59 protein-coding genes, 9 tRNA genes, 1 rRNA gene, 3 pseudogenes and 1 riboswitch (1 of these 73 running past the window's edge) are annotated in these 57176 nt (G+C 40.1%); of the genes and pseudogenes, 28 read left to right on the top strand and 44 right to left on the bottom strand.

Annotation, left to right across the window (positions count from 1 at the left end; genetic code table 11):
* A protein-coding gene (locus AC1D69_RS06655) for a Dps family protein (RefSeq protein WP_495455361.1) crosses the window boundary here: on the bottom strand, positions 1 to 141 show its start. It extends 321 nt beyond the left edge of the window; 141 of the gene's 462 nt are visible here — the first part of the coding sequence; the start codon lies at positions 139 to 141; its stop codon lies off the left edge, out of view.
* A 280-nt stretch (positions 142 to 421) separates the two neighbouring features.
* Here AC1D69_RS06655 and mtnK point away from each other — a divergent pair, with 280 nt between their 5' ends.
* Both mtnK and mtnA read left to right on the top strand, forming a co-directional pair.
* Positions 422 to 1654 (top strand): S-methyl-5-thioribose kinase, encoded by a 1233-nt coding sequence (gene mtnK, locus AC1D69_RS06650; protein WP_495455360.1) that lies wholly within the window; start codon positions 422 to 424, stop codon positions 1652 to 1654.
* Positions 1651 to 2745 (top strand): S-methyl-5-thioribose-1-phosphate isomerase, encoded by a 1095-nt coding sequence (gene mtnA, locus AC1D69_RS06645; RefSeq protein ID WP_495455359.1) that lies wholly within the window; start codon positions 1651 to 1653, stop codon positions 2743 to 2745. The genes mtnK and mtnA overlap by 4 nt, the downstream gene beginning before the upstream one ends.
* Before the next feature lie 71 nt (positions 2746 to 2816).
* Here the strand turns inward: mtnA and AC1D69_RS06640 are convergent.
* The 4 genes and pseudogenes from AC1D69_RS06640 to AC1D69_RS06625 form a co-directional block, all read right to left on the bottom strand.
* Positions 2817 to 3017, bottom strand: a pseudogene (locus AC1D69_RS06640) (DUF1805 domain-containing protein); the annotation flags it as partial.
* 66 nt (positions 3018 to 3083) lie between these two features.
* On the bottom strand, positions 3084 to 4196 hold the full coding sequence (locus tag AC1D69_RS06635; protein WP_495455358.1) for a site-specific integrase: 1113 nt from the start codon (positions 4194 to 4196) through the stop codon (positions 3084 to 3086).
* A gap of 63 nt (positions 4197 to 4259) precedes the next feature.
* Entirely contained in the window at positions 4260 to 4451 is a 192-nt protein-coding gene (locus AC1D69_RS06630) for a helix-turn-helix domain-containing protein (RefSeq protein WP_495455357.1), read from the bottom strand.
* A gap of 616 nt (positions 4452 to 5067) precedes the next feature.
* Positions 5068 to 5187: pseudogene (locus tag AC1D69_RS06625) on the bottom strand (YunC family protein); the annotation flags it as partial.
* Between the two features lie 199 nt (positions 5188 to 5386).
* Here AC1D69_RS06625 and AC1D69_RS06620 point away from each other — a divergent pair.
* Positions 5387 to 5944, top strand: coding sequence for a hypothetical protein (locus tag AC1D69_RS06620; protein ID WP_495455356.1), 558 nt, complete (start codon positions 5387 to 5389; stop codon positions 5942 to 5944).
* A gap of 74 nt (positions 5945 to 6018) precedes the next feature.
* Here the strand turns inward: AC1D69_RS06620 and AC1D69_RS06615 are convergent, their stop codons facing one another.
* Positions 6019 to 6399, bottom strand: a complete 381-nt coding sequence (locus tag AC1D69_RS06615; RefSeq protein ID WP_495455355.1) for a DUF423 domain-containing protein — start codon at positions 6397 to 6399, stop codon at positions 6019 to 6021.
* A 170-nt stretch (positions 6400 to 6569) separates the two neighbouring features.
* Here AC1D69_RS06615 and AC1D69_RS06610 point away from each other — a divergent pair, with 170 nt between their 5' ends.
* Together AC1D69_RS06610 and AC1D69_RS06605 are read left to right on the top strand one after the other, a co-directional pair.
* Complete coding sequence (locus AC1D69_RS06610) at positions 6570 to 6998, top strand: hypothetical protein (protein ID WP_495455354.1); 429 nt, start codon at positions 6570 to 6572, stop codon at positions 6996 to 6998.
* A gap of 34 nt (positions 6999 to 7032) precedes the next feature.
* Complete coding sequence (locus AC1D69_RS06605) at positions 7033 to 7905, top strand: DegV family protein (RefSeq protein ID WP_495455353.1); 873 nt, start codon at positions 7033 to 7035, stop codon at positions 7903 to 7905.
* 59 nt (positions 7906 to 7964) lie between these two features.
* Here the strand turns inward: AC1D69_RS06605 and AC1D69_RS06600 are convergent, their stop codons facing one another.
* Positions 7965 to 8957 (bottom strand): cation diffusion facilitator family transporter, encoded by a 993-nt coding sequence (locus AC1D69_RS06600; RefSeq protein WP_495455352.1) that lies wholly within the window; start codon positions 8955 to 8957, stop codon positions 7965 to 7967.
* Between the two features lie 195 nt (positions 8958 to 9152).
* On the opposite strand from AC1D69_RS06600, the gene AC1D69_RS06595 reads away from it, so the two are divergent.
* Positions 9153 to 9602 (top strand): DinB family protein, encoded by a 450-nt coding sequence (locus tag AC1D69_RS06595; RefSeq protein WP_495455351.1) that lies wholly within the window; start codon positions 9153 to 9155, stop codon positions 9600 to 9602.
* Positions 9603 to 9688: 86 nt separating this feature from the next.
* Here AC1D69_RS06595 and lpxA read toward each other — a convergent pair whose 3' ends face one another.
* The 8 genes from lpxA to AC1D69_RS06555 all read right to left on the bottom strand — a co-directional run bounded on the left by lpxA (position 9689) and on the right by AC1D69_RS06555 (position 16775).
* On the bottom strand, positions 9689 to 10465 hold the full coding sequence (lpxA, locus tag AC1D69_RS06590) for an acyl-ACP--UDP-N-acetylglucosamine O-acyltransferase (RefSeq protein ID WP_495455350.1): 777 nt from the start codon (positions 10463 to 10465) through the stop codon (positions 9689 to 9691).
* 232 nt (positions 10466 to 10697) lie between these two features.
* Positions 10698 to 10784: a hypothetical protein gene (locus AC1D69_RS06585; RefSeq protein WP_495455675.1), complete on the bottom strand. Its 87-nt coding sequence runs from the start codon at positions 10782 to 10784 to the stop codon at positions 10698 to 10700.
* Positions 10785 to 10946: 162 nt separating this feature from the next.
* A complete protein-coding gene (locus AC1D69_RS06580; RefSeq protein WP_495455349.1) occupies positions 10947 to 11597 on the bottom strand; it encodes a nitroreductase family protein in 651 nt (216 codons plus the stop codon).
* Positions 11598 to 11786: 189 nt separating this feature from the next.
* Positions 11787 to 12224, bottom strand: a complete 438-nt coding sequence (locus AC1D69_RS06575; RefSeq protein WP_495455348.1) for an RrF2 family transcriptional regulator — start codon at positions 12222 to 12224, stop codon at positions 11787 to 11789.
* 84 nt (positions 12225 to 12308) lie between these two features.
* Entirely contained in the window at positions 12309 to 12818 is a 510-nt protein-coding gene (locus AC1D69_RS06570) for a mismatch-specific DNA-glycosylase (protein ID WP_495455347.1), read from the bottom strand.
* Between the two features lie 173 nt (positions 12819 to 12991).
* Positions 12992 to 14095: a glucose-1-phosphate adenylyltransferase subunit GlgD gene (glgD, locus tag AC1D69_RS06565; RefSeq protein ID WP_495455346.1), complete on the bottom strand. Its 1104-nt coding sequence runs from the start codon at positions 14093 to 14095 to the stop codon at positions 12992 to 12994.
* On the bottom strand, positions 14092 to 15261 hold the full coding sequence (locus AC1D69_RS06560; protein WP_495455345.1) for a glucose-1-phosphate adenylyltransferase: 1170 nt from the start codon (positions 15259 to 15261) through the stop codon (positions 14092 to 14094). The genes glgD and AC1D69_RS06560 overlap by 4 nt, the downstream gene beginning before the upstream one ends.
* Positions 15262 to 15569: 308 nt before the next feature.
* Positions 15570 to 16775, bottom strand: coding sequence for an MFS transporter (locus tag AC1D69_RS06555; protein ID WP_495455344.1), 1206 nt, complete (start codon positions 16773 to 16775; stop codon positions 15570 to 15572).
* Positions 16776 to 16968: 193 nt separating this feature from the next.
* Here AC1D69_RS06555 and AC1D69_RS06550 point away from each other — a divergent pair.
* Positions 16969 to 17294 (top strand): annotated as a pseudogene (locus AC1D69_RS06550) (SDR family NAD(P)-dependent oxidoreductase); the annotation flags it as partial.
* A 234-nt stretch (positions 17295 to 17528) separates the two neighbouring features.
* On the top strand, positions 17529 to 19268 hold the full coding sequence (locus tag AC1D69_RS06545) for a methyl-accepting chemotaxis protein (protein ID WP_495455343.1): 1740 nt from the start codon (positions 17529 to 17531) through the stop codon (positions 19266 to 19268).
* Between the two features lie 112 nt (positions 19269 to 19380).
* Here the strand turns inward: AC1D69_RS06545 and AC1D69_RS06540 are convergent, their stop codons facing one another.
* The 3 genes from AC1D69_RS06540 to AC1D69_RS06530 are packed head-to-tail and all read right to left on the bottom strand — an operon-like array spanning position 19381 to position 21228.
* Positions 19381 to 20133, bottom strand: coding sequence for a hypothetical protein (locus tag AC1D69_RS06540; protein WP_495455342.1), 753 nt, complete (start codon positions 20131 to 20133; stop codon positions 19381 to 19383).
* Entirely contained in the window at positions 20130 to 20810 is a 681-nt protein-coding gene (locus tag AC1D69_RS06535; RefSeq protein ID WP_495455674.1) for an ABC transporter ATP-binding protein, read from the bottom strand. The genes AC1D69_RS06540 and AC1D69_RS06535 overlap by 4 nt, the downstream gene beginning before the upstream one ends.
* 13 nt (positions 20811 to 20823) lie before the next feature.
* Complete coding sequence (locus AC1D69_RS06530) at positions 20824 to 21228, bottom strand: GntR family transcriptional regulator (protein WP_495455341.1); 405 nt, start codon at positions 21226 to 21228, stop codon at positions 20824 to 20826.
* Between the two features lie 367 nt (positions 21229 to 21595).
* Here AC1D69_RS06530 and AC1D69_RS06525 point away from each other — a divergent pair, with 367 nt between their 5' ends.
* The 3 genes from AC1D69_RS06525 to AC1D69_RS06515 all read left to right on the top strand — a co-directional run bounded on the left by AC1D69_RS06525 (position 21596) and on the right by AC1D69_RS06515 (position 23922).
* Positions 21596 to 22288, top strand: coding sequence for a threonine/serine exporter family protein (locus tag AC1D69_RS06525; RefSeq protein WP_495455673.1), 693 nt, complete (start codon positions 21596 to 21598; stop codon positions 22286 to 22288).
* 18 nt (positions 22289 to 22306) lie between these two features.
* Entirely contained in the window at positions 22307 to 22735 is a 429-nt protein-coding gene (locus AC1D69_RS06520; RefSeq protein WP_495455340.1) for a threonine/serine exporter family protein, read from the top strand.
* A 176-nt stretch (positions 22736 to 22911) separates the two neighbouring features.
* The gene (locus tag AC1D69_RS06515) at positions 22912 to 23922 is read left to right on the top strand and encodes an ABC transporter substrate-binding protein (protein ID WP_495455339.1); all 1011 of its coding nucleotides are present in this window, start codon (positions 22912 to 22914) and stop codon (positions 23920 to 23922) included.
* Between the two features lie 88 nt (positions 23923 to 24010).
* On the opposite strand, the gene AC1D69_RS06510 is transcribed toward AC1D69_RS06515, so the two are convergent.
* Both AC1D69_RS06510 and AC1D69_RS06505 read right to left on the bottom strand, forming a co-directional pair.
* Positions 24011 to 25033 (bottom strand): FecCD family ABC transporter permease, encoded by a 1023-nt coding sequence (locus AC1D69_RS06510; RefSeq protein ID WP_495455672.1) that lies wholly within the window; start codon positions 25031 to 25033, stop codon positions 24011 to 24013.
* 2 nt (positions 25034 to 25035) lie between these two features.
* Entirely contained in the window at positions 25036 to 26085 is a 1050-nt protein-coding gene (locus AC1D69_RS06505) for a FecCD family ABC transporter permease (protein ID WP_495455338.1), read from the bottom strand.
* Between the two features lie 219 nt (positions 26086 to 26304).
* Here AC1D69_RS06505 and brfA point away from each other — a divergent pair, with 219 nt between their 5' ends.
* A complete protein-coding gene (brfA, locus tag AC1D69_RS06500; protein ID WP_495455337.1) occupies positions 26305 to 26535 on the top strand; it encodes a ribosome rescue factor BrfA in 231 nt (76 codons plus the stop codon).
* On the opposite strand, the gene AC1D69_RS06495 is transcribed toward brfA, so the two are convergent.
* The 5 genes from AC1D69_RS06495 to AC1D69_RS06475 form a co-directional block, all read right to left on the bottom strand.
* Entirely contained in the window at positions 26502 to 27227 is a 726-nt protein-coding gene (locus AC1D69_RS06495) for an HAD family hydrolase (protein ID WP_495455336.1), read from the bottom strand. The two genes, brfA and AC1D69_RS06495, sit on opposite strands and share 34 nt — an antisense overlap.
* A 72-nt stretch (positions 27228 to 27299) precedes the next feature.
* Positions 27300 to 27779: a hypothetical protein gene (locus AC1D69_RS06490; RefSeq protein WP_495455335.1), complete on the bottom strand. Its 480-nt coding sequence runs from the start codon at positions 27777 to 27779 to the stop codon at positions 27300 to 27302.
* Between the two features lie 467 nt (positions 27780 to 28246).
* Positions 28247 to 28705, bottom strand: coding sequence for a cupin domain-containing protein (locus AC1D69_RS06485; protein WP_495455334.1), 459 nt, complete (start codon positions 28703 to 28705; stop codon positions 28247 to 28249).
* Positions 28706 to 28754: 49 nt separating this feature from the next.
* Positions 28755 to 29366, bottom strand: a complete 612-nt coding sequence (locus AC1D69_RS06480) for a DUF2087 domain-containing protein (RefSeq protein ID WP_495455333.1) — start codon at positions 29364 to 29366, stop codon at positions 28755 to 28757.
* A gap of 143 nt (positions 29367 to 29509) precedes the next feature.
* On the bottom strand, positions 29510 to 30745 hold the full coding sequence (locus tag AC1D69_RS06475; RefSeq protein ID WP_495455332.1) for a purple acid phosphatase family protein: 1236 nt from the start codon (positions 30743 to 30745) through the stop codon (positions 29510 to 29512).
* A gap of 215 nt (positions 30746 to 30960) precedes the next feature.
* Here AC1D69_RS06475 and AC1D69_RS06470 point away from each other — a divergent pair, with 215 nt between their 5' ends.
* The 3 genes from AC1D69_RS06470 to AC1D69_RS06460 are packed head-to-tail and all read left to right on the top strand — an operon-like array spanning position 30961 to position 34478.
* Positions 30961 to 31668: a polyphosphate polymerase domain-containing protein gene (locus AC1D69_RS06470; protein WP_495455331.1), complete on the top strand. Its 708-nt coding sequence runs from the start codon at positions 30961 to 30963 to the stop codon at positions 31666 to 31668.
* Between the two features lie 2 nt (positions 31669 to 31670).
* Entirely contained in the window at positions 31671 to 32396 is a 726-nt protein-coding gene (locus AC1D69_RS06465) for a DUF4956 domain-containing protein (RefSeq protein ID WP_495455330.1), read from the top strand.
* A gap of 21 nt (positions 32397 to 32417) precedes the next feature.
* Positions 32418 to 34478 (top strand): CotH kinase family protein, encoded by a 2061-nt coding sequence (locus AC1D69_RS06460; protein WP_495455329.1) that lies wholly within the window; start codon positions 32418 to 32420, stop codon positions 34476 to 34478.
* 140 nt (positions 34479 to 34618) lie between these two features.
* Here the strand turns inward: AC1D69_RS06460 and AC1D69_RS06455 are convergent, their stop codons facing one another.
* The 7 genes from AC1D69_RS06455 to AC1D69_RS06425 form a co-directional block, all read right to left on the bottom strand.
* Positions 34619 to 35293 carry an HAD family hydrolase gene (locus AC1D69_RS06455; protein ID WP_495455671.1) on the bottom strand — a complete coding sequence of 225 codons (675 nt, stop codon included), beginning with the start codon at positions 35291 to 35293 and terminating at the stop codon, positions 34619 to 34621.
* Positions 35294 to 35376: 83 nt separating this feature from the next.
* On the bottom strand, positions 35377 to 36123 hold the full coding sequence (locus AC1D69_RS06450; RefSeq protein ID WP_495455670.1) for an amino acid ABC transporter ATP-binding protein: 747 nt from the start codon (positions 36121 to 36123) through the stop codon (positions 35377 to 35379).
* Positions 36124 to 36141: 18 nt separating this feature from the next.
* The gene (locus AC1D69_RS06445; RefSeq protein ID WP_495455328.1) at positions 36142 to 36801 is read right to left on the bottom strand and encodes an amino acid ABC transporter permease; all 660 of its coding nucleotides are present in this window, start codon (positions 36799 to 36801) and stop codon (positions 36142 to 36144) included.
* Positions 36802 to 36889: 88 nt separating this feature from the next.
* Positions 36890 to 37654 carry an amino acid ABC transporter substrate-binding protein gene (locus tag AC1D69_RS06440; protein WP_495455327.1) on the bottom strand — a complete coding sequence of 255 codons (765 nt, stop codon included), beginning with the start codon at positions 37652 to 37654 and terminating at the stop codon, positions 36890 to 36892.
* 163 nt (positions 37655 to 37817) lie between these two features.
* The gene (locus AC1D69_RS06435; RefSeq protein WP_495455669.1) at positions 37818 to 37943 is read right to left on the bottom strand and encodes a diguanylate cyclase domain-containing protein; all 126 of its coding nucleotides are present in this window, start codon (positions 37941 to 37943) and stop codon (positions 37818 to 37820) included.
* 19 nt (positions 37944 to 37962) lie between these two features.
* The gene (locus tag AC1D69_RS06430; protein WP_495455326.1) at positions 37963 to 39798 is read right to left on the bottom strand and encodes an ABC transporter ATP-binding protein; all 1836 of its coding nucleotides are present in this window, start codon (positions 39796 to 39798) and stop codon (positions 37963 to 37965) included.
* Positions 39779 to 41521: an ABC transporter ATP-binding protein gene (locus tag AC1D69_RS06425; RefSeq protein WP_495455325.1), complete on the bottom strand. Its 1743-nt coding sequence runs from the start codon at positions 41519 to 41521 to the stop codon at positions 39779 to 39781. The genes AC1D69_RS06430 and AC1D69_RS06425 overlap by 20 nt, the downstream gene beginning before the upstream one ends.
* A 434-nt stretch (positions 41522 to 41955) precedes the next feature.
* On the opposite strand from AC1D69_RS06425, the gene qoxA reads away from it, so the two are divergent.
* The 5 genes from qoxA (at position 41956) to AC1D69_RS06400 (ending at position 46241) form a co-directional block, all read left to right on the top strand.
* On the top strand, positions 41956 to 43002 hold the full coding sequence (qoxA, locus tag AC1D69_RS06420; RefSeq protein ID WP_495455324.1) for a cytochrome aa3 quinol oxidase subunit II: 1047 nt from the start codon (positions 41956 to 41958) through the stop codon (positions 43000 to 43002).
* Between the two features lie 80 nt (positions 43003 to 43082).
* Positions 43083 to 45026: a cytochrome aa3 quinol oxidase subunit I gene (gene qoxB, locus AC1D69_RS06415; protein ID WP_495455323.1), complete on the top strand. Its 1944-nt coding sequence runs from the start codon at positions 43083 to 43085 to the stop codon at positions 45024 to 45026.
* Positions 45023 to 45619, top strand: a complete 597-nt coding sequence (locus AC1D69_RS06410) for a cytochrome (ubi)quinol oxidase subunit III (protein WP_495455322.1) — start codon at positions 45023 to 45025, stop codon at positions 45617 to 45619. Before qoxB ends, AC1D69_RS06410 begins: the two co-directional genes overlap by 4 nt.
* A 4-nt stretch (positions 45620 to 45623) precedes the next feature.
* Positions 45624 to 45911, top strand: a complete 288-nt coding sequence (qoxD, locus tag AC1D69_RS06405) for a cytochrome aa3 quinol oxidase subunit IV (RefSeq protein WP_495455668.1) — start codon at positions 45624 to 45626, stop codon at positions 45909 to 45911.
* Positions 45912 to 46004: 93 nt separating this feature from the next.
* Positions 46005 to 46241 carry a DUF6953 family protein gene (locus tag AC1D69_RS06400; RefSeq protein WP_495455321.1) on the top strand — a complete coding sequence of 79 codons (237 nt, stop codon included), beginning with the start codon at positions 46005 to 46007 and terminating at the stop codon, positions 46239 to 46241.
* Positions 46242 to 46337: 96 nt separating this feature from the next.
* On the opposite strand, the gene AC1D69_RS06395 is transcribed toward AC1D69_RS06400, so the two are convergent.
* Entirely contained in the window at positions 46338 to 47198 is an 861-nt protein-coding gene (locus AC1D69_RS06395; protein WP_495455320.1) for a VOC family protein, read from the bottom strand.
* Positions 47199 to 47353: 155 nt separating this feature from the next.
* On the opposite strand from AC1D69_RS06395, the gene AC1D69_RS06390 reads away from it, so the two are divergent.
* The 8 genes from AC1D69_RS06390 (at position 47354) to thiE (ending at position 54272) form a co-directional block, all read left to right on the top strand.
* A complete protein-coding gene (locus AC1D69_RS06390; RefSeq protein WP_495455319.1) occupies positions 47354 to 47896 on the top strand; it encodes a helix-turn-helix domain-containing protein in 543 nt (180 codons plus the stop codon).
* 1263 nt (positions 47897 to 49159) lie between these two features.
* Positions 49160 to 49264, top strand: a riboswitch (TPP riboswitch).
* 57 nt (positions 49265 to 49321) lie between these two features.
* A complete protein-coding gene (locus AC1D69_RS06385) occupies positions 49322 to 50134 on the top strand; it encodes an ABC transporter ATP-binding protein (protein WP_495455318.1) in 813 nt (270 codons plus the stop codon).
* Positions 50124 to 50891, top strand: coding sequence for an ABC transporter permease (locus AC1D69_RS06380; RefSeq protein WP_495455317.1), 768 nt, complete (start codon positions 50124 to 50126; stop codon positions 50889 to 50891). Before AC1D69_RS06385 ends, AC1D69_RS06380 begins: the two co-directional genes overlap by 11 nt.
* A complete protein-coding gene (locus tag AC1D69_RS06375) occupies positions 50888 to 51331 on the top strand; it encodes an ABC transporter substrate-binding protein (protein ID WP_495455316.1) in 444 nt (147 codons plus the stop codon). Before AC1D69_RS06380 ends, AC1D69_RS06375 begins: the two co-directional genes overlap by 4 nt.
* Before the next feature lie 44 nt (positions 51332 to 51375).
* Entirely contained in the window at positions 51376 to 51837 is a 462-nt protein-coding gene (locus tag AC1D69_RS06370) for an ABC transporter substrate-binding protein (protein ID WP_495455315.1), read from the top strand.
* 92 nt (positions 51838 to 51929) lie between these two features.
* A complete protein-coding gene (gene thiM, locus AC1D69_RS06365) occupies positions 51930 to 52721 on the top strand; it encodes a hydroxyethylthiazole kinase (protein ID WP_495455667.1) in 792 nt (263 codons plus the stop codon).
* A gap of 71 nt (positions 52722 to 52792) precedes the next feature.
* Positions 52793 to 53617, top strand: a complete 825-nt coding sequence (gene thiD, locus AC1D69_RS06360; protein WP_495455314.1) for a bifunctional hydroxymethylpyrimidine kinase/phosphomethylpyrimidine kinase — start codon at positions 52793 to 52795, stop codon at positions 53615 to 53617.
* Entirely contained in the window at positions 53604 to 54272 is a 669-nt protein-coding gene (thiE, locus tag AC1D69_RS06355; protein ID WP_495455666.1) for a thiamine phosphate synthase, read from the top strand. The genes thiD and thiE overlap by 14 nt, the downstream gene beginning before the upstream one ends.
* A gap of 172 nt (positions 54273 to 54444) precedes the next feature.
* Here thiE and AC1D69_RS06350 read toward each other — a convergent pair whose 3' ends face one another.
* The 11 genes from AC1D69_RS06350 to rrf form a co-directional block, all read right to left on the bottom strand.
* Positions 54445 to 55437 carry a Gfo/Idh/MocA family protein gene (locus AC1D69_RS06350; protein WP_495455313.1) on the bottom strand — a complete coding sequence of 331 codons (993 nt, stop codon included), beginning with the start codon at positions 55435 to 55437 and terminating at the stop codon, positions 54445 to 54447.
* 679 nt (positions 55438 to 56116) lie between these two features.
* Positions 56117 to 56187: transfer RNA gene (locus AC1D69_RS06345), tRNA-Gly, on the bottom strand.
* Between the two features lie 12 nt (positions 56188 to 56199).
* Positions 56200 to 56273: transfer RNA gene (locus AC1D69_RS06340), tRNA-Pro, on the bottom strand.
* A gap of 44 nt (positions 56274 to 56317) precedes the next feature.
* Positions 56318 to 56402: transfer RNA gene (locus AC1D69_RS06335), tRNA-Leu, on the bottom strand.
* Positions 56403 to 56417: 15 nt separating this feature from the next.
* A tRNA-Lys gene (locus AC1D69_RS06330) sits at positions 56418 to 56493 on the bottom strand.
* A gap of 10 nt (positions 56494 to 56503) precedes the next feature.
* A tRNA-Asp gene (locus AC1D69_RS06325) sits at positions 56504 to 56581 on the bottom strand.
* A gap of 31 nt (positions 56582 to 56612) precedes the next feature.
* Positions 56613 to 56689 (bottom strand) — tRNA-Met (locus tag AC1D69_RS06320).
* A gap of 19 nt (positions 56690 to 56708) precedes the next feature.
* Positions 56709 to 56783 (bottom strand) — tRNA-Glu (locus AC1D69_RS06315).
* 19 nt (positions 56784 to 56802) lie between these two features.
* A tRNA-Ser gene (locus AC1D69_RS06310) sits at positions 56803 to 56894 on the bottom strand.
* Positions 56895 to 56899: 5 nt separating this feature from the next.
* Positions 56900 to 56975: transfer RNA gene (locus tag AC1D69_RS06305), tRNA-Asn, on the bottom strand.
* Between the two features lie 78 nt (positions 56976 to 57053).
* Positions 57054 to 57170 (bottom strand): 5S ribosomal RNA (gene rrf / locus AC1D69_RS06300).
* Positions 57171 to 57176: the final 6 nt, after the last annotated feature.

Genomic DNA, 57176 nt, shown 5'->3' with positions numbered 1-57176 from the left:
ATGTAATGTAAAGAACTTATCTCCGCGTACATACCAATGATAGTTATGTACCTTCACATATAGAACATTTAAGTTCGCAACTTGTTGATTTAGAACCTGTTCTAATGTTGTTTTTTGAGTAGCTGAAGTTGTTTTTGCCATGATAAATCCCTTCCTTTTCTATTAATATGGTATAAACCTGTCTGTATACTAAATGACAAGCAAGTGACCTGCATTAGGATGTCGTTATTAGTGAATCTCGGATATTTCGTTACCCGCTTGCTTATCTATACTTTACCCCCTTTACCCATGTGATGAAACATCAAACGTCACGCTTCATTTAAATAAATGTACAAACTATGTCTAAATTCCGTTATACTAAATTATACCCAGTTAACAAGTAGGGATAACGTTATTTTAAACTCGCCGGAGGTGAATCCGTTTGTCCACATATCATCCCTTGAATAATGAGGAAGCTATCGCTTACGTCCAGGAAATACCTAATTTCTTCTCTGATAAATCCACTCTGGTTTGTCGTGAAATAGGAGACGGAAATTTGAATTTAGTATTTCACATTACCGACGCAAACACCGGTAAGAGTATCATTGTCAAACAAGCTCTTCCTTATGCAAAAGTCGTAGGTGAATCTTGGCCATTATCTTTAGATCGCGCTAGAATCGAACGAGAAGCACTCCAGAAACAATATTCACTCTGTCCAGGACGCGTCCCTCAGGTCATTGCTTATGATGAAGATCTTGCACTCACCGTCATGGAAGACTTAAGTGATCACATGATTATGCGACAAGGTTTAATTAATGGAGAGGAATACCCTCTATTTGCTGAACATATCGGAGAGTTCCTTGCTACTTCACTATTTTACACATCAGATCTATACCTAAATCCCGTTGCAAAAAAAGAACAATCCAAGAAATTCATCAACCCAGACTTATGTAAAATTACGGAGGATTTGATCTTTGAGGATCCTTATCATATCTCAGAACACAATAATTATCCCTATTACATTGAAGATGAAGCTCAGAATTTACGTGACAATTTGGACCTTCATTTAGAGATAGCTTTGCTAAGAGAAAAGTTCCTAACCCAATCTCAAGCGCTTCTTCATGGTGATTTACATACCGGCAGTATTTTTATTACCCCAACATCCACAAAAGTCATTGACCCGGAATTTGCCTATTATGGTCCGATGGGTTTCGATATTGGTGCTGTACTAGCTAATCTAGTTCTAAATTATGTTGCACAACCCGGTTGGAATGATACGGAGTCCGCAGTTCTAGCGAAGGAAGCACAACTGCTACTTATGATTGAGAACGTCTGGAGAGAATTCGAATCTAAGTTCAGGACATTGTGGAATTCAGATATACAAGACCTAATGGCACGCACTCCGGGATATCAAGATATGTACGTTACACGGGTTTTTCAGGATACAGTTGGATTCGCTGGTTGCAAAATGATTCGACGCATTGTAGGGTTAGCTCACGTTGCTGATATCGATACGATCGTAAATGACGAATTGAAAGAGGCTGCACAGCGTAAGGCTCTAGCTATTGGGAAACAACTCATTCTAAATCATCGTCAACTATCTTCTGTTGAAGAATTGTTACGGATCATACAAGAAACGATTCCAACACCTACTAGACAAGGAGCTACAACATGAATCCGACAGATACTTCTGAACCTCTATCTTCTCTAACATGGAGAGACAATCATCTCGTTCTTCTAGATCAGAGATTACTTCCTGAATCCATTGTTATGTTGGACCTTTATACCCCAGAAGGAGTCTGGGATGCCATACATACGATGAAAGTACGCGGTGCTCCAGCGATTGGTATTGCAGCTGCATATGGTGTCGTTCTAGGAACTCAGATTTCCCTGGACAGCGACAACCCTAGTGAACCCACTAATGACGATCCAAATACGTGGTTGAATCATGTTCTTAAGGTTAGCCATTATCTAGCAACCTCACGGCCAACGGCTGTGAATCTTTTCTGGGCGCTAGATCGCATGAAGAATAGAGCAACAGAACTTACCCAAGAAGGACATACCATTGATGAACGGAATCAAGCACTTCTTGCTGAAGCACAAGCAATTCAATTAGAAGATGAAGAAGTATGTCGTCTGATTGGTGAACATGCACTCCCATTATTCCATGATGGTATGGGCGTACTAACCCATTGTAATGCTGGTGGGCTCGCTACTGCGAAATACGGTACGGCACTTGCTCCAATGTATCTTGCCCATGAACAAGGAATTCACTTAAAAGTGTATGCTGATGAGACTCGCCCTGTTCTTCAAGGCGCAAGACTTACCGCATTTGAACTACAACAAGCTGGAGTTGATGTTACACTTATTTGCGATAATATGGCTGGAATGGTGATGGCCAAGGGCTGGATCCAAGCTGTCATCGTCGGTACAGACCGAGTTGCTGCAAACGGAGATGTAGCGAATAAGATTGGCACTTACAGTGTAGCTGTACTAGCCAAAGCACATGGAATTCCCTTTTATGTAGCTTGTCCTCTTTCTACCATTGATTTAAATACCGAGACAGGTGAAGAGATTCCGATTGAAGAAAGACCTGCTGAAGAAATAACCGAAGGATTCGGCAAACGAACTGCACCTCAAGATATCAAAGTGTACAACCCTGCATTTGATGTCACTCCTAACGAATATGTAACAGCTATTATTACGGAAAAAGGGATCATCCAAGCACCTTACAAAGAAAATTTAGCTGCTATTTTTTCGAAATAACCCATACACATCTTCATTCAGCATAAAAGACCAATTCGCCTTGACGAATTGGTCTTTTGAATGTGACCAGGTTACACCATTTTCAGTAAAGCTTCTCTTCCCGTAATTCCTTGGGTAATACCCAACTTCTCTGCTTCATAAGTAACAGATTCAAGGGGTGCATCCAATAGCTCTTGAAGCGTTTTTACACCAACAGCTCTTCCAGCGATGATCTGACGATCAGACAGTCGTGTATTCAACAATCCAACATCCAGAGCACCACGAACGAGATAACGTATCAAGAAACCCCATGCCTACAGCGTATTCGAACATCTTATGACCCTGGAATCACAATGCGGTCACAATGTAATCATTTCTTCAATCGTGTTTGCTAGTTCGAGTTGCATACTAGGTATCACATGACTGTAAACATCTAGCGTGATACTAGACTTTGAATGTCCCAGTCGCTCGGATATGATCTTCACGTTCACATTTCGCTGAATCAGCATTGTTGCATGCGTATGCCTCATATCATGAAAGCGAATATGAGGTAACTCCGCTTCTTTAACATCTTTCAACCAAGTCTTTGTTAAGTTAGAGGGGTAAATCGTCTTCCCATTCTTTAAGTTGAATATTACGATATCTATATCTTCAAATGCTGGACCAAGTCTCTGTTTGAGTGCTTCGTAAGCCTTTCGCTGTCTTCGTAGTACTTCAACTAATTGTGAAGGAATAGATATCGTTCTATTCCCTGATATCGTCTTCGCTCCATGACTGAGACTTTTCCCATAGTGAGTTAGCGTCTGGTTTATAGCTATTGTTTTCTTCTCGAAATCAATATCCTTCCATCTCAATCCCAGAATCTCTCCTTGTCTCATTCCAGCTAGTAATGCCAGAGCATAAACACAGTAGTATCTTCTTGTTCTAGTGAAATTCAAGAAATGGTTTACTTGATCAAGGGTCCATACGTTTAGTTCTCGTTTCAACTTTTTTGGTAAAGTAACCTTCCTCATATTATTTTCTTTCATATATTTGTAAATAATGGCTGTGTCTAAAGCTTGCTTTATTAACGTTGCCACCCGCTCAATAGTGTTTCTAGCGTAGCCATCGTCATGCATACCTTTAATAAATTTTTGGCAAGTCAACGGGTCTAAGTGTTGTAGCTTGATGTCACCAATGCGAGGAATAATATGATTCTTCAAAACCAATTGATTATTGTAAAAGGTTGTATCATCGCATTCCAATTTCCTCACATGATCTAGCCAATAAGTCATAAAAGGGCCTACTTTTTGCTGATTGTTCTGCACATATTCATCATTTTGCACTTCTTTTTGTAAACTGATCATTGCTTTATTGGCCTCACGTTGCGTATCGAAGCCTCTTCTTCTTACCTGTTTTCGTTTTCCTCCCACGTAGTAGTCGAAGACGAAGTCCCACTTTTTTGTCGTTGGGTTTCTAGTAGGTGCAGCCATCCTACAATCCCCTCCATTCTTATGACCAAATGATACGGAGTCAGATCTGACTTATTTTCTAAATCAGTCATCTCTCCTATCCTCACCTTTAAGCCACTTATCAAGGACCTCTTCATGAACATACTGGCGTTTACCAACCTTCACAACATATAACTCTCCGCTGTCCATAATGTCATTAACAGTCTCTCTTCCAAATCCTGTTCTCGACATGATCTCTCTAATACCAAGTAACACTTTCTTATCTTTCACTTCCATACGATCACCTCTGATTTACTTCTATGTATTCATGAATTTGTCCGATACCACATTAATTATAGGTACCTGAAATGCAGTTTTCTTAACCTCTATTACGTAAAAAAAGAAGGTACACCAATCCCGTGAATACACACGGGAACAGGATACCTTCTGATTTTATTATTTATGAAAGAGATCTGTTCTTTTTCTTCAAATGTTATTCGATCGCTTCCCTCTTACTTCTTAAATCTAGATTTAAAAACCACAATTAAACCTCCAATGCAAATTCCAGTTAAAGCCATACCCGCAACAAAAAATACCGAATTCATCATGCTGTACACTCCCCATTTTTGATGTTATATATAAATATAATTTTAATTTTCGTTATCACTAGTAGGTTATTTTACCACACCTTTAATGTCAATAAACTTAGATGTCATTTAAGATTTCATGTGGTCTCAATTGCATTCACTAAATCACAGATTCGGTCACAATAAAGAGTGAATCCCACTTTATTTCACTTTTAGATCATAAATTTAAATGGATAATGAGCAATAACCCTAAAGCTTGTCCTAAATGGATTCCATCATGAAGTAATCAATGTTTATCAACCTTCCCAGAAATAACATATATGATGTGCACCACACATGATATAACCCTTAGAAGTATTAATGGTTAAGAGTGTAGTTTTGGGAAGTTTTACTTCAACCCCAGTCACAGTTATCCCCTCGATAATGATGGGCACAATATTAATTATGGTAGACACCTCCTCTAATCTGTCTCAACATTATGTGTATGCAATCTAAGACAAGAGAGTGTCTTAGACAAAACTGCGTAATTTGTCGAATTATGTACTTTTTCCACTTTAGTCCTACGACATTAGGACTATATTTATTTCCATTTTAATGGTATAGTTGATAACATAGGTAACATTTCACTGATAAGCTGGAGGAATTATGAATAAACAACAAATTTACGAGAACAATGGATATTTATTCAACGTCGACATATTGATCAAAGATGATTCCAGCGCTCAAGCTCTTCAATTGTTAATTGAAATCCTGAACGGAAACAACCAAGTTATGGATTTCAAAATTCAGTCTGGAATTACCTTAGGCGAGACTATAGATAAACTTCTTCAATCCAAGAATAAGGTCGCCATTCCTAAAAATGAATTGTTAAGCTCCCAGCTTTCTGAAAGTAACAATAGTAATACAATTAAAAAAGACTTAGTTCAAGCGTCCTCTCCTGCTAAAGCATCCACTACAACAAACAAGAACAAACAACAGTCAACATCAGAACATCCCAAAGATCCCCGAGCATGGATTAAATCTTGTATTAAAGACAATCGTCTCGTACGTCTAACTGCCAATCGGCAAGGTCAACATTTAGACATTCCATGTCGAATATTAAATTTCGATGAAGAACAACAATATATTAACGTGTACCATGTGGACGAGAAGCAAGTATATTCGTTTAAGCTTAACGAAATTGACTCTTTTACGGATAAATAGGATGAATAAACTCTTCATTTAACTCTCATCATGGATAAAAGAAAGAGGATCCTTGAGGGTCCTCTTCTTTAAGATTATACTTTCTTGGATTGTAAGAAAGCTGAGAAATAGCATAACCAGCCCGCGATGAATGCTACACCACCAAGAGGTGTAATAGCCCCTAGCACTTTAATTCCAGTGATACTTAACACATAAAGACTGCCCGAGAACAATATAATCCCAACAATTAATAACCAACCTGCCCATTTGAGGCTCTTTGACTCACCCCATTGACCAACCGTCAAGCTTATCAATAGAAGTCCAAGTGCGTGAATCATATGATAATGAACCCCTGTTTCGTATACCCCTAATGCATCTTCACCTATTCTTGACTCTAATAAGTGCGCCCCAAAAGCCCCAATCCCTACAGATAGAGCCATCAAAATCGCTCCCCATTTAGCAAATGTCCTTTGCAACTTCTTTCAGCTCCTTCATCATATATCAGTTATTCTTACGCTATAATACCTCATCCCCCACACCTTTACCACTTCATAGCTTTCAGGTCACAATATAACAATCCTTGATTTTTCTATTCAAATATGGAAAAGTAATAGTATTGTGAATATTTCTAAGAGGAGGAACAACCATGCATTCAAACGAACCACAGCAACCATCTGGTACAGAAGGATCATTCTTTAACCCGATCCTTTCAGATCCACCTGTTATTGTAAAGCATTCGGGTCCCGGAATTGCATCTTTTGTACTAAGTATGGTCAGCCTGTTAGGTTATATTGTATCTGTCGCCTTAATTGGCGCCCTCATCTCACCCATTTTAGATGTTGAAAGTAACGCCTTAGCTACCAACGACAATATAGTACAGAAATTGGGAATTGCAGTCTTAGTGGTCATCTTATTCATTCTAATGAACGTAATTGGCTTAATTCTGGGTATTGTTGGAGTATCACTTAAAAATAGAAAGAAAATATTCGCAATACTAGGTTTAATTCTTAATGGTGTTATTTTATTAAGCATAGCCTCGTTTTTTGTTATTTCTGTCATTAGTTCAACTACTTAAAGAAACACGAATGTAAAAGGGAGATTACTATAATATGCCATCCATTAAAATATTTGCTGACAGTACTAGTGATCTGCCTACGTCTTGGATTGAGGAATACAACATCGGCATTGTTCCGTTATATGTTGTATTTGGAGAAGAGTCCCTGAGAGATGGAATAGACATCACTCCTGTTGATCTCTATCAGAGAGTCAATGAAAGTGGAGAATTGCCTAAGACAGCAGCCCCTTCGCCGGCTGACTTCATGAGAGCCTTCAACCCGTACATAGAACAAGGGGATCAGATTCTTTTTATAAGCCTCTCTTCAGAACTATCCTCCACATACCAGAATGCCCTCATTGCAGCAGGTGAATATCCATCTGACCAGATCGCAGTTATTGATTCATTGAACTTATCATCTGCCATTGGACTTTTAGTGAAGAAAGCAGCTATAGCAGCTCAAGCAGGACAGTCATTGCAAGACATTGTAACTCTTCTCGAGTCTGTGAGACCTGAGATTGAAGCGGAGTTCGTTGTTGATACCCTAGAATATCTCTACAAAGGTGGACGTTGTTCTGGCATGCAGAACATCATTGGTAGCCTACTAAAGATTCGTCCAATCATTAAAGTAGCCGAAGGTAAAATGACACCTACGATTCGAGTCCGCGGTAAACGTGAAAAGGCTATAGAACAACTCTTACAAAATGCGATAGACAAGAAAGAGCTTATGGATCAAGATCACATCCTTGTCGTTCATTCTCTCGCGGAAGAAGATGCTCTCTTCTTACAAGCAAGTCTCCAAGAGGTTACGCATGCTAAGATTGACTTATCTACTGCTGGTTGTGTTATTAGTAGCCACTGCGGACCACAAACGATCGGCATTATGTATTCGAAGCAACCTCTCACAGTGAATAACGTAGTAGTGTAAAATAAACCCCTGACGAATGAACGTCAGGGGTTTGTCATATCGATTATCGCTTTAAAATTTTATTCGCTGACAATCCAGGTCTGTAGATCATCATCCTCTATAATGCCTAACGTAACATCGGCGATGTCCGGATCTAATAACAATAGACCTTTAACATCGAACTTAATATCATCTGCATCGGCAAGGGTAAGACCCTTTTCTAGCTCGATCAGGCCTTCTATATGGTAGTATCGACCTTCTTGTAGAATACGTAAAGAATGAATATCCTTCACATGTGCTGCTTGAAGAATAATCTTTGAGATTCTTGTTTCTATCTCTAGGGGTGCTGCCACGCCAATTAGACCAATCATATTGTCGTAACCTACCTTGAATGCAACTCCAACCATAAGTAACCCGATTAGCATGGTCGTTACACCGTCCAAATAAGGTGAAGCTACGAACGAAGTGACAACGATCGCTATTAGTGCAAGTAAGGCTCCCGTCACGGCTACCATATCTTCATAGAATACAAGCCTTGTTGGGGGTGCTGAACGACTTACATTTTTAAATGCCCCAGAAACAATACCGAAGCCCTTCGCCTCAACGCGAGCCTCATGCAGGATTTCTTTCATCGCTTTAAAAAGAATAGTCCCGTCAATAATAATATTAACTAAGAGTACTCCCACACTTAACCAAAAGTATCCTCCACTCGCCACTGGATGCTGGATTAGATGAATCCCCTCGAGAATCGTCTCATACGCCATGACCGTTACGACAATGACTGCGATCATACAGAAGATGTTGATGACACGACCGAAGCCGGTTGGGAAACGTCTTGTAGGCTTTTTCTCCGAAAGGACACTACCGATAAATACAAAAGCTTGGTTAATCGCATCTGCAAAGGAATGCATAGCCGATGCAAACATTGCCCCGCTACCACTCATTGTTGCAGCAACCGTTTTAATACCCGCGAGTAATGCATTACCTGTCATAGCAATAGCAGATGATTTGTTTCCTTTTTTAACTAGCTGCCAGAGGGTTTGTTTACCTTCTGTGGATGATCCTTGTTTCATAATTCCTCCTATGGTTTGTTTTTTACGAACTAGATTCTACAATATGTACTAAAAATACCTCTCTTGGATCATACCATTTTTTCGAAAATACTGGATTATTGTTTTTTCATTCCCACTACATCATTATTTGCAATTCCGCTTTATTTTCGTTACCATCTTACTTATATCATATGCAAGAATACAGGAGGATTATAAATGTTAGAAATGAACGATGTTATGAGTCGGTGGAAGAAACACCGTGAAGTGTTACATAAACTAATTGAGCTGGATCACAGTGAGCTAGTTCAGTACAAGCCTTGGGAAGGCGGAATGAGTTATGGCGAGCTGGCTCTTCATATTGCCCTTTCTACCGAAATGTTTACTAATTCAATAGTTCGCGGCGAATTTACACCTCCTCAGTCCAAAGACGAGTGGAATACACTAGAGGATGTACGTACCCTCGTACACCGTTACACTGAATCTACGAGTTCATTGCTCTCTTCTATCACAGAAGAACATCTGCAAAAAGAAGTCACATTCTTCGGAAATACAGCACCAGCTTATATATTCCTAAGCAATGCACTCGACCATGAAGTACATCATAAAGGTCAATTATTCACCTACGCTCGTATGGGTGGTGTGACCGAACTTCCATTCTTCATGTAATATGTAGATTGATCTCTTTAAGCCAGTCCTTTGCGAACAACGTAATGGACTGGTTTTTGCTTTGTAAAAAAATAAAACTAAGTTTTCTATAATTTCATTTTTGCAATACCGCGTTCAGACCTAGTCAAAAAATGAAGTGTATGTTCTTTAAAATTGGACGGAGGTAAATTTTGAATTTCATCAATCGCGTGAGGGAGCGTCAACTTATTACGGAATAAAAGATTATTAATATGTTTAATAATTCGGATATCTTCTTGATTCATCCCTTTTCGTTTCAATCCAACGATGTTAATCCCATAAATACTTGCTCGAGTTCCATTAGCTAAAGCGTAAGGTACAATATCTTTCGTTACACCACTTACTCCGCCAATCATCGATAATTGGCCGATTTTGCAAAACTGATGAACGGCAGTGCAACCACCAATAGTCACATAATCTTCAATTTCGATGTGGCCAGCAATTTGAACGTTATTAGCAAAAACACAGTGATCTCCAATTGCTGTATCATGACCAATATGTACAAAATTCATAATGAAATTATCATTTCCTACTTTGGTTACCCCGCCTCCTTTAATCGTTCCTTTGCTGATTGTCACATATTCTCGTACAACATTATTGTCCCCAATAGTAAGATATGTTTCTTGTCCTTCGTAACTCAAATCCATAGGAATACCCCCGATAATAGCCCCTTGAAATATGCGGTTATTCTCGCCAATTGTCGTGTTGCTGCCAATTCGAACATGACTTTCAATTTTACATCCGTTTCCCACTTTTGTGTTTTTTTCAATGATAGAATATGGACCAATTTCAACGTTATTTCCGATTAATGCTGTAGGATGAATAATTGCTGTGGAATGTAACATACAGTCTGCCTCCGTTTATAATTATTTTGAGTAATAAGAATATAATCGAATCGTTTTTAGGATTAATGCGATTTGTTTCGACATAATCTTTCTTTCGTTTGTATGTAATATTATAGTTTTAATTTCAATTTTTAGGAAGTTAAAATGTAGAATGCGCTACATTAGAAAATCAATAAAAAACCTTGGGAATAATCCCAAGGCCATAATAAACAATTCTAGTACTCTCAGAAATCTAAAAAACTTCAAATTCAAAGGTTTTACAATAAAACATAAAAGTCTCGTCCTCTTCTTCTTTAACCTTATAGTTTATACCTTCCAATTGGGAACATTAAAGAAGAAGAAAACAATAAAACCTACTTTAGGCCTACATTTTTCGACATGAACACAACACAAAGACGCGACAAAAGTCGGATTTAACTTTTGTCGCGTATGGTAAGAAGCATTTATTTATATAATAAATTATTGATATGAAGACGGACTATTAATTTTTAAACTCGTTCCAGAATGACACATCTTCCAGTGGTAAACGAACGGATGGCCGTGCTTCTACTGCTGCTTTTCCTAAGGCAATTAACATAACGGTCTTATAACGATCGGAAATATCAAATAATTGTTTGAATTGTTCTTCGTTATAGCCACCCATAGGTACCGTATCATATCCTTTAGCTTTGGCAGCAAGCATAAGTTGCATCGAGATTAATCCACCGTCAACCAATGCGATTTCTTTCAGTTTCTCAGCACCAGCATTCGGATACGTGTTCATAGTGTTCTTCACCATCATATCTTTAATATCCGGTGTCATCACTCCTGCTTCAACCGCAAGTCCGTGAATCTTCTCGACATTCTGATAAGCTTCCAAATCGCCGATCACAGCGATGACTGCGGAAGCATCAACAACTTGTTGTTGGTTAAATGCAACCGGAAGTAATTTCTCCTTCAAACTTGGATCTTGAATAACGATAAATCTCCATGGTTGTAGATTGGAAGAAGAAGGTGCTAGAATAGCATCTGCCAGAATCTCCTTAATCTCCTCTTCTGTCATCTTCCATGTTGCATCGTACTTTCTTACTGAATGTCTTTCTCTAATAACCGTATCGAAATCCTTCTCCACCTGTAATCCATTATTCGTCATTGTAACGCCTCCATATCCATTGTTATCTATTTATGTGTTTCTGTGTAAATATAAGCACAGTTAAATCCAAAAAAATATGTTCCTCCGTATGAGGATACAAATTCGTAAACCGCATCCCCTGAATGATCCATTTACTAACTGTTACTTTATAATGTACAGTATAGAACAAACAAATAACGGCTGTCAACACTATTCTTTATGTGCTAAATCTGCGATTGTATATTTCTTGAATGTCTCCAATATATTTCGATCCACTTCATTCAGTATTTCTGTGAAATCAGCTCTAAATCGAATTCCTAATTCATTCTCACAAGTCGTATCTATCATGGCTTTATATTTCGCAGTCCCTACCTCAAGCGCAATGTATACCTCTGCCAATGTGAGTAATTTAGGATCCCTTTTCAGCAGATATCCACCCTCTCTGCCCTCACGTGTCCCTAGAATGTTCTCCCTTACCAGATTAGCTAGTATTCTTCTTAACAAGGTTGCTTCGGAATGAAGAGACTGCGCAATATAACAACTGGGACAAGTATTCCCTTGATTATTAGCTAGCACTACTAAAGCCTGTACTGCAAGACCGAATGACTTGTACTGGGGAGACCCTGTAACTCGCTCTTTTACCATCATTGATCTACCCCTTCATTTCACGCTATAATGCATCATCATTCTAACAAATGCTATAAGCTTCGTCTATATGGTTGGTCGATGCTTTCATCTGTCAGCGATAAAAGTGGTAAGTTGACGATAGATCTCCACGATCTCATCCATAGACATACGTACAAGACCACTAGATGAAGGAGCAACGAACTCATGTATTTCATCCACGACGGATTCCGGTTGGAATCCCCATCCGACCTTCGTCTTACGGCTATATTCTGTATACACTCCCTTACCTACAAAACAAGCAACCTTCGGTTGATACTTATTTAATTTAGCACGAAGAATCTCGCGTCCCTCCGCATATTCTTCACGAGTAATATCATCCATACCTCTCGTAGGTCGAGAGACAATGTTCGTGAAGCCATACCCTAATTGGAGGAGATCTCCATCCTCAGAAGGATCATATAGCCGTGGAGTTAACTCCGAACGATATAGAATTCGCCAAAAGTTATTTCTTGGATTTGCGTAGTGATGACCCACTTCCCCTGAACGGATACTCGGGTTAAACCCGATAAATAAGATAGACAGGCCATAATCTAGATGATCTGGAATTTCTGACATAAGACCCACCTTCCACAACATTTTTAATATTGTATTTGACCAAGATTGAAATAGCAAATTCCCTAACAGTTCTTCTAAATACATTACCCTTTATGAAAAAATCCAACACATAGAAAGGACCACTCCCCTTCATAAAGGAAATGGTCGGTCTGTATTCATTCATTTCTGATTAATTAGATTACTTTTCTCTTCACAACAACGAAGGGCGCACGTTCATGTCCTATTAATGTTCTATCAGGTTTGACTATAACATCCTTATCGATAATCGCATGATCAATGGACGTGTTCTCATGAATGATCCCATTCTGCATAACAATGCTATTCTTCACAGATGCACCTTTACAGATACGGACTCCACGAAATAGAATCGAATTCTCCACGGTTCCTTCAATAACACATCCGTTTGCCACCATAGAGTTACTTGTATGTCCGCCAGCAATATGTCGAGCTGGAGGCTCATCTTTTATTTTCGTATAAATAAGACCTGGCTTAAAGAACAACTCTCTCCAGATATTCGGGTTTAGAAGATTCATACTATGCCTGTAATAGCTATTCAACGTATTAATAATACCTAGATATCCTTGATACGCATATCCATATATGTTCAAACGACCAATATTCGCCCGGATCGCATCCTTCATGAGACTGTGGTGACCTTCTGCCAACGATGTTTCTATTAAATCTAGCAATAAACTCTTCTTCAGAAAGAACATTTCCATGGATACTTTATCCCCATGTGGTGATGCATTCGGTTCCCACATCGAAGTGACTTTACCTTTATCATCCATCCCAATTCGAGTAGAGAATGAGTCAATATCGCTTGAGTCCTTATACAATATGGTGATATCCGCCTTAGTATCATTGTGGAATTCCTGTAATCCATTGAAATCAATATTGCAGACCATATAACTACGAGAGATCAACACATACTCCTCACTACTTCGATGTAGATAATCTCTATGTGCATTTAATGTATGTAAATCCCCATGGGTTGAGTCTAGCCCTTCTTTCATAGGAGGAAGAATAAATAAACCTGATCTTTTACGATCTAGATCCCATTCTTTCCCTGACCCTAAATGATCCATTAATGAGCGATATTTCGTGTGTGTGAATATGCCCACATTTGTTATACCGGAATTAACCATACTTGATAAAATAAAATCAATGAGACGGTACCGTCCCGCAAATGGAACAGATGCGATATTCCTGTGATACGTTAGCTCTTCTAACTGATCTGGTTCATTCACCATATTTATAATTCCCATCACATTCTTCATATCCCCATCTGCTCCTTTACGGTTAGAAACTCTGAAGGAATAGATTCATGGTTACCTACTAGCGTGACTTCCTCACTATCAGGTGAGCCCACAACACTACCATCCCCAATGATGGATCCCTCACCAACGATGGCCTTATAGATCGTGACATTCTCTCCAATTTTAGCGTTAGGCATAATAACAGAATCGGTAATAACGCTCCCTTTTCCAATCTCAACACCATAGAACAAGACGGAATGGTTCACTTCCCCGAATACAATGCAACCTTCATTCACCAGGGAGTTAGAAATAACTGCGGATTCAGCGATATATTGTGGTGGTTGATTCGGATTAAGTGAGTAGATTCGCCATTTGCGATCATGTAGATTCAATGTTGTCTCATCATCTAATAGATCCATATTCGCTTCCCATAAGCTATCAATGGTCCCAACATCTTTCCAATATCCTTCGAAAGGATAAGCTGTTAACTGTATGCCATCCTCTAACATGGCAGGAATAATATCTTTACCGAAATCATGACTTGACTTCGATTGGGCCGCATCATTCTCTAAGTATTGCTTCAGTGTCTTCCATGTGTAAATATACACGCCCATAGAAGCAAGATTACTTGTAGAATCTTCTGGTTTCTCTTTGAAATCAGTCACTTTATGGTTGTCATCCACACTTAGAATTCCAAATCGATTGACTTCTTTCCACCTTACACCAATGACAGCGATGGTGGCATCTGCCTTCTGTTCTTTGTGAAAACGTAACATGCGCTCATAGTCCATTTTATAAATATGATCTCCGGAAATAATGAGGACATATTCAGGGTTGTATTGTTCAATATAATCCATGTTCTGATAGATGGCATCTGCCGTTCCTTTGTACCAATCTCCACCTTTTCGCTTGATAAATGGTGGAAGAATAGATACGCCACCTTCTTTTCGATCCAAATCCCATGGCTTCCCAATCCCGATATAGCGATTCAATGCTTGAGGATGATATTGCGTTAAGACACCCACTGTATCTATACCTGAGTTCGTGCAATTGCTAAGCGTGAAGTCAATAATACGGTACTTACCTCCAAAGAATACCGCAGGTTTAGCAATCTTCTTAGTCAACTTCCCTAAACGTTTACCCTCGCCTCCAGCTAACAGCATGGCAATACATTCTTTATTCTTCATCACATGACCCTCCCTCTCAAGAAACGAATGCTTGTCTGGCTTATCACAGCCATCTGAGTACGTCCCTATTGAATAACCTATGAGATCAATACGAGCTTTGCAGGAAAGATAGATATGACTAACTAAGCTTGTTCTCGTCTTAAGATCATTCTATGTGCATTGATTGATGTTAAGTTTCTTCGACTTAAGATCATTCTATGTATATGAAAAAGTGGACATGAATATGTCTGGCAGTGTGTATTTCTCCTGCCAGACATATTTTTGCATATATACGCTATTCCTCTGTGGAGGGTCTATGATTAGAGCGTCTAAGATTCTGTTTGAGATGGGGTGACTTGACGGTTCGTCATTCTTGATCTCACAAGAAGCGCAGAACAGATTAGCGCTGCACCATTAATAATAAATATCCACCGAATAGGTAGCCACGTCCCTAACAATCCACCAATAATCGGTCCAGCCATCGTTGCCATCTGAGAAGCAGATTGATTCAAGCTAAATGCCCTACCGCGAAAACTTGAATCTGTTACATTTACAATCAATGCATTAATAGTTGGATACACGGCTGCAAAGAAAAGCCCATACACAAATCGAAGTACTCCGAACCCGATATAACCTGTCACAAAAAACTGCAATATATTCCCTAGACCTCCGCCGATCAGTCCAAGAAATAACACTTTCACGTATCCAATCTTTCTTCCTATTCTCGCCCACTGCGGAGCCATGATAATGGTTGCGATCCCAACAGCAGAGAATATAATTCCTGAAGTACGTGAAGCATTCTCCTTCGCAACCCCCATGTCCATGACATACACCGTAATGAGAGGTTCCAGAATCATAACCGAGAATGTTGTAATGAATACGAGCCCCATCAAAGTCATAAATGTGGTGTTCTTCGCCGCCATCTTCAGATCGTCCCTAACATGAGACCGGACAGCGTTACGATCGAAATTATGTTCTTTGGCAAAAAAGGTCGCAATCAACGCGGAGACTAATACGATGATGCTAGAGAATAGAAATGCATTCCGATTTCCGTAATAATGACTTACAAATCCTCCGATTAGGGGACCCAGAATACTTCCTGTTGCTCCAGCAGTAGACATAATTCCTAATGCATACCCCGTCTTATCTTCTGGTGTATTTGTTGCCACCAACGCAATTGCCGCAGGGACGAACCCAGCGAGTAACCCCTGCAACACTCTTACTCCTAAGAACCAATAGGGATCCGTTACGAAATAATTCAATAAGTATAATGCCGCAAGACTAAACCCTGACCGAATCAACATCGGCTTACGCCCATACTTATCTGCTAGAGAACCCCAGAATGGAGAGATCAATGCGCTAGCTAGGAAGGTGATTCCGAATGCCAATCCTGACCAAATCTCTATATTCGCTTCCACTCCAAGTTCCGTATTCAGAAATATGGGAAGAAAGGGAATGGATATTGAATAAGCTGTGCTACAAAAGAACACACCCACCCAGAGGACAACTAAGTTCCTTTTCCATAGAAATGTCATGTTTACTCCTTTCATATCGTATTTGATGTAGCTTACTTCTCGTATGTCATATGAAAGATTCCCATCACAATTGGCAACATTAGGTACTATTCTACTCCTATCCTGCTGGAATCACTATACTATTAAGTCCGATTTCGATTCATTATTCTGTTCAAGGGTACAAATATATAAGAAGTAACGCTCAGAAACTGTTATAACAGGTGGAGGGTCAGGAATCGGGCAGGCAACAGCCAACCGTTTCGCCAAAGAAGGTGCAACGGTATGTCTGCTGGATCGCACTCCGAAACATGCGGAAGAAAGAAAACGTATAATTGAAGCTAACGGGGCACAGGCCTTTGTCTACGAATGTGATATATTCAATCCTCAGATGATAGAACAAGTATTATTATCACAAGTTCCGTAAATGGGAACCGTATTTTCTCAGGAGTTGGATTCTCTACTTACGCCTCAACCTAGGTAGCTCAAGTGGCATTTATGAAAATGGCCGCACTTGAACTTGCACAATATCGCATCCATGTTATATATACGGTGCAGAATCACTACTTCGCGGATAAGATACAAGAAAAGAAAGTAGCAAAAAGGGTTGGTAGGCCAAGGTAATTCCTTGATCTGCCAACCCTTTTTTGTATATTTAAGATACATTTACTTTCTATGTTTTATTTCAACAAATAAAATTTCACTAACTGAAAATAGGTTTCATCCGATAATAAATAGATAGAATAAATAGATAGAAAGTTTAAAGGGGAGCAGATCATGCCGACACTATCTAAAAAAGTACGACATTTTCTACAAAATATAAAAATCACTCAGCAACTCATCACGATGCTAGTATTAATTATGCTAGTAAGTATTGTAGCAGCAGTCACTATCATTACTCAGAATCGGACAGTTGCACGCGAGATTACCTCATTAGAATCCGCGTCTGAACAAGAACGAGAATTTCTTGCTGTCGTAGAAACGATGCAGCGGGATTTATTATGGATGGTTGATGTCTTAGAGACAGGAAATAGAGACTTTCTAGATCCTTTACAAGATGATATCCTTGCTCTTCCGAAACAATTGGAGACTTTAACTGTACACTTCAAAGCTTTCGATGAGTCGTTGAATCTGACAGATGCTAAATTTTCAAATTATATTAAGATTCTAAATAGCGTATATACGACGCTTGAGGAGGCACACCCTCAGATCACAATAGAGCAATCAGCTATGTCTAAAAGCTTATTAAAGCAGCATCTGTTGAATACCTACACATCTGTACTGTCTGAGAGTAGAACCATGTTGAATGCCAAATTTACAGGTGTCATCAAAGAGATTCAGGCCAATCTAAGTACCAATGTGGCCCAAGCCAATTTGGCCATGTATCTTGACAGCTTCCTCCTAATTGTTCTCCCATTTTTGATGATTATGAGCTTTCTTACTAAAGTTCGTTCGGGATTAGCAGGGATTATGAAACGAATAGCTTCCTATCAGAAAGGCGACTTTACCTATGTTAGCACTTTAGACCGTGGAGATGAGTTCGGAATGATTGACCAGACACTTTCTGTCATGGGTGCTAATCTTCAGAATACCATTCAATCTACGATCGATGTTAGCAACAATGTGTTGGAACAATCCCAACGTATGGAGAACATTGCACAAGATAATAAGAACGCTTCTCTTTCCGTAAGAATGGAGATTGAAAGTAGCATTCAAGGACTCTCCTCTCAACTTAATGAGACAACATCGATATCCGCTGTCACGGAGCAAGTATCTGCTAGTTCACAGCAAATCACAGCATCTAGTGAATATATTAATAGCAACATGCAGAACATGAAGGTATCTTCGCAATTAGGGTTAGGTCGTATGAATGAAGTCGTTGAATTAGTGGATCGAACTGGCCTAGAGTTCGATCAGTTAATGACCGTATTTGATACAATGACAGAGAGATATAATCATATTGAACAGACGCTTACCGGTATTCGAGATATGAATACACAGACAAGTCTATTATCTCTGAATGCATCGATAGAAGCAGCTAGAGCTGGTGAGCATGGGAGAGGTTTCGCTGTTGTAGCTGATGAGATCCGCAAACTATCCGAGAATACGAAATCACTATCAGAGGAAATTAATAAAGACTTAGTACTTATACACTCGAATATGAATTCATGCGGTCAAAGTCTGGGAGCCTTCTCACAGGTTATCCGGGAGACTAAGGCGATTTCCGAAGAATCTAGCACCACATTCCATGAACTAGAGTCCCAAAGTTCCACTCTGGCTGACCAAGTTAGCGAAATAACCGTCGCGATTGCTGAGATTTCCAGCAGTATGAATCATATTGTCTCTTCAGTAGAACTATTATCTACCTCTTCTTCTGAAGTCAACACGCGTATGGAACATGTTAATGATATATCCCAAGATCAGAATCAAATTTCGGAGCAATTAGTTGAATTGACCCAGACATTAAAGGATGCTTCTAATCACTTGAAAGAAAATACCTCTGCATTTACAGTATAACCAAGTAAAAACGGCATTTAAATAAATAGAACCGGCCAATGCGCAAGTATGCTGCGTTAAGAGGGAGGCCGGTTCTTTTTTTTCTAAACTTCTAGCTGTAATACTTCTAACCCTATGCTTCTACTTTCCGGTCTATGAGCTTCACCATAATGTATAAGAAGGCTAAAGAGCATCCTAACTCAAAGACGAATGTACCTATAAATTCCCATGAGAAATATACGGGACTATAATTAACCTGTGTTGATATCCCATTCACTACAGCATCAGATTCACCTAATAATATTCGAAACATTCCCCACCCAGCTTCTCCAAAGAGGCGATTCTCTATCCAAGCTAGCCCATTCTTGATTAGGAAAAAGGCCACAATTCCGATCCAAAAGCTACCCTTATTACGAATACTAGTAGTAATGGTCACCGCTAAGAAGATAACAATTACAACATAAACAAACATCCAGAACACACTTAATACTGACATGATCGCATCCGTAGGATATAATCTAAATAGTTCCTTAATTGCTTCTAGATTACCTACAGTCGATAGAAATGCGAAGCCATGAATGGTAAAAACAAGACTCAATATCAACATACATATACCACCCATGATAATCGGTGAAAGAATAGATTTTAACGTATGAACCGGTAATAACTTGCGATGATAAGCTTTGAGATTATAACTATAGGTACGAATTGTCGTTGTAAACAGAATAACGCCAGCGATAACATAAGCTAGAGCACTTAATACTAGTTTTATTTCCGTATTATTAATAAACAACATCATCGATATCTGTGCAAGGATTAGAACCGCCCCAATACCTAATAGCCTAGCTCCATTACGTTTGAAGTCATACTTCAACAATTTCATCATTCTGCATACACCTCTTTAAACATGTCATCAACACTTTTACCATATTTAATCCGTATATTCTCTACCTCTTCATGCATAACAATCTCTCCTTCACGGATAAAGACGACTTCATCAAAGATCCGTTCAATATCACGCACAAGATGTGTAGAGATCATAATGCTACTGTCTTCATTGTAGAACTCTACAATCGCATCTAAGATCTTGCCACGAGCGACCGGATCTACGCCACCAATGGGTTCATCGAGTAAGAATAGCCGTGCATTACGTGATAATGCCAACGTGAGTTGTAGACGTTCACTCATCCCCTTCGATAATACGCTAACACGATCACTTTCGTTCAACTTCATGAATTGCAGCATTTCCCGAGCTTTTGAACTATCGAAATCGGCATAGAAATCTTGAAAGTAAGCAATTGCATCTCGTACTTTCATCCACGACTCCGTCAAAGGTCGGTCTGGCATGAAAGATACTAATTCTTTACTCTTCAATCCTACAGGCATCCCCGCAACCGTTACTGTTCCTTTCGTTGGCTGCAACAACCCAGAGACCATCTTCATCAACGTACTCTTACCACTGCCATTACTTCCAAGAAGACCTACGATCTTCCCAGGTCCGATTTCAAGAGATACATCATCTAATGCACGCTTAGAACCATAATATTTAGTAACACCGTTCATTTGCAATAAGTTACTACTCACGATGATTTGCTCCTCTCTCTTGATTTGCCGTGGGGGCTTCCGTTATCGCCTCAGTTACAATAGTTACAATATCTTGCTCTGCAAATCCAAGCTCCTGCATACCGTGTATAAATCGATCTAATAACTCGCCCGCCATTTCTTTCTTAATCGCCATAATTTTGGACTCCTCACTTGTTACGTATCTTCCGAGACCACGTCTCGTCTCAACAATCTCTTCACGCTCTAGTTCCTGAAAGGTGCGTTGAATCGTATTCGGGTTAATCTGTAATTCAGCTGCTAATTCACGAACCGAAAATATTTTGTCTCCTGCCTTCAATGTGCCTGTTACAATCTGTCTCTTGATGTAATTCATGATCTGTAAATAAATCGGCATATTATTATCAAATTCAATACTCACAATTGGCGTATCTCCTTTCATTTATGTTGTATCACTGTTATAGCTAAATAGTACACTATGAATGCAGTGTTGTAAAGTCCCTTTTTTCCTAATTCAGGGATTTCACTAATTTATTAATAAAAGTAATCCTCATCGCCAAACAGCCAATGATGTCGTTCAGTTCAGCAGTCAAATAAGAATACAATCATCAACTATATTCTAAGTATTTCGCTTATAATAGCCACATGTTATAATGGCTCTGTATTTGCGAATATTTGTTCCACCATTGTAGAAATGATAAGAACTAGGGAGAAGATTAGACTTGGAAACAAAGCTCAAACAACCGACGCAAGAAGTCGTAGATGTCTGCCTGCTAGCAGGCAAGATTATGCTCCAAAGCGGAGCAGAGACCTATCGAGTAGAAGATACTATGGCTCGTATTGCATCCTCTTCGGGGTTCCCCAACTCGCATAGTTATGTAACACCAACTGGAATCTTATTTCAAGCAGATAGTGATGAATCTGCAAAGATGGCTCGAATCGTGGAAAGAACCACTGATCTTCATAAAGTAATGGCTGTGAATGGTGTCTCAAGACAACTCAGTACCGGCGAGATTACTATTTCTGAAGCGAAGCCTCTTCTTCTCCAGATCGATGCAGAACCTCATGCTTTCTCGATATGGTATCGCATTATTGCAGCAGCGATAGCAAGTGGTTGTTTTACAATTATGTATCAAGGTGTATGGCTCGATTTCATTCCAGGAATTATTTGTGGGGGAATAGGGTATTCTGCATTTGTCTATTTGCATCGTTTAGTAAAGGTTAAATTTTTTGCAGAACTAATGGCGTCTTTCCTTATTGGAGTTGTAGCATTCTTTTTAACTTCTAAAGGATTTGGACAAACAATAGATCGAATTATTATAGGTTCCGTCATGCCGCTTGTGCCTGGTCTACTCATTACGAATGCAGTACGTGATTTAATGGCGGGACATCTTGTATCAGGGATATCCAGAGGAGCAGAAGCATTTCTAACCGCTTTTGCAATTGGTACCGGTATTGCAGTTGTTTTCACCATTTTTTAAATTGAAAGAGGTCATTCTATGATTGAACAATTAGTAACATGTTTTATTGGTATCGCAGCCTTTTCCATGCTCTTTAATGCCCCGAAGCGCTCGCTAATCCAGTGTGGTTTAGTGGGTATGATCAGTTGGATGGCTTATATTATCCTTCTTGAACATGTAGACTCCATCCTTGCTACGCTTGTTGCTACCTTCATCGTTGGGGTCATTAGTCAATTATTTGCTAAATATTATAAAATGCCAGTCATTATATTTAGTGTATCTGGTATTATGCCCTTGGTTCCCGGTGGACTAGCCTATGATGCGATGCGTAGATTTGTACAAAATGATTATAATGAAGCGATTCACTTCGCCGTTCAAGCCTTCATGCTCTCGGGTTCGATTGCCATTGGATTGGTTCTATCCGAAGTATTGAATCAAACCATACGTAAGAATAAACCCGTAGCCTGAAAGAAACAGATGTCTCTAGTAGATATCTGTTTTTTTATTGTCATTATTTTAGCTACATTTCTATTGACTTCGACAATGATAATCATTATCATTATTCTAGTATCAGAAATAGGGATATCTTCACTTTCCTTCATATCTACATATTCAATTAAATATATAAAAGGCGGGGTACAAGAATGTTAAAGAAAAGTATTTTACCAAAAGGGAAACTTGGATTAGTTCTGATGAGTACGTTAATTGCTGCTATCATGTTGACGGCTTGTGGAGGTAATAATGAAGCAACAACGAATGTAACTCCACCAGCTACTACAGAAGATACTACACCGAAAAGTAGTGAGCCTGTAACTCCAGTTGAGAAAACAGTAACCGATGCTATGGGACATACCGTAGTTATTCCAGCTAACCCACAACGAATTATTGGTTCCTATCTTGAAGATCATCTGGTGACGCTTGGAGTTACTCCTGTAGCTCAATGGTCCGTAGCTAACGGGATACAGGATTATCTAGCGACTGGGTTAAAGGATGTTCCTACCATTAGCTACGATTTACCTCCTGAATCCGTTGCAAGCTTCACACCTGATCTTATCATCATTAAAGATGAGTCTTCCGTGCAGAATGGTTTGTATGATCAATATGCCAAAATAGCTCCTACATACGTTGTAGGAACCGAAGTTGCTGCCGATTGGAAGAAAACACTCACTACCATCGCTGATATTCTAGGCAAGTCTGAAATAGCTGAGCAATCCATTAAAGATTATGATCAAAAGGTAGCCGATACCAAAGCAAAACTTAGTGAATCTGTCGATCAAGAATCTGCTGCTATTCTATGGCTGACTGGAAAACAATTCTTCTTAGTGGATGAAACATTATCTAGTGCTAGTGTCTTGTATGCTGACTTGGGTATGAGTCCTCCTAATTTAGTAACGGAGATCCCTCAAGCTAGCAAAGCAACTTGGAATCCTATCTCGCTTGAGAAGCTTGCGAAGTTAGATGCAGATCATATCTTCCTTCTTAACAGTGATAAAGGGCAAGCAGATGATACGACAAAGAGTTCCATCTGGACGAATCTCCCTGCTGTAAAAGCTGGTCATATCTATGAGTTAGATTCCAAGAGTAGCTGGTTATACAGCGGTTATCTCGCTGGCAAACAAGTCATGGATGATACCTTAAAATTCCTTACGAAATAATATAATTAAATATATCCTACACAATTAAAGGAGCTATCTCCCAAGTAGATTAATCTACTTGAGAAATAGCTCCTTTTTGTGATAGCTTCTACTGTTTAGATAACATATATAGAAAATACGGGGCCCCGATCACCGCCACCACAACGCCAGCTGGAATCTCTATCGGTTGTAGTATGGCTCTTCCTAACGTATCCGCAAGAATAAGCATGAAGGCACCCACTAAGGCAGAAGCAGGTAATAAATACTTATGCTGTGGGCCAATAATACGCCGGGCAAGATGCGGACCGATTAACCCAACAAAGGCGATGCCTCCACTAACGGATACACACGAAGCTGCTAATGCCACGGCCACAGCGAGTAGCTTAAGACGTTCTTTCTCAACAGGTACACCTAGACCAACAGCAAGCTTGTCACCCAGATTTAGAACATCTAACACTCTAGCCTTATAGAACACATAAGGAAGAAGAATAATGAGCCACGGCAACAATACCAGGACGAACTCCCAACTACTTCCCCATATTCTTCCTACCAGCCAGACCGCAATCATATCGTAATTGTTGTTGCTAAGTCGAAGCGACAACATCGTTAGAAGAGCACTAAGACCTGCTGAAACGGCAAGACCCACTAGAACGAGGCGAACAGGAATCAGACCGTCCTTTTTACTATAAGCTAAGACATAAATAATTGTCCCCGTAATACTTGCACCAATGAAGGCTGCAACCGGCATCCAAAATGTCACTTGGACATTAATCGGGAAGAAAGAGATAAATATAACTACAGCTAATCCAGCTCCCATTGTAATACCGAGTAGTCCCGGATCAGCTAATGGGTTACGGGTTACCCCTTGCAGTATACAACCCGATACAGCAAGACCCGCTCCTACTAGAATTGAAATAATGATCCTTGGGAGCCTGAATTCGAATAAGATTAACTCCTGATAATCTGTCCCCGTTCCAAAGACGGTATGTAACACATCAAGCGGTGATAATTTAGATACACCCGTATTCATACTAATGATAAAAGTAATCACAATGAGAATGGCGAGTACGAGCATTGTCATTAAACGGTGTTTCTTCTTCTTCACTTCTTGTGACTGCATGAACTTATGCATACTCATGAGAGATTCCTCCCTTCCTTTCGTGCCACATAAAGAAAGAACGGAACACCAATCATCGCGAATATAGCTCCAATAGGAGATTCGAATGGAGCATTAATCATTCTTGCACCTATATCAGCGATCGTTATGAGTAGTCCTCCAACAACCGCTGAACACGGAATAATCCATCGATAATCCACACCTACCATGAATCGTACTAAGTGGGGAACCACCAATCCTACAAAGGCGATCGGCCCAGCAACGGATACAGATACTCCAGCTAAGATAAGAACGATAAGCGCTCCTAATATTTTAACTAACGTCATTCGTTGTCCTAGACCTTTAGCAACGTCATCTCCTAGGCTTAATATGGTAATAGAACGAGATAGAAGAAGCGCTCCGATCAATCCAAGAATAATCCATGGCGTCATCATTTCTAAATGTGACCACTTCACACCAACCATTCCCCCAGAGAACCAGAAGGCTAGATCCTGACTCAATTTTGAAAAAATAGCTATACCTTCACTAAGAGCAGTGAACAATGCACTAACTGCAGCTCCAGCAAGTACTAAGCGTACTGGTGTCATTTTTTTTCGCGATAGAGCTCCTATACCATAGACTAGCACCACACTCATAGTTGCTCCAACGAAAGATAACAAGATCGTCCAATTGAAAGAAATTCCCGGAAAAAAGGCAAAACAAACGGACACCATAAAAATAGCACCTGCATTCAGACCTAGAAGTCCCGAATCTGCCATAGGGTTCCTCGTCATTCCTTGCATCATAGCCCCCGCAACGGCAAATCCAGCTCCAACTAAGACGTCTGCCAAGGCCCTTGGAATACGTAATTCATGAATAATCGTGTGATCTGAATTACTCGAATTGTAATGAAAGATAGCCTCCCATACCGTATGAAGCGGAATCGTGACTGCACCCACCGAAATCGATAGTAACAATCCTAGAATCAGAACAATTATGCCTGCTATGAGCACGAAGGTTGCCATTCTAGGGCGTGTACGAATGGGTGTGTTTGAAGATTGTTTCTTTTCAGTTATAGATTTTGACATACTGTTTCCCTCTTCTATCTATATATAGCTTTAGTATTAATGCATTTCAATATTGATAATGATTATCACTAAACAGTGTATCAGTTGATTATCCTAGTGTCCATGTTTAATATGAATCACTACCTTTTTACATCCAATTAATCAAAAATATAGGGTCTAGCCAAAATGAAAATAGAACGTATAATAGAATGAGATTCAATTCTAAGGAGGAACATCATCATGTCAACAAGTAAAGCCAAAAAAATAAGACAGAAACTCGAGAAACAAGGTAAAGTCAATCCAGAGTTACTACGAGGATCTTGGCTAGGTGTCAATCCCACCGTCAAGATCATGCCTACGCTACAACAGAGACGTACACAACTTCAACATAAACACAAAAGGAATCCAGCTCATGACAGCAGCGATTCCTTTTGTATTTATTTTATCAATATCCGAGAAATCTCTTCGTAACAATCCACAGTATAATGAGGAACATGTTCTGATTCTGGTTGAATATGCCTATGGTTAAACCAGATCATCGTCCACCCTGCATTTAATGCTCCCATGACATCATTACGCCAAGAATCTCCGATATAATAACATCGATTAGCCGTCGTACCTGTGACCTTATTCACATGATCAAATAATCTTGCATCTGGCTTATCAATACCCACACCGCCTGATACGAAAATATGATCCGCTGCTATGATGTTTTCAAGAGATAATGATCGTATTTTGGCCATCTGATGCTCTTGTGGTCCATTCGTGATTAATCCCACTACAACACCATCCGCCTGCAAACGTTTAATTAATTCAACGGCCCCAGCAAAAGGTTTAATCTCAAACTGCTTCCCTAAATACTGCGCCTGTATATTCTCTGCTTGTTCACGACTAATTGAAATACCAAACTCTTCAAGTGCGAGGATATAACGCCTTCTCCTCATTTCTGCCATAACATCCATACCTTGTTCAGTATTGACTTCCCTATTCTGCTCCGTTAAGAGATCACTGTAATATCTTACCCGATGGTACACAGCTTCATATGGGAAATCATCGTCTAACACAAGCTCATGTTGTAATGCATATCGAAGCGGATCCAAATGATCATATATTGTATCATCCACATCGAAAAAGACCCCTATAGGCAAGTTTTCTCGTTCCATAATAACTATTCCTCCTTACACACATATATAATCAATCCAATCTGTTTACCTTGATGTTCAACCTGCACTCTGTCAATCATCCCTCTTCTGTATCTCATATACGCCCATAACAACCACTACTAGTTCATAACTATCTAAATCCTTAGACTCATTTAGCAACCGAAAGGCTCCTGTTTGTAACCAACTATTTATTTTAGCAAAAGAAGCTACGGTCCCGCCATAACTATTCTGTATACTATATTCTTTCGAGAATGCGGGCGATGTAATCTCAAATACTCCACGATTTCCTGCATCATATTCATACTTTTTCTCAAGGAAACTCATTCGTCTTCGTAATACACCTAACTGCCCTTCTCTTTCATCGGATACGATCCATCTATTTGAGAATAAACGGAACTTTCCAGTACACACAATCTGTCCTTTATATCCAAATACGTCAAGAGAAGAACCAAAGGCAGATTTCAAGTCCATACTGCCTACTACGTCTCCATCATGATTCATGATATCTGAGATCCCTGAATTGAAAAAATTATCTTTAAAATATAATTCCATGGTTGATCGCTCCTTTGATTAGAATGGTTGGTTTGTAATCAATGAGAACACCACCTGAATTTAATATCTTTATTATACGAAAAAGAGACATCTTTCGCACAAATAGATTGTGAAAAAGATGTCTTGAAACCAAAATCCATACTTGCAGAAAACTTAGAATACTATATCGACGTAGCGAAGATGACGGAATTGTCCTGAAGAAGCGTTAGTGTTCGCCTACAAGCTTTCCATAGGAATGCTACTTCGAAAGTATAGGCTTGCCCGCTGATTCCAACCGCTTCAAGCGATATCCAATCAAGAAATCAGATGTAACAGCGATCGTAAGGCTATTCCGTCATCGTAGCGGCATCCTACACATTATGCGGGCTTTTTCAGTGGCCACAATCTAACATGTAGGCTCTTTCCAAATACCATTTGAAATTGAAGGACTTGGGCCTCCTACTTCGATAGAGAAAATTTAGATCAATCTATTTAGATGAGTCAATAAGCTTGAAATCATCATAGTGAAAAGCTGGAGCAACAACACAAGTCACAAACGCAGGCTCATCTCCGATTGCCACAGAGGTCTGCCATACATTAGCGGGTACTAATGCCTGAGGAACTTGCCCATTCTCAATATCCATACCCAGGATGATCTTCTCTCCCGCTTCAGGGTTCTCAGCCGTTCCACCTAGAGTCAATTCGATCGGACCGCCAGAATGGTACAACCACAATTCATCGGATAATACGACATGCCATGCGGAGACTTCACCCGGGTGGAGTAAGAAGTAGATAGAACTCGCAGCAGCGCGAGCACCAGAGTATTGCGGACCTAATACATCCTTAGGAATTTCATACGATGCTTTCCATAATTCCTTGCACCAACCACCTTCTACATGTGGTTCTAAGTTCAATAATTTTACTAGTGGAGACTGAGGTTGTGTCATTGTTTCTCTCCCATTTCATTTAGATTTGTATGTCATTGTATTCATCTTACTATAGAGTATCCCATCTTGCCCATAATTCCCTTGGATTTAATTCATAGATTTCATTCTCCCTATACATGAATTGATGCATAATAAATTCTCTCCGAATCGTGGCAAAATCTTCATGAGCATGTTTGATGAAGTTATTAATTTCCTTCTCTGTGTACTTTCTACCGCTTTCCAATTGACTGACTAAGTGTTCTAGAATAATCAATTTCTTCTTAAGTTGAGCGGGTATCTGTTTTAATTTCCCTTCCACCGTAAAAAAGTTATTTATAACCGATTCTTGTAATTTCTTTTGTGAATCGTTCATAGGTTCTCTTACTCCTTTCTCACCAGAAGTACCTGTATTTCTGTAGATCAAATCTACGATGGCAGTTGCATGATTGTGAATAAAATAGTCATTTAATGAAAAATAGATCGTGTTTTTGTCACGTCGCTCATTGATCAGACTTGCTTCACGTAACTTTGTCGCGTGATGAGTAATGGTAGCGGGAGTAACATGAAGTTTCTCAGCTAATACCTGTCCATTACGCTCGCCATCAGCAAGAATGATCAGAATCTTAATCCTTGTTGCATCGGCTAGCGCTTTATGATAGGCGACGATCTTATCAAGTTGCATAGATTAACCTCTTCCCAACTAATTTAATGATTATCTAATTAGATGTATGTTAAATTACATAATATTTACATTGTCCATTGTTGTCAACTTAAATAACCAGAAGATCGTTCATCTTCTGGTTTGTTAGTTTATTAAGGTCACTTTTAATGCTGTATAACAAACTCGTCCAACTTCTCTCCATCTACATCATAAGCTTGAAAAGTTAAGGTATGGTCTTGAATGGTAACACCCGCGAACATCTGCTTCATATTTTGAAAATGGACCTGATGATAGAATTGATCATCTTTCTTCTCATTGAACTTCTGTCCCGCGGTGTTCGTAACGACATATACCGTACCTTCACGATTATTCACGATATTCCCACCATTACCAACTATTTCTCCATCTCTTAGAGGGAACGATCGGGCATATTCATGATTATGGCCCTGCAATACAAGATCAACCGCGTATTTATCGAAGACAGTTACCCAGTCCTCAATTTTACCGTATGTGTTACCTCCATAAGCTCCTCTATGAAGAGCTACAATCTTCCAAGGTTTATCCGTATTTGCAAGATCCTTCTCTAACCACTTAGTTTGTTTTTTAACGTTAGACTCTGTATTTAAGACGATAACATGCACAGATCCATAATCGAAAGAATACGTTGTTCCTTCTGTTGAACTCTCCACTCCATTATCCGGTAGGTTGAAATGCGATATATATCTGTCTGCTACACCGTCCACTTCATCATGATTTCCAGTAACAGGCATGAAAGGTACTTGTGTCAACCAGTTTGCAGATTTACTAAAAAAATGATCCCATGCCAATTCATCCTCAGGTTCTTCTGTCAGATCACCATTATGTACGATGAACTGTGCCTTAGGAAATTGCTCGAATGCTTTATTTAATGTTCTACCCCATATTTCAAAATCTGCTTCTGTTACACCTTGCGAATCGGTCACATTAATGAAAGTAAATTCATCCATATTCTCAGATTCGGTTGTGAATCCTGCGGGTGTACTCCATTCCTTATCCTTACCACTGCCTACACGATACGTATACGTTGTTCCTGGTTCAAGCCCTATGGCTTCAGCTTTATGAACACCTTGTTCCTTAGATTTTTCAACATCCATTGTTGAAGACGTTCCGTTAACCGTAATTACATCTTGTCCATCAAAGTTCATATCTGCACCCTTAACTAGCTGTAAGACGGTTGCCACATTAGTGCCTTCTGTATACCAAGTAAATGCCCGAGTCGTTAGCGCAGAGTGTTTCATTGTCGTAACTAAGGACTTCGGCTTCTCAGACTGTCCTGTCTTCAACCATTCTGTTGCGACTACTATAATCAAAATAATAAGAACGATCAATCCGAACCAGATGAACTCTTTCCGCAAATTCATTGTATTCCTCCATTCCAATCATGATTAGCTATGCTAATTGCCTATAACGATACCGCTCCAGGACTTAAGAAGTCAATTCAGCTAGAAAGTCTACTATTTTGTTAAGACAATCTAAAATTTTCAGTTTACATTCAGTTTACACTCAGAGAAAAATCAGGTTAAGAAGATACAATATATATTCAAAGCCAACGAAGAGAAGAGGTGTTATATGTTTTATGAATCTAAAATTTAGAAATGAACTCAAGTTTTTCATCAACCAACATCAGTATCAGATTATTCGTCAACGACTACAAAACTTGATGGAACAAGATAAGAATGTTGGACCTACCGGGGAATATGCTATTCGGAGCCTGTACTTTGATGATGTTAGCAACACAGCTCTACATGAGAAACTGGGCGGAGTAAGAGACCGCGCAAAGTACCGAATTCGTATTTACAATAAAGACGATAAGGTTATTCATTTCGAGAAAAAAATCAAATTTAGAGATTATATCGCTAAATTAAAAGAACCAATAACTAGAGATATCGCCGATGAATTGATAGCTGGCAATTATCATGTGCTAAGTCATTCTACCCAACCGCTTCTCACTGAGTTACATGATGAAATGAAGAATAACTTACTGCGTGCCAAGGTTATTGTCGATTATGTTCGGGAGCCCTATGTATGCCCAAATGGAAATGTTCGCATTACATTTGATAAAGAACTTCGAACTGGACTTCATTCCGTCGATATGTTTGATTCAAACTTACATGGTATAAGTGCGATTGATAACAATTTGATTATATTCGAAGTGAAATACGATGAATACATTCCGGAATATATCAGAATCGCTTTACAGCTTGAAGGTTTAACTAGACAATCAGCTTCGAAATATGTCATGTGTCGTAAATTTTTAAAAATGAATTCTTGGGAGGATTATTAAATATGAGTGCTACAACAACTGCGGCAGCCGCTACACCAGCGACGGATGCATCAACCAATTTTACAGATATTATAAAAAACTCGGTGACAGAGAACTTTGTATCCGACATTAGTATTTCCAAAATAATTATTACTATGGCGATTTCATTCGTAATTGGATTCTTTATCTATCTTCTTTATAAACGAGTATTCAGTGGTGTTCTATATTCCAAAAGTTTCAACGTCTCTCTGATCGGAATGACGATGGTAACCTCGATGGTCATCATAGCTATTAATTCTAATTTAGTATTATCACTCGGTATGGTTGGGGCACTCTCCATTGTCCGTTTCAGAACACCTATCAAAGACCCAACTGATCTAATCTTCTTATTCTGGGCAGCTGCTGCAGGTATCGTATCTGGTGCTGGATTCTTTACTCTAGCCGCAATTGGTTCCATTATTGTGGGACTAGTTATGTTCTTCTTTATCAAAAGTTCATCGGTTGAAACTCCTTATTTACTAGTAGTGAACTGTGACGGAGATTCAAGTGAGCTTGAGGTTCATAAGAAACTAAATACATCCGTTAAACGATTTAATGTGAAACAAAAAACGGTAACGAATGGCAATATTGAAATTACATTAGAAATTCGCCTGAATGACAAAGAGGGTAGTTTTGTTAATGAACTTTCTAGTATTGGCGGAGTTAAGAATGCCGTCCTTATTAGCTACAGCGGCGACTATGTATCTTAATGATGGGAAGGTGTTTATAAGATGAAAGCAAAAATGATGAAGCTTCTTCTATGCATCTGTTCCATCGTCACCATTATAGCCATGGTAGGATGTGAGGCTACTCAATCTACTACAACTAGTTCTGAGGTATCAAGTACTACTGAAACATCGAAGACCTCGAAGACGGATGAAGAAATAGCTACGAAAGTATTTCCTAAGGATAAAGTAGTAGATGTGAAAATCACGATTGATAAAGACGACTTTCAAAGTATGATGGATAACGCTTCTGCCGAAGAAATTAAAACCGCATCTGTCGATTACAACGGCATGCATTATGACAATGTAGGTGTTCGAACGAAAGGAAATCTAAGTTTACGCAGTGTAGTCAGTATGGATGATTCAGATCGATATAGCTTAAAGCTTTCATTTGACGAGTATTTATCCAGCCAGACTCTCTTAGGGATCAGCAAAATAAACTTAAATAACGGCTACAGTGACGCAGCTTATATGAGAGAATTCCTAACCTATGAACTTGCAGATCAAATGGGACTTCCTACGCCTGGGTTTTCGTTTGTGAATGTCTATGTGAATAATGAATTATATGGATTCTATCTCGCTGTTCAACAAGTAGATGATCAGTATCTTGAGTCGAACTATGGAAACTCCTATGGAGCTTTGTACAAAGGAGAAATGACGGGCACGGGTAGCGACCTTCAATGGATTGATGACAAAATTTCGTCCTACACTGGACTCGCTCAGAAGTCCGAAAAATCCAACGATGATATTCTTATTGATATGTTGGACGAGTTGAATAACGGTACAGATTATACCAAATATTTGGATGTAGAAGAAGTTCTAAAATACATTGCTCTTCAAGTGCTGACGAACAATACTGACAGCTACATTGGAGGAAATAAACAGAACTATTATTTGTATGAAGATGATGGTGTATTCTCTATTCTCCCATGGGACTATAATATGGCGTTTGGAGGATTAGGAGCAAGCTCGAATCTATTAATCGATGAACCAACGCAAGGAACACTGGCTGAAAGACCTCTTGTTGCCAAACTTCTTGCGGTCGAAGAGTACAAAGAAATGTATCACAATATTATTCAGAACGCGACAGAAGGTTACTTGTCCTCCGCCACATTTAAGCAACGGGTTGAGGAAGTATCTGCTATGATTTCTCCCTACGTGAAGGAAGATCCAAGTTCCTTCTATACGTACGAAGAATATCAAGCTGGAGTATCTAAGCTCCTAACCATCAATGACACGCAAGTTAGCCATATTGATCAACAACTTGCTGGCACCATTGCATCCTCAGGCGATGGATCAGGAAGCGGTGGCGGCATGGGTCGTGGTGGTATGGGCGGCGACATGCGCGGTGGTGGCGGTGGCGATATACCAGCTATGGCTGGCGGCAATAAAAAAGTCACTTCTACTGAAGTAACCGCCCAAGTGGGACAGACTCCTCCTACTGGTGGGCAGAATGCTCAAGCGGGGCAGACTCCTCCTATTGGTGGGCATAATGCTCAAGCAGGACAGACTCCTCCTACTGAGGGGCAGAATGCTCAAGCGGGGCAAACTCCTCCTACTGGCGGGCAGGATGCTCAAGCGGGACAGACTCCTCCTACTGAGGGGCAGAATGCTCAAGCCGGACAGACTCCTCCTATCGAGGGGCAAAATGCTCAAGCGGGGCAAACTCCCCCTACTGATGAGCAGGATGCTCAAACTGATGAGCAGGATGCTCAAACTGGAAATCTTACGGCAGCCGAAATTTTAGCCAACATTCCAGAGGATATGCAAGCGATGATCCCGGAAGATGTACTAGCCTCTTTAAAAGAAGGCGTTATTCCCGAAGATATGCCTGACTTTATGGGAATGGGTGGAGGCATGGGTGGTGAAAGACCTGATGGAGTTGGTGGTGGACGTGGTGGTATGGGCGGTGGTCCTGGTGGTATGGGTGGAGGCTTTGGTGGCTTCGGCGAACAAAGTACTCAGCCACAAGGTACTGTTAAAGAAGCTATCACTGTTGGTATTACACTTGTTATTCTTCTCCTTGCAGGTGCATTTATTACCTTATATAAACGTAAGAGACTCTAACTATGAACAAGAAACAAGCCCCACCGATTCTATAATGAAACGGTGGGCTTGTTCTCTTTTCCATTTAAATTACAATCCTTACTTCTGTTCATCTTAACTCATCCATGTTCTTAACTCATTCATCATTCCACTTTGGTGTATTATTCCGAACTCTTACTTACAAATATATCGTTAACAAGCTGTACAAAATCCAACTCGTCGAGACTATTTACTCTGTGATACCCAGAATCAAACTCCATTAACCGAGTTATTTCATTTGGGGTAACCACACAATGCATACCAGCAGCCCTAGCTGCTTTTGCGCCATTCAGCGAATCCTCTATTGCAATTGCTTCGTCCGGTTTAACTTGTAGACATTCCAACGCTTGTATATATAATTCTGGATCCGGCTTCACATGGGTTACATGATCAGAAGTCCGAATACATTCGAAATATTCTCGAATATGTAATTGATCTAAATATTTCTCAACCCATTTCAAGGATGAGCTAGATGCTAGCCCAATTCGTAGTCCCGCTTCTTTAGCTGCATTAAGATATTCAAGAACGCCTGGACGAATTTGCTCAAGTTCCATAAGTTGCGTATGACGAAGATGAATTGCGCTTCGGAATGAATCACGTTCAAGAGGGATGTTCTTCTCCGTTATTAAATATTCATATGGATCAAATATATTAAGGTCCGTCCCAATACACTGGGAATACATTTCACGTGTCAGTTCTACGCCATGTTCAAGATAAGCCTCCTGAAAAGCTACATACCATGCTGTTTCAGTATCAATAATGGTACCGTCAAAATCAAAAATCAGTGCTTTTATCAACCCGATCATCGCCCTTTCTTTATGCATTTCACTAATTATCCTTATATGAACATACCATAAATTCCTTTAAACACTATTATAACTCAATCTTCTACGCGACTTAAGAATGCCTTAGTTCGGTCCAACTTAGGGTTACCAAAGAGCTCCTCAGGTGTTCCCATTTCAGCAACCTCTCCGTTATCCATAAAAATAACCCGATCCGCCACATCGCGAGCAAAGCTCATCTCGTGTGTTACGATAATCATTGTCATATTCTCCTCCGCTAGTTGCTTGATTACGCGTAATACCTCACCTGTCAGTTCCGGATCAAGGGCTGAAGTAGGCTCATCGAACAATAGAATTTCAGGATTCATCATCAAAGCTCTCGCGATAGCTACCCGTTGCTTCTGTCCACCCGATAGATTTGCAGGCAACGCCTTCGCCTTATCTGCAAGCCCTACCTTTTCCAACAGCTCCGTACTTCTCCGTCTAATTTCAACCGCATCGTACTTCTTCAAAGATTTCGGAGCTAACTCTAAGTTCGCCTGGACAGTTAAATGAGGAAATAGATTGAAGTTCTGAAACACCATACCCATTCGGGACGTAACACTCTTAATCTTCGCTACAATTGGATATTCACCCTCTTCAACAAGAGGTTCGCCTTGAATATGAACACTCCCACCAGTAACATCTTCTAGATAAACCAGGCTTCGTAACATCGTACTCTTGCCTGAACCTGAGGGTCCAATAACAGCGACTACCTCTCCCTGATTAACAGAGAACGTTACTTTTTTAAGAACATCTAATTTTCCAAAAGACTTTTTTAAATTCGTTACTTCTATCATACTCATCATCTTCCTACAGTCCTTTTATTCATATTTATATCTCTTCTCGATCATCTTGAAGAAGAGTGTTAGCACCATCGTCATCAATAGATAGATCACTGCTGCTACGAAAAAGGGCGTAATTGAGAAATCTCTATTCACCGCTGTCTTTGCAAAATACAATAATTCAGGCACGGCAACAGCATACAGAAGCGCTGTATCTTTAACTAGGGTGATTGACTCATTGGCCACAGAAGGAAGCGCAACTCGTATCATCTGTGGAACGATCACTTTTGTCATCGTCTGCCATTTACTCAGACCAAGGACCTGTGCTGCTTCATGCTGACCCTTATCAATCGAGAGTAGTCCTCCACGGAAAATTTCTGCGAAATAAGCTGCATAATTCAAAGTAAACGCAAAACACGCTGCAGCGAATCGATCTATAACTAAGTATTCTCCGACTACAGGAAGAATTGGAAGGCCAAAACAAAAGAAAAGTAATTGTAATAATAATGGTGTTCCCCTCATTACATATACATAACTATGTGCGATCCATACGACTGGCTTAATACGACTCTTAGCCATCAGTGTAATGAGGAATCCCAATGGCATCGATAACACAATCGCGATTAAGAACAACATAATCGTTGTCTCTGCCCCTTCTAACATAGGCTTAGTAATACTTATTAAATAATCCATACTCATTGCTTATTCGACTCCTAAGTAAAGAAAAACCGGAATAGTGAATCCTTCCGGTTTTCTACATGATTATAGAAACTGTTTGTGGAACTCATTATTTCAGAACTTTATCTTCTCCGAACCACTTCGTAGATATTTGAGCTGCAGTACCATCTGCAATCAATTCATCCAATGCTCCTTGTACACTCTTTAGTAACTCCTCGTTACCCTTTTTCACACCAATGCCATATTGTTCAGGAGCAAGGGCTTCATCTAAAAGTTTGTAGCCTTTTTCTTTTGACATATAATATTTCGCTACGACTTCGTCAATAACAACGGCATCAAGACGCCCTACCTTTAAATCGCTTAATGCAAGTACATTATCCGAGAATTCAGTTACTTCCTTAACGGTATCCTTCACAGGATTCGCATTTAACGCATCCGATGCAGAGGAAAGTGTCTGTAGTCCGATAACTTTACCCGCTAAGTCATCTATCTTAGATATATTTGATTTCTCAAGCACGACAACTACCTGACTATTCTCAAGGTATGGTTTGGTGAATAATACTTTTTCCTTCCGATCATCTGTGATCGTATATCCATTCCAGATCAAATCAATTCGACCACTCATAAGCTCAGACTCTTTCGATGACCAGTCAATAGGTTGGAACTTAACTTCTTTCCCCATCTTCGCAGCCGTAGCCTTTGCATAATCAATATCGTACCCTGTAAGTTCATTATTATCATCTCTGAATCCCATGGGTGCAAACTTGTCATCTATTCCAATCACCAATGAATTCGTATCCTTACTCGATGAACATCCTACCAAAGTCACCACAATTATTGCACATAGGGCGGCAAATACGGTGATTCTTCTCATGTTGACCCCTCCACAATAACTAAAATTTATAAACGCTTTAGTCCGCTACCACGGTATCAGGGTATTATAATACCATAACAGAGAAGAAATTTCGAGAGAAATAAGATGATCAACACAATACAATTATTTCCACAATAGAATCCCTTAAACATCCCTATTTCTATTATTTATATCGCGGGAATAGACATCGAAAGCTCACATCATCTACACCCGCTATAAGCCGTACTTGAGTAGCTACTTGCTTCAGTACTTCATCTCCTCTAGCATGCCCATAAGTGTCATTAACAATAGAATTGAAATATTGATCATTATTCTAACTGTGAATCATACAGGCTTTTATAGAATCCTTGTAATTCAAGAAGTTCCTCATGAGATCCTTTCTCTATGAGTCTACCATCCTTTAGTACTAGAATTTGATTAGCCTTGCGGATTGTATTTAGTCTATGAGCTATGACAAAACTAGTACGTCCCTCCATTAATCTCTGGAGACCTAACTGAATCTTAATTTCAGTCACAGTATCAATACTACTTGTTGCTTCATCTAGAATTAGAATGGAAGGATTCGCAAGAATCGCTCTGGCAATGGCCAGAAGTTGCTTCTGTCCTTGACTAATCCCAGCTCCGCCATGTTTGAGTGCCTTATCATACCCACCATTCAACCGTTCGATAAAAGAATGAGCGTTCGCCAATCTCGCCGCTGTCTCAACCTCTGCATCCGTCGCATCAAGTTTACCATAGCGAATATTATCTCGAATTGTTCCTTCGAATAGGAAGGAGTCTTGCAATACAAAGGCCATATGTGAGCGTAAATTTTCACGTCGAATTTGGGTAATATCGTGGCCATCTATTGTGATTTGTCCTCTATCTATCTCATAAAATCTTGAAAGTAACTGGATTAACGACGTTTTGCCCGCACCAGTCGGTCCTACCAGAGCGATCATTTCACCGGGAGCAGCCTCAAAACTAATATCATGTAACGTTTCTCCCCCTTGATCATAAGCAAATGATACATGTGAGAAAGATACCGCACCTCTCACGTTATCTAAAGTGATACCGTTTGTCTCATCTTTAGCTTCCACTTCCTCGTCAAGGATTTCGAACACGCGTTCAGCTCCGGCAATCGCAGATAACATCGTATTCCATTGGTTCGCCAGATCATTTAATGGTCTTGTGAACTGCCTTGCGTACTCGACGAATATAACAATAACACCAATGGATATCGATCCATGGATCGCTAGGATCCCACCTACACATGCAATCAAGGCAAAACTCAAGTTATTTAATGCATTCATTAATTTCGGAATGAATCCTGATATGGCTTGAGCCCAGAACCCCGACTGTTTAATCATTTCATTGCGTGTTCTGAATTCATTCATTACCTTTTGTTCCTGAGAGAACGCTTTTATAATACGCTGACCCGACAACGTCTCCTCAACATATCCATTTAAGTCTCCCAAATTACGCTGTTGTTGCCTAAATAAAGGTCCCGTACGCCAAGTAATCCAGCGCATACCTAACACCATTAAGGGTACAACTAGAAACGTTAGTATCGTTAATAACGGACTTAGCCATAACATGACGATGATTGTTCCCACCAGCGTAAGTACACTAGAGAAAATCTGTATAACAGAGCTATTTAATGTTGAACTAACATTATCAATATCATTAGTGACCCTACTCATTAACTCACCCTGTTGACGTTTTCCGAAAAAGGGAATCGACAAACGATGTAATTGCTGGAATAAATCCACCCTCAATCGATATACGGTTTCCTGAGCAATGCGGATCATCCAAATGTTTTGTAACCATAACGAAAGTGAATGTAATCCATATACCATTCCTAATCCACCTAGGAAATACAACCAAGCCCAATCTGCTTGACGTTCTAAGTATGTATCTATCGCTGTCCCAATCATGTAAGGACCAAGCAAAGCCAATCCAGAACTTAAGAATACCATGATAAGCACCAGGATGAGTCGACCTTTATGAAAGGATAAGTACATCCACAATCTTTTCAATGTACCTGCCATATCCTTGGCTTTACGCTTATCCTTCTTATTGGAAGGGACAGATTTCACTTCTTCTTGCACATTGTTTACCTGAGATCGTGGATAACGGAAAGGCTCACTTAATTCTTTCCACATGTCGTACACCTCCCTCTTCGAACTGGGATTCGTAAATACGCTGATATAGATCGCAATGATCCAATAGTTCCTCATGATTTCCTTGTGCAAGTAGCGAACCCTCGTCCAACAATAGAATGTGATCCGCTCCAATGGTAGAGCTTATTTTCTGCGTAATAAGCAACGTCGTGCATGACACACTCTTCAGAGCTTTAAGTAGTGCAGACTCTGTTCTTACATCTAATGCGCTAGTGCTATCATCAAGCAATAATATTCTCGGTTTACGTACTAACGCTCGGGCAATCGTCAGCCTTTGTTTCTGACCACCTGATAGATTAACACCTTTTTGCCCTAATACCGTATCGTAGCCTAATGGAAACTTTATAATGGAATCGTGAATTTGAGCTAACTCCGCAGCCTCCATGATTTCTTCGAGAGTAGCATCACGTTTACCCCAAGCAATATTGTCTCGAATAGTACCTGTGAAGAGAATCATCTCCTGAGGTACATAACCAATGGCATCCCGTAAATATGAGGCGTCAAGCGTCCGTATATCCTTTCCATCTATCCAGATGACCCCTTCATTCTGTTCGTACAACCTAGGAATAAGCCCTAGAAGCGAGGATTTCCCTGCACCCGTAGCTCCCATAATAGCAACCGTAACACCCGACCTTGTCTCAAATGAAATATCACGCAACACGGCAGCCTGCGTATCCGGATATTGAAATGTCACGTGTTCAAAAGATACATTCCCTTTAATAATAGAAGAAGTATCTTCACCCTCCGTCACACCCACAAGATTACTCTCCGTCTCAAGTGCCTCTGCTATACGTTGAGCTGAAGCACGAGCTCTTGAGAAGTTAACTACAATCATGGAAAAAACAGATAATGCACCTGTAGTTCGCATGGAATAATTCACTACAGCGACCACCTCACCCATGGTTGCATCACCCATGCCTATCTTTCTCTGCCCGAACCACAATACGGCCAGGATCCCAGCATTCATAATTAACAGAATAATTGGCATCGTCAATTCTGTCAGTCTTAGTGCTGAAACTGTTCGTTTCATTAATTCGCTACTTACACGTGAGAAGCGCTCTGTTTCATATTTCATTCGTCCAAAGACTCGAATTAATCTCATACCTATTAGATTCTCTTGAATCACACCATTAACAGCATCTAATCTAACTTGCACGGTTCGAAATAATCTGCCTGCTTTTTTCATAACGCTAAGTAGGAAAACAAGCAATATTGGAACCGTAATAGTCAGTAATAGGGCAAGCTCTGTATGAACAATAAATGACATGATAACACTACCCATGATAAGTAGAGGAGCACGCATCATGATTCGTAAACCCATAAATACAGTGTTTTGAAGTTGCGTAACATCATTCGTTAATCTTGTTATTAACGACGAAGCAGCAAACCTGTCAAATACCGCTAATGAGAAAGATTGCACTTTATCATACAACCGCTCTCTCAGATCATATGCGAACGATTGACTCACATGAGAAGCAAAGAAAGAACTAACAATTCCTGAACTAAAGGCAATGATCGAACATGCAACTAAGACTCCGCCCCATTGCAACACAATAGATAGGTCACGATTAATAATGCCTTTATCAATAATTATAGAAATGACAAACGGCTGAATTAATTCCACAGACAACTCAATTAACATCATCAATATGGCTACGCCAGCAGTGATTCGATACTTCTTCAGAAAACCCATACATGTACCCATTCTCTTCCCTCCACATGATGCAGGAACATCACTCCAATTTTAAACAAAATATGACTTATTATAACAAAATATGCGCTTGGCAACTTGGGTATGCTATTTTCAAGAACCCCGAGTCAGACACCAAAAATGTAAGTAATTAGCGAACATTCGTAATTTTGAGGGTTACAATTGTGACAATTAGAGTAACTTTTACGAACAATTGAACATTCTATGAACGAAGCTAAACCTGCGCCATTACAGTGATTTATGTCACACAGAGGTTGGAATGTAACAATTTAATCACAATTTGTTAAATGTTTAGACAAAATTCAACAATTTAATGGTAATTGTTCAACAAAATGGCTTTTGCATTATTCGCGAGATATTCCTAATATATAACTATGCTTGTTTATCCGTAATCATTTAAATGCAGCTCATAAAGGAAGGAGTTTACCATGAAAAAAAGAGTATCATTATTAATGCTGTTCACGAGCTTTGTTTTGCTCTTATCAGGATGTAGTTCACTTACGGTATTAAACCCTAAAGGTCCTGCTGCAAGAACCTTAACCGATACGATCATTTTCTCAATCTTGATGATGGCCTTGGTGTTACTTGTAGTATATGTTCTATATGTCGTGTTCTTAGTGAAATATAGAGCGAGCAAATCAAAAGCAGATTACATGCCTCCACATGAGGAAGGGAATAAATGGCTTGAAGTTATATGGATAACCATCCCTATTATCATTGTAACTATTCTTTCGGTAGTAACGGTAACATCAACAAGTACAGTGGAGAAAATTCCTGAAGGTTATCAAGATCAGGAGCCTTTGGTGATTTATGCAGCTTCATCTAACTGGAAGTGGCATTTCAGTTACCCAGAGGAAGGGATTGAAACAGTAAACTATCTTAACATCCCAGTTAATCGTCCAATTGAATTACGATTGTATTCTTTCGGTCCAATTACAAGTCTTTGGATACCTCAGCTAGCTGGACAGAAATATGCCATGAGTGACATGGTGAATACCTTGAATTTGGTTGCTGACGAACAAGGATCTTATTTAGGAAGAAATTCTAACTTCAGTGGTAAAGGTACAGCACAGATGGAATTTGAAACACTTGCTATGACTCCTACAAAGTTTGTTGAATGGGTAGATGAGGTTAAGACAACCGCCCCTTCTTTGGAGGAAAAAGAGTTTAAAAACTTACTGTCTACTGCATATGTTGGACGCGAGTCTTTCTCAAATACACACTTATCGTTTAGTCCAGCACCAGGTGATCATTCTGATCATATGAACCATACGGATATGGAGAATGGCAATATGGAACATCAGGATAACAAAGATGTGCATCCTGCACCAGCTACAGAACCTGAACAAACAGAGTTCGATACTGTTCCTAATGTAGATCCAAATCAACCTTTACCTTCATCTCCAGCTGAAGATAGTGACAAAGATATCGATAACACTGATTACACTGGTCACGAAGGTCATGATGGACATTAAGAAAGTAACAAATATTTAAATCACTTCTTAATACATCTAACTTTAATTTTCATATATAAACTGAAAGGAGTCAAATCCTAATGAAATGGGACGAATTTTTCGTTACCGGTGAACCGATGATTTACGGTGCGATGGCAAGTATTGTTCTTGCTACTATTGCAATCATCGTCGGTCTTACTTACTTTAAAAAATGGGGTTACCTATGGCGCGAATGGCTAACCACTGTAGATCATAAACGTATCGGGGTTATGTACATCCTTTCCGCTCTGATTATGTTGTTCCGTGGCGGGGTAGATGCCATCATGATGCGCTTTCAGACAGCCGTTCCCGAGAACAAGTTTCTGGATGCGCAACATTACAATGAGATTTTCACAACACATGGTCTGATCATGATTCTATTCATGGCTATGCCATTTATTATTGGTATTATGAATGTCGTCATACCGCTCCAGATTGGTGCAAGAGACGTTGCATTCCCACGTTTGAATGCTATTAGCTTCTGGCTTTTCTTCGCAGGTGCTATGTTGTTAAATCTTTCGTTTGTTATCGGAGGATCTCCAGATGCAGGTTGGTCAGCTTACTTCCCGCTTGCAAGTCTAGAGTTTAGTCCTACGGTAGGAAATAACTATTACTCTCTCGCTTTACAGATTTCAGGTATTGGTACATTGCTGACAGGGATTAACTTCATTGTAACGATCCTTAAGATGCGTGCACCAGGCATGAAGCTTATGCGGATGCCGATGTTTACTTGGTCATCCTTGATTACAAGTGTTATTATTACATTTGCTTTCCCAGTTCTTACAGTTGCACTTGCTCTAATGATGTTTGACCGAATCTTCGGATCTCAATTCTTTACCATGTCTAACGGTGGGATGGATATGTTATGGGCCAACCTATTCTGGGTATGGGGACATCCTGAAGTATATATCGTTATTCTTCCTGCATTCGGGATATTCAGTGAAATTATCGCGACATTCTCGAAGAAGAATTTGTACGGTTATACCTCCATGGTCTGGAGTATGGTCGTTATCTCACTCTTGTCCTTCTTAGTATGGGCGCATCACTTCTATACAATGGGTCAAGGCGCTATGGTCAATGGATTCTTCTCCATTACAACAATGGCGATATCCGTTCCTACAGGAGTCAAAATCTTTAACTGGCTATTTACCCTTCGTAAGGGTAAGATCAGCTTCACGACCCCGATGCTCTATTCACTTGCCTTTATTCCAATTTTCACAATTGGTGGTGTAACGGGTGTCATGCTAGCTATGGCTAGTGCCGATTATCAATATCATAATACGATGTTCTTGGTAGCCCATTTCCACTATGTTCTCATTCCTGGTACAGTCTTTGCCGTTATTGCGGGCTTCCACTATTGGTTCCCTAAGGTATTCGGCTTCAAACTTAATGACCGTCTTGGAAAACATGCATTCTGGTGGATTGCAGTTTCATTTAACGTAACCTTCTTCCCACTATTCTTCCTAGGATTGAAAGGGATGGTACGTCGTACGTATACCTATTCAGCAGAAACAGGCTTTGGTCCACTCAACTTACTTTCGTTTGCTGGTGCACTAGGTCTTGCCTTCGGTTTCATCATACTTGTGTATAATATTTACTACAGTATCCGTTATAGTCCACGTGACACAAATGGAGATCCATGGGATGCACGTACGTTGGAATGGGCAACAAGTAGCCCGATTCCTGCATACAACTTCGCTATAACTCCAAACGTCAAGGGTAGAGATGCATTGTGGTCTGCTAAACATGATAACCAACCTATCTTTGATGGTGAGATCGAACCGATCCACTTACCAAGTAATAGTGGTAAACCAGTTATTCTTGCGGGTATCTTCTTCGCCTTTGGATTCTCATTAGTATTCAGTTGGTTTATTCCAGCGATTATATTTGGTATCGGAATTATAATCGTAATGGCTACAATGTCCTTCGACCGAGATCATGGCATTATCATATCCGTCGAAGAAATTATTGAAACAGAAAAGAAATTGCGGGGTGAAACGCTATGAAAATAGATGCCACTAAACCGCTTGAGTATGGGTCAGAGGAGAATAGTAACAAGGTCTTTGGTTTTTGGATCTTTCTAGGAGCTGAAATTGCTCTCTTCGCCACCTTATTCACCGTGTATTTCGTTTTAGTGAATCGTTATGCAACTGGTCCAAATGGTCCTGAGTTGTTCGAATTATCAGGTGTTCTATGGGAAACATTCTTGCTACTTACAAGTAGCTTTACAATTGGTCTAGCAGTTCACAGTATGAGACTTGGTTTGAAGAAACCGATGATGATCTTCTTTGGTCTTACGTTGCTCATGGGTCTAGGTTTCCTTGGCATTGAAATCACGGAATTCTTCACTTATGTACATGAAGGAGCAACATTATCGACAAGTGCCTTTACATCCAGCTTATTCGTACTACTAGGAACACATGGAGCTCACGTAAGCTTTGGTATATTATGGGGAGCATCTATCTTACTCCAAGTTAAGAGACAAGGGTTTACATTGGCAACTGCCAATAAATCCTTTATCTTCTCTCTTTACTGGCATTTCCTAGACGTTGTCTGGATCTTTATCTTTAGCTTTGTTTACCTGAAAGGACTGATGTGACATGATGAAACAGCTATTTCCAATTCGCCATGTAATGGGCTATCTATCCTCCCTCATCCTTTCGGCCATTGCATTAACTGCTTTACTTGATATTCCTTTTGCTTCTAAGATGGCGATCTTAGTTGTTACAGCCATCATACAGGCTTCCTTGCAGCTGTTTGTGTTCATGCACATTAGTGAAATGGCTAGTACCAAAAAGGAACTCTACATCAATATTGCCTATGCTCTTTTCGTTGGTCTGGTCACGATCTTTGGATCGATGTTCATCTTCGTATGGGGCTGGTATAATTAATTAGAGATGTTTATAATGAGAAATGCAGCTTCTCCTACAATGGTAGGCAAGCTGCATTTTTCATTACATAATATATGGCGAGGATTGATACAAATGGAATTTACAGCAGATCAAGTGGCTGAATGGATGGCATCCGAATTAAAGGATAAAGGTAAATTAAATCAAATCGATGCGGTTAAGCATATCTTTGACAACTTCGGTGAAGACTTTATTTACGTGAATGATAATGGCAACCAATCCATATCCAAAGATGTTAAAAAGGCCTTTAAAAAGTTACACAATGGACGAGCAGCGTGGGATCGTGACGGTTTCTTCTGGTATTGGACCTAATCTCTTTATACTTTTCTGTAACAAAAAGGTGCTGGAATGATCCAGCACCTTTTAATGTTTTTTATATTTTATATAACGTCTTCAATCTCTTCTATTTTAATTCTGACTCAGTAGCTTTAATGAAATATTGGACGGATCTTTCACGAACCAACCACCGTCATGATAAGTTACAGTAGTCCCCGCATTCTTTAATTGTACGATCACAGCATCAAGATCAGCATGAGTAGGCAGGACTAATGTGAAATGATCTAATCCTACGGCTTCATCTGGTGCAGGCGGAGCCCCGACTCCAGCCCAGGTATTCAATCCAATGTGGTGATGGTACCCTCCTGCAGATATAAATAACGCCATTCCCCCATAATGAGCGGTAACATCAAACCCCAGAATACCGCAGTAGAATTCCTCTGCCTTTTGCAGGTCAGATACATGGAAATGTACATGTCCAATGATAGTGCCTTCCGCTAACCCGCTCCAAGACTTCCCTTCGGATATCGCAAGTAAGCCATCTACATCAACTGGATCAGTTGTCATGATATATTCCCCAGCTGCATCACGTTTCCAGCTATCCTTGGGTCGATCTGCATAGATCTCAATACCATTGTTATCAGGATCATTAATATACAGAGCCTCACTCACTAGATGATCTCCTTGGCCTACATCTATGTTATTTTTAATTAAATTTTTCAACGATAATCCCAAAGAAACTCGATCTGGCACCAGAATGGCGAAATGATATAACCCTGCTACAGACCTTTCAGGAAGAACTACAGCATTCGCTATTTGCTCTAATATTAACAAAGGATGTCTACCGTCTACCGTAAGCTCTGCCATATTCTCCGTTTGGTTCAGAATTCGTAATCCTACGACCTCTGTATAAAAAGTAACGGAACGTTTCAGATCGCTAATCTTAAGTTTCACTAAGCCAATCTCAGTACTTGGATGTATTTGGTGTGTCATAACCATCTTCCTCTCGCTAATTATTACGATCATATTTAAGCAATATATTTGTAATAGAAATATTTATTTAATAAGATAAATTTATCATGATTGTTTTGCTTAGTCAATATTTATTTGGTATTATAAATAAAAAGATTCAATTAGGAGAGATTATTATGGATATTGGTTCAAATATCCGGTCCATTCGCAAAAGGAAAAACTGGTCTATTCAGCAAATATGTGAACGTACTGGATTATCACAAGGATTTATGAGTCAAGTAGAGAACAATAAGACATCCCCATCCATAGCTACTTTAGATAGCATTGCCCAAGCATTACACGTACCACTCGCATTTCTTCTATTAAAGAACGAAGAACGAATGCAAATCATACGCAAAGACGAACGACGAAAGACTATTCACGGTAAGAAGAACTTTGAAGTTGAACATCTAACGAATCGTGGTAATGTACGAATGATGCTAGTTGAGATGCCCCCAGGCGCCTCAACAGAGGATACTCATGCGCATGCAGGTGAAGAGATGCATTTCATCATACAAGGCACCTTATACGTCGAACAAGGGGAAGATTCTGCTACTCTAAGTGCGGGCGACTCTTTTAGTTGGAAAGCCTGCATACCTCATTACGTTAAGAATGTAGGGAATGAAGTAGCCATCGTATTAATCTCCATTAATAACGATTCAGACGGTGAAGTGTATTAGAATTATTATGATCTCTTCATGTATACATTCCATAAGCTGTAGAAGCTTAAGTGGCGGTAATTTTGGGCCGTGGAATAGGGACGTATTCTGTAATACATCGATTGAAGTAATGCGTTCGTTGTTGCGTGGATCGAAGTATTACAATCTTTGTTACGTCAATTGACGTAATGCGTTCCCCGATACGTGGATCGAAGTAATACGTTCCTTGTTCGTCAATCGAGGTAATGCAATCCTTGTTACATGGATCGGTGGTATCTCAATCTAGGTAATGCAGTCGTGTTACGCTAACCAAGGTAATGCAGTCCGCGTTATGTTAACCGAGGTAATGCAGTCCGCGTTACGCCAATCGGTGGGTCTCAATCGATATAATACAGTCCTTCTAACCCCACATGGTGGCTGATCATTTCATTTAACAGGAAATTTGTAGCTAAGTGTTCTGCTAAGAGTGTACAAGTCATAAATAACAGGAGAATTCCTGTTATTTCATGTTCCTTTTAACAAATATCGCCTACTTGATGAATTGCAAATTCAAGTTACACTCATATTCGTATTGAATATTCAATATTGTTATTGTTATTTGGCATTTCTTTTCCAAGTATTTAGAGACTGAACAAAATCAGAAGTTGTAAGTCTCCTAACCACAAATATTACTTTTCGCTCGCATAACACCTATAGTCTTCGTTATTAGTTAGTATTAGCTATTAGCCTTGATACTTGCGTCGCCATAGGCCTTGAACGTTACATCAATATTGTTAAGTTCCTCAATGTGTAGCGAGTATCCACTAACTGTTTTCTATTTAAATTACCTCCACTACTTTCTATTTACCTTATATCAACTATTTCACTTTCCCCTACTCAATTCTATTTACTTTATACCCACTCCTTTTCATTACTTTCACCGACTCTTTTCCACTTTCCTTATATCTACTCTTCTATTACCTTATCAACTATTTCCCATTTACCTTATCCAATATACTAAACAAAATACCAGAGCTACGCGACACATCTCGTTCGATGTTAACCAGATGCATGTGTAGCTATATATATATATTTATCTATATATCCGATCGTTTCCTTTCTTCAATCCTTCACTCATCAAATTTGCATGACAAAAAAACAGCCCTACCCCACTTTCACCCTTCAAAGTTGAGGACGCGCTGTCCGTGATCACGATACGTAATCAAGAGACCAACATTGATTCCTCTATTTACTTATATCCAAAGTATGTTATATTGGATGGGTTATTAATTGAATAAGACCTTTGTATTTCACTAGGGGAGTCTAACGACTGAGATGGAGCTAAGAATTTCCGGACCCTTGGAACCTGATCTGGATTATACCAGCGGAGGGAAGTGGAACGAAATCTTCAACTCATGCGATGATTAGCTTGATTGGACTTTTTGACCCACTCATTTCCCTCCGGAAATGGTTGGGTCTTTATTTGTTTATTTTACAGAAAGCGAGGGGATCCCACCAATTTTATCACTACATGATTTATCCTACTCTTTTGCACACCGACCTAATGAATCTCCGCTGTTTCAACAGTTGTCCCTCCAAGTTCATGCAGGTGAATTCATTTCCATTATTGGAGCAAGTGGTTGTGGCAAGAGTACCCTATTCAAGTTAATCGCTGGACTTTTAGAGCCCCTAAGTGGGGAAATTCGGATACATGGAGAACAAGTCACACATCGATTAGGAACAGTCGCATATATGCCTCAAAAGGATCTCCTTCTACCCTGGCGAACCGTTCTAGACAATTGTCTACTCCCTTGGGAGCTTAATCGAGAACAATCCCGTAGAAACAAAGAGGATACTATCACAGAGATTAAGGAAATCTTACACCGCCTCGGCTTAGGAAAATATGAACTTGCCTTTCCAGATGAATTATCCGGTGGTATGCGACAACGTGTCGCTTTTCTCAGAACACTAATTACGGGCCAAGATTTAATGCTACTAGATGAACCCTTTGGTGCACTTGACGCCATGACAAAAAGAGACATGCATCGTTGGTTACTTGAACTTTGGGATGAGCTACATAAGACGGTTCTCTTCATTACACATGATTTAGAAGAAGCTATTCTATTAAGTGACCGAATCTTCCTTATGTCCCATGACAGTGATCAAGGAATACAAGAAATCGTCGTAAATCTCCCTAGACCGAGACATTACGAAATGAACTACGACCCTCAGTTTATAGAATTGAGACAGAATTTGGAGAGACGACTACATGTTACTTAAACGCTGGGCACTTGATTATGGATGGTTTGTACTTGTCTTACTTGTACTCTTACTATCTTGGGAGTCCGTTGTCACATTAGGCTGGGTCCCTTCTTTTATTATTCCCGCGCCAAGCTCAATTGTCCGTGCATTATTCAACAATCGGCAGCTATTGCTTGGTCAACATTTGATCGCTACTTTAGAAGAGGTTTCTTTAGGTTTTATATTCTCTGTCATCGTTGGCACTATTTTGGCTACGGCTATGCATATCTTTCGTTCAATTGAGAAAGCTTTCTATCCTTTCTTGATTATTAGCCAGACTATACCTTTAATCGCACTTTCTCCTATCTTCATCATGTGGTTTGGTTACACCCTTTGGAGCAAAGTTGCCGTGATCTTCCTGACGGCCTTCTTTCCGATCGTTGTGAGTACTTATGATGGCCTTAAGAAGGGTGATCGCGATTATATAGAGCTACTGATGACGATGGGAGCTAACCGTTGGGATATTCTTCGGAAGATTGAAGTTCCGCTGGCCTTGCCTTCCTTTTTCTCAGGACTGAAGCTCTCCATCGTATATTGTGTCGTGGGAGCTACCATTGGCGAATGGTTAGGAGGTACGAAGGGGTTAGGTTACTTTAGTCGTCGAATGTCGAGCAATATGCATACAGATGCCATGTTCGCATTCATACTTATCCTCTCTTTACTTGGCATTTCCCTTTTTATGTTGATTGTAATCTTAGAGAAACAATTTCTTAAGAGGAGAGGAACTACGAAATGACATCAACTAGGAAAGCAACGATAACCATACTACTAATATGCACTCTTTTATCAATCACAGGTTGTCGTTATGGAACGAGTTCACAGCAGCAAGTCACTTCGCAACTCTCTTCATCTGCGGAAAAAGAACAACTTCAAGACCTATCGATCATGCTCGATTGGTATCCAAATGCTGTTCATTCCTTCTTGTACGCAGCACAAAAGAATGGATATTTCGCGGAACAAGGATTAAACGTTACGATTCAAATGCCAGCAGATACCAACGACTCTTTAAAATTAGTTGCCGCTGGACAAATTGATCTGTCCCTTAGCTATCAACCACAGGTACTTATGGCACGCGGTGAACATATTCCAGTGAAATCGATCTCCGCAATCGTGAGACATCCGCTCAATCATCTCATGGTGCCTGCTGATGGAACAATTATTCCCCTAAAGACCTAGTAGGTACAACCGTTGGATACTCGTCCATTCCTCTATATGAAGCGATGATTAGGAACGATGGAGGAGATCCTGAGAAGGTCAACATGGTCAATCTAGGTTATGATCTGATTCCATCAATCGCTACTTCAAAAGTTGATGCCATAATGGGTGGTTTCATCAATCACGAACAACTGATCCTAGCTAAGCAAGGGCACCCCATGCTCGCTATGAATCCTACAGATTATGGAGTACCCGATTATTATGAACTCGTACTTGTCGCAAGCGATCAAGGTATGAAAGAGAACCATGAGCTATTGGCTAAATTTATTACAGCCATTGGCGAAGGGCAAGAATACATACAACAACATCCTGATCAAGCTCTTTCTATACTTTTCGAACATGAAGACCAGACATCACCACTCGATAAAGAAATAGAAACGAAGAGCTTACAGATTCTATTACCTCTTATGGACCCTGAAGGCCATCCTTTCGGATACCAAGCTCCAGAATCATGGAAGAACGTTTAACAATGGTTAATCAGTAACAAGCTGCTATCCAAATCGATAGACGTTAATGATGCATTTATCAATTTCTAATTCATTCTAAGGAGGAAATAATGATGTCATTTCTACAAAAGGTACGTCAAAAGAATCCACTTGTTCACAACATAACCAATACGGTAGTTACCAATTTCACTGCAAATGGGTTACTTGCCTTAGGTGCCTCCCCCTTTATGGCAGATGGCCAAGAAGAAGTTGCCGAAGTGGCAAAACTTGCAGATGCCGTTCTACTCAACATGGGTACTCTGAATGAACGGATTGTAGAATCAATCCTTATCGCAGGTCAATCAGCCAATGAGAATCATGTTCCCGTCGTTTTTGATCCAGTCGGTGCAGGTGCTACTTCCTATCGCACGACTATAGCACAACAAATATCTCAAGAAGTTAAACTTACCGTACTTCGCGGAAATGTCGCTGAAGTAGCCCATGTTGTTGGTGAGAAATGGTCCATTAAAGGGGTCGATGCTGGTTCGGGTGAGGGTAATGTGATTCAGTTAGCGCAAAAGGCAGCTCTTAAATTAGATTGTATTGTAGTCGTTACTGGTCAAGATGATATCATTGCAGACGGACAGACTACCTATATTGCTAGTAACGGTCATCGGATGATGACACAAGTTACGGGATCCGGATGTTTACTTGGGTCTGTGATTGCAGCCTTTTTAAGCGTTGCTGAACATCAAGACTTAGAATCCGTTTTAGAGGCTGTTACCTTCTATGGCATTGCAGCAGAAATAGCCGCTGAGCACACACTAACTCAAGGACCTGGAAGTTTTCAGATCGAATTCTTGAATCAATTAGCGATGGTATCTCCAGAAGTTGTTCAACAAAGAGCTATCATTCACAAACTTTAATAGAGAGTATTACAGTTCTGGCATACAAAACATACGAAGAAATTAGAAGCAAATGAATTGGAGGTTACACTATGAGTATATATAAAGCTTTGACCATTGCAGGTTCAGATAGCGGAGGCGGCGCTGGCATTCAGGCGGATGTGAAGACATTTCAAGAATTAGGTGTATACGGAATGACGTCCATTACTGCGCTAACCGCACAGAATACGTTAGGAGTTCAAGGGGTCTTCCCTTCAAGTATCGAAGCCGTTACGATGCAGTTAGACTCCATTGGGCTTGATTTAAGACCTGATTCCTTAAAGACGGGGATGTTATTTAGCAAAGAGATTATTCGAATCGTTGCTGATAAAATACGGCAGTACAATTGGTCGAACTTGGTCATTGATCCTGTTATGGTGGCCAAAGGTGGCTCTCCTCTGTTGCAACAAGAAGCCGTTCAATCCGTTATTCGAGCTCTGCTCCCACTTGCTCTTGTAACCACGCCTAACGTACCTGAAGCAGAGATACTTACCGGAATGACGATTCAATCCCTAAGTGATCGGGAAGAAGCTGCTAAGGTCATCTATCAGATGGGTAGTCAGTATGTCGTGATGAAAGGTGGACATGATGCTTCTACCGAACAAGTTGTGGATCTACTCTATGATGGACATGAATATATTTATATGGAGAATACGCGAATTGAGACGAGACATACGCATGGTACGGGTTGTACCTATTCAGCAGCCATAACAGCAGAATTAGCCAAAGGGAAATCTGTACTTGAAGCTGTTCAGATTGCGAAATCATTCATTCAATCGGCGATTGAAGATCAATTAGGTATCGGTTCAGGTCATGGTCCTACGAACCATTTTGCATACCAGAGAAGACAACGGGGTGAAGAATATGTCTCCCGCTGATGCTAAGTTCAATGCCATTCGTTCATCGCTCAGACTTTACTTCATTATGGGAAGTATCAACTGCCACAAGGATCCTGTAGACGTGTTGTTCGAGGCGATCTCTGGCGGTATTACCATGTTTCAATTTCGTGAAAAGGGTCCTGACGCATTAGTCGGACAAGCTAAGCTTGCATTAGCCCAACAACTCCAGAAGTTATGTCGGGAACACCGAATCCCATTCATCGTGAACGATGATATTAATCTAGCTATTGCTATTGACGCGGATGGTGTCCATGTTGGGCAAGATGATGAACCCGCAAGTTCCATCCGTAAAAAGTTAGGTCCCCACACGATCATCGGTGTATCTGCTCATACGATCGAAGAAGTTCAGCAAGCGATCCAAGATGGAGCTAACTATTTGGGTATAGGTCCTATTTATCCAACGCAATCCAAAGATGATGCCCAGGCAGTACAGGGTACAAGACTTCTTCATGACATACGTACACAAGGTATTGATATTCCCTTAGTTGGAATAGGTGGAATCACATCAGATAATGCTTCAGCTATAATCATGGCGGGCGCAGATGGCGTCTCTGTTATATCAGCTATAGCAAGCGCCGATTCTATTAGGGATGCTGCTGCTGAGTTCATTCGGAAGACAGATATTCGACAATAGAACATCGCTTCTTATAAAGCAAGGGGCTCCTAAGCCAGTTATAACCATAGCACAGGGGTCCCTTTTTTCAATAACTATAATTTTAACGTAAAAAATACCCATTCAACCATCCTCACTCAGGAGCGGTCACGATTTCATGTACTATTTTATTGATAGATCAACCTATTCTGTACTACAACAAATCTGCTTCAAATTGAAGTCCGATCTGTCTTCTTGCCTCCTCCATCACCTCTGCAACAATCAGTGAATTGGCAAGTGAATTTACGTTGCTATCTCGTTGATTACTCTGCAATAACCTGATGAACTCTTGAATTTCATAATACATTGGCTTATGTGCATCTGGTTGATTAAGGTCTTCAATCGTACCATCACTATAATGAATCTTAATATCTTGTGGTGAACTAATTTTATCCATAACCAGCGTCCCGTTTTCTCCCTGAATTTCTACAGGCAGATAGGAATCCGTAATTTTAGAATGCATAATCACTGCATCCATCTTGTTGTATCGTATAACCATACTTCCTTCTCCGTCTGCCCCAGTCGATAGTAATACACCCACAGCTTCAATGGATTCTGGTTTGCCGAAGAGAGTCACCATTGGATAAATACAATAGACACCCAAATCCATTAATGAGCCACTAGAGTATGCTGGATTGAAGACATTTGGAATACTTCCACTTCCATTCTGTAATTCTTCATAGCTAGATGTATACCGGCAGAAACTTGCAAAATAGCGTCGTACCCGCCCTATTTTATACAAGTTATCTTTCAAGATCTGATAACACGGCATGAGTGTCGATTTCATAGCTTCCATTAACAGAACATCATTTGTTCGGGCTGTATCTATCATCTCTACAAGCTCTTTCACATTCGAAGCCATAGGTTTCTCGCATAAGACATGTTTACCGTGATTCATACATACGATAGCTTGTTTAGCATGAAGTGAATTAGGACTCGCAATATAGACAGCATCTACTTCATCACTCGATACCATTTCCTCCAAGTTCGTGTACACGTGTGGAATATCATATTTATTTGCAAAAGTTCTCCCTTTTTCCTCTGTACGTGAGTAAACTGCACTTAATTTAAAAAATTCTGACTCGATCCCTGCTTGAACGAAACGTTCCGTTATCCAGTTGGTTCCAATGATTCCAAACCGTATCATCGTGATCACCTTCCATCTCTTTTTAAAGTCTTACTTATATATAACGGCTTGTTCGAGGAATTGTACACCCTTTTGTTCAAATAATAGAAAATAATTCTACATTCTTTGTGCAAAATAACCAAAACCAGTTATACTTATTTTGGAAAATAATGATATAGAAAGAAGTGTGCTTATCATGTCTTTTGAAATCGTAGAGGCCACGATCTCAGATATTCAAGCTGCCCCAGAGTCAGGCGATATCACTTCTAGGAATCTAGTCCTCATGTATCTTGATCGTATAGCACATCATGATTAGAATAGCCTGACGATTAACTCCGTGCTAGAGATCAATCCAGATGTTCTATTCATTGCGGAGGCCTTAGATAGCGAACGGGCATTACAAGGCGCTCGAGGAGCACTCCACGGGATTCCGAAATTATTGAAAGATAATTATAAATACCGGAGATAAAATGCATACCAGTGCAGGCTCACTCGCGCTAGCCAACTCTTTTGCAGAAGACGACACCTATATCGTTACAAAACTTCGACAATCTGGAGCCATTATTCGTAAAGCACCTAATTTAAATTGTTTTCTATAATTACTGGCCTAATTGAAAAAAAAATTATATAAACAAAAAAGAGCTACGGGGAAACCGCAGCTCTTTCTGTTTAAAACTAACTATTCGCTTATTAATCTCTAAGCGGGTGATGGGAATCGAACCCACGCTATCAGCTTGGAAGGCTGAAGTTCTACCATTGAACTACACCCGCAAAAATAAAATATCGGGACGACACGATTTGAACATGCGACCCCCTGGACCCAAACCAGGTGCTCTACCAAGCTGAGCTACGTCCCGATGTTATGAAATGATTATGCCATTCAGTCATTCCAATGAAAAGATGGTGCGCGTGGAGGGACTTGAACCCCCACGTCGTGAAACGCTAGATCCTAAGTCTAGTGCGTCTGCCAATTCCGCCACACGCGCACAATTTAAAAAATATGGTGGGACATGAAGGGTTCGAACCTTCGACACCCTGATTAAGAGTCAGGTGCTCTACCAACTGAGCTAATGTCCCTTGTAAAAAATGGCGGAACCGACGGGATTCGAACCCGCGATCTCCTGCGTGACAGGCAGGCATGTTAGGCCAACTACACCACGGTTCCACATTGAATATATTCCTCTAAGGAATAAAATTGGTTGCGGGGGCAGGATTTGAACCTGCGGCCTTCGGGTTATGAGCCCGACGAGCTACCGGGCTGCTCCACCCCGCGTCATTGTAAAATATGCTATTGGTGACCCGTAGGGGAATCGAACCCCTGTTACCTCCGTGAAAGGGAGGTGTCTTAACCGCTTGACCAACGGGCCACATATGTAAGACTCTGTCTGGCGGAGAGAGAGGGATTCGAACCCTCGAGACGCTTGTGGCGCCTACACGATTTCCAATCGTGCTCCTTCGGCCAGCTCGGACACCTCTCCATATATGGCTCCCCGAACAGGACTCGAACCTGTGACAACTCGATTAACAGTCGAGTGCTCTACCAACTGAGCTATCAGGGAATATAAGCAATTGCTTCATATATGTAAACTATAAAACATGAGTGACACATACATGTACACATGTGATGTAGAATACTCGCTTGGCGGCGTCCTACTCTCCCAGGACCCTGCGGTCCAAGTACCATCGGCGCTGGAGGACTTAACGGTCGTGTTCGGGATGGGTACGTGTGGAACCCCTCCGCTATCGCCACCAAACGGGAT

The organism is Paenibacillus sp. Y301 (assembly GCF_059445505.1).
The sequence above is the reverse complement of the archived record's forward strand: the minus strand, read 5'-3'. Positions and strand labels throughout refer to the sequence as shown.

Excerpts from the sequence above, each read along its gene's own strand:
- mtnA (WP_495455359.1), top strand. The coding sequence starts at position 1,651 with ATGAATCCGACAGATACTTCTGAACCTCTATCTTCTCTAACATGGAGA.
- AC1D69_RS06635 (WP_495455358.1), bottom strand. The coding sequence starts at position 4,196 with ATGGCTGCACCTACTAGAAACCCAACGACAAAAAAGTGGGACTTCGTC.
- AC1D69_RS06630 (WP_495455357.1), bottom strand. The coding sequence starts at position 4,451 with ATGGAAGTGAAAGATAAGAAAGTGTTACTTGGTATTAGAGAGATCATG.
- AC1D69_RS06620 (WP_495455356.1), top strand. The coding sequence starts at position 5,387 with ATGAATAAACAACAAATTTACGAGAACAATGGATATTTATTCAACGTC.
- AC1D69_RS06610 (WP_495455354.1), top strand. The coding sequence starts at position 6,570 with ATGCATTCAAACGAACCACAGCAACCATCTGGTACAGAAGGATCATTC.
- AC1D69_RS06605 (WP_495455353.1), top strand. The coding sequence starts at position 7,033 with ATGCCATCCATTAAAATATTTGCTGACAGTACTAGTGATCTGCCTACG.
- AC1D69_RS06600 (WP_495455352.1), bottom strand. The coding sequence starts at position 8,957 with ATGAAACAAGGATCATCCACAGAAGGTAAACAAACCCTCTGGCAGCTA.
- AC1D69_RS06595 (WP_495455351.1), top strand. The coding sequence starts at position 9,153 with ATGTTAGAAATGAACGATGTTATGAGTCGGTGGAAGAAACACCGTGAA.
- lpxA (WP_495455350.1), bottom strand. The coding sequence starts at position 10,465 with ATGTTACATTCCACAGCAATTATTCATCCTACAGCATTAATCGGAAAT.
- AC1D69_RS06580 (WP_495455349.1), bottom strand. The coding sequence starts at position 11,597 with ATGACGAATAATGGATTACAGGTGGAGAAGGATTTCGATACGGTTATT.
- AC1D69_RS06575 (WP_495455348.1), bottom strand. The coding sequence starts at position 12,224 with ATGATGGTAAAAGAGCGAGTTACAGGGTCTCCCCAGTACAAGTCATTC.
- AC1D69_RS06570 (WP_495455347.1), bottom strand. The coding sequence starts at position 12,818 with ATGTCAGAAATTCCAGATCATCTAGATTATGGCCTGTCTATCTTATTT.
- glgD (WP_495455346.1), bottom strand. The coding sequence starts at position 14,095 with ATGAAGAATGTGATGGGAATTATAAATATGGTGAATGAACCAGATCAG.
- AC1D69_RS06560 (WP_495455345.1), bottom strand. The coding sequence starts at position 15,261 with ATGAAGAATAAAGAATGTATTGCCATGCTGTTAGCTGGAGGCGAGGGT.
- AC1D69_RS06555 (WP_495455344.1), bottom strand. The coding sequence starts at position 16,775 with ATGACATTTCTATGGAAAAGGAACTTAGTTGTCCTCTGGGTGGGTGTG.
- AC1D69_RS06545 (WP_495455343.1), top strand. The coding sequence starts at position 17,529 with ATGCCGACACTATCTAAAAAAGTACGACATTTTCTACAAAATATAAAA.
- AC1D69_RS06540 (WP_495455342.1), bottom strand. The coding sequence starts at position 20,133 with ATGATGAAATTGTTGAAGTATGACTTCAAACGTAATGGAGCTAGGCTA.
- AC1D69_RS06535 (WP_495455674.1), bottom strand. The coding sequence starts at position 20,810 with ATGAACGGTGTTACTAAATATTATGGTTCTAAGCGTGCATTAGATGAT.
- AC1D69_RS06525 (WP_495455673.1), top strand. The coding sequence starts at position 21,596 with ATGCTCCAAAGCGGAGCAGAGACCTATCGAGTAGAAGATACTATGGCT.
- AC1D69_RS06520 (WP_495455340.1), top strand. The coding sequence starts at position 22,307 with ATGATTGAACAATTAGTAACATGTTTTATTGGTATCGCAGCCTTTTCC.
- AC1D69_RS06515 (WP_495455339.1), top strand. The coding sequence starts at position 22,912 with ATGTTAAAGAAAAGTATTTTACCAAAAGGGAAACTTGGATTAGTTCTG.
- AC1D69_RS06510 (WP_495455672.1), bottom strand. The coding sequence starts at position 25,033 with ATGCATAAGTTCATGCAGTCACAAGAAGTGAAGAAGAAGAAACACCGT.
- AC1D69_RS06505 (WP_495455338.1), bottom strand. The coding sequence starts at position 26,085 with ATGTCAAAATCTATAACTGAAAAGAAACAATCTTCAAACACACCCATT.
- brfA (WP_495455337.1), top strand. The coding sequence starts at position 26,305 with ATGTCAACAAGTAAAGCCAAAAAAATAAGACAGAAACTCGAGAAACAA.
- AC1D69_RS06495 (WP_495455336.1), bottom strand. The coding sequence starts at position 27,227 with ATGGAACGAGAAAACTTGCCTATAGGGGTCTTTTTCGATGTGGATGAT.
- AC1D69_RS06490 (WP_495455335.1), bottom strand. The coding sequence starts at position 27,779 with ATGGAATTATATTTTAAAGATAATTTTTTCAATTCAGGGATCTCAGAT.
- AC1D69_RS06485 (WP_495455334.1), bottom strand. The coding sequence starts at position 28,705 with ATGACACAACCTCAGTCTCCACTAGTAAAATTATTGAACTTAGAACCA.
- AC1D69_RS06480 (WP_495455333.1), bottom strand. The coding sequence starts at position 29,366 with ATGCAACTTGATAAGATCGTCGCCTATCATAAAGCGCTAGCCGATGCA.
- AC1D69_RS06475 (WP_495455332.1), bottom strand. The coding sequence starts at position 30,745 with ATGAATTTGCGGAAAGAGTTCATCTGGTTCGGATTGATCGTTCTTATT.
- AC1D69_RS06470 (WP_495455331.1), top strand. The coding sequence starts at position 30,961 with ATGAATCTAAAATTTAGAAATGAACTCAAGTTTTTCATCAACCAACAT.
- AC1D69_RS06465 (WP_495455330.1), top strand. The coding sequence starts at position 31,671 with ATGAGTGCTACAACAACTGCGGCAGCCGCTACACCAGCGACGGATGCA.
- AC1D69_RS06460 (WP_495455329.1), top strand. The coding sequence starts at position 32,418 with ATGAAAGCAAAAATGATGAAGCTTCTTCTATGCATCTGTTCCATCGTC.
- AC1D69_RS06450 (WP_495455670.1), bottom strand. The coding sequence starts at position 36,123 with ATGAGTATGATAGAAGTAACGAATTTAAAAAAGTCTTTTGGAAAATTA.
- AC1D69_RS06445 (WP_495455328.1), bottom strand. The coding sequence starts at position 36,801 with ATGAGTATGGATTATTTAATAAGTATTACTAAGCCTATGTTAGAAGGG.
- AC1D69_RS06440 (WP_495455327.1), bottom strand. The coding sequence starts at position 37,654 with ATGAGAAGAATCACCGTATTTGCCGCCCTATGTGCAATAATTGTGGTG.
- AC1D69_RS06430 (WP_495455326.1), bottom strand. The coding sequence starts at position 39,798 with ATGTGGAAAGAATTAAGTGAGCCTTTCCGTTATCCACGATCTCAGGTA.
- AC1D69_RS06425 (WP_495455325.1), bottom strand. The coding sequence starts at position 41,521 with ATGGGTACATGTATGGGTTTTCTGAAGAAGTATCGAATCACTGCTGGC.
- qoxA (WP_495455324.1), top strand. The coding sequence starts at position 41,956 with ATGAAAAAAAGAGTATCATTATTAATGCTGTTCACGAGCTTTGTTTTG.
- qoxB (WP_495455323.1), top strand. The coding sequence starts at position 43,083 with ATGAAATGGGACGAATTTTTCGTTACCGGTGAACCGATGATTTACGGT.
- AC1D69_RS06410 (WP_495455322.1), top strand. The coding sequence starts at position 45,023 with ATGAAAATAGATGCCACTAAACCGCTTGAGTATGGGTCAGAGGAGAAT.
- qoxD (WP_495455668.1), top strand. The coding sequence starts at position 45,624 with ATGAAACAGCTATTTCCAATTCGCCATGTAATGGGCTATCTATCCTCC.
- AC1D69_RS06400 (WP_495455321.1), top strand. The coding sequence starts at position 46,005 with ATGGAATTTACAGCAGATCAAGTGGCTGAATGGATGGCATCCGAATTA.
- AC1D69_RS06395 (WP_495455320.1), bottom strand. The coding sequence starts at position 47,198 with ATGACACACCAAATACATCCAAGTACTGAGATTGGCTTAGTGAAACTT.
- AC1D69_RS06390 (WP_495455319.1), top strand. The coding sequence starts at position 47,354 with ATGGATATTGGTTCAAATATCCGGTCCATTCGCAAAAGGAAAAACTGG.
- AC1D69_RS06385 (WP_495455318.1), top strand. The coding sequence starts at position 49,322 with ATGGTTGGGTCTTTATTTGTTTATTTTACAGAAAGCGAGGGGATCCCA.
- AC1D69_RS06380 (WP_495455317.1), top strand. The coding sequence starts at position 50,124 with ATGTTACTTAAACGCTGGGCACTTGATTATGGATGGTTTGTACTTGTC.
- AC1D69_RS06375 (WP_495455316.1), top strand. The coding sequence starts at position 50,888 with ATGACATCAACTAGGAAAGCAACGATAACCATACTACTAATATGCACT.
- AC1D69_RS06370 (WP_495455315.1), top strand. The coding sequence starts at position 51,376 with ATGATTAGGAACGATGGAGGAGATCCTGAGAAGGTCAACATGGTCAAT.
- thiM (WP_495455667.1), top strand. The coding sequence starts at position 51,930 with ATGTCATTTCTACAAAAGGTACGTCAAAAGAATCCACTTGTTCACAAC.
- thiD (WP_495455314.1), top strand. The coding sequence starts at position 52,793 with ATGAGTATATATAAAGCTTTGACCATTGCAGGTTCAGATAGCGGAGGC.
- thiE (WP_495455666.1), top strand. The coding sequence starts at position 53,604 with ATGTCTCCCGCTGATGCTAAGTTCAATGCCATTCGTTCATCGCTCAGA.
- AC1D69_RS06350 (WP_495455313.1), bottom strand. The coding sequence starts at position 55,437 with ATGATACGGTTTGGAATCATTGGAACCAACTGGATAACGGAACGTTTC.